Origin of the sequence: Enterobacter sp. EC_64, from assembly GCF_019584165.1 — a bacterium.
Taxonomy (GTDB): Bacteria; Pseudomonadota; Gammaproteobacteria; order Enterobacterales; family Enterobacteriaceae; genus Enterobacter; species Enterobacter roggenkampii.
Genome location: NZ_VDAS01000006.1, coordinates 114,273 through 171,943, shown reverse-complemented (window position 1 = coordinate 171,943; position 57,671 = coordinate 114,273). Strand labels below are relative to the sequence as shown.

Annotated in this window: 51 protein-coding genes (2 of these 51 cut by a window edge); 12 read left to right on the top strand and 39 right to left on the bottom strand. The window is 58.4% G+C overall.

Annotation, left to right across the window (positions count from 1 at the left end; all coding sequences use genetic code 11):
- The 3 genes in view from prmC to hemA are tightly spaced (at most 41 nt apart) and all read right to left on the bottom strand, a layout consistent with a single transcriptional unit that may run on beyond the window.
- On the bottom strand, window positions 1-559 hold the 5' portion of the coding sequence (gene prmC, locus FHC52_RS06995; RefSeq protein WP_059363553.1) for a peptide chain release factor N(5)-glutamine methyltransferase. Its footprint begins 272 nt before the window's first position; only the first 559 of its 831 coding nucleotides appear in the window; its start codon is at window positions 557-559; the stop codon falls past the left edge of the window.
- Window positions 559-1,641, bottom strand: a complete 1,083-nt coding sequence (gene prfA / locus FHC52_RS06990; protein WP_021240360.1) for a peptide chain release factor 1 — start codon at window positions 1,639-1,641, stop codon at window positions 559-561. The genes prmC and prfA overlap by 1 nt, the downstream gene beginning before the upstream one ends.
- A 41-nt stretch (window positions 1,642-1,682) precedes the next feature.
- Window positions 1,683-2,939, bottom strand: coding sequence for a glutamyl-tRNA reductase (gene hemA / locus FHC52_RS06985; RefSeq protein WP_021240361.1), 1,257 nt, complete (start codon window positions 2,937-2,939; stop codon window positions 1,683-1,685).
- Window positions 2,940-3,140: 201 nt separating this feature from the next.
- Here hemA and lolB point away from each other — a divergent pair, with 201 nt between their 5' ends.
- The 4 genes from lolB (at window position 3,141) to dauA (ending at window position 7,495) form a co-directional block, all read left to right on the top strand.
- Complete coding sequence (lolB, locus tag FHC52_RS06980) at window positions 3,141-3,752, top strand: lipoprotein insertase outer membrane protein LolB (RefSeq protein WP_008499511.1); 612 nt, start codon at window positions 3,141-3,143, stop codon at window positions 3,750-3,752.
- Window positions 3,749-4,618: a 4-(cytidine 5'-diphospho)-2-C-methyl-D-erythritol kinase gene (ispE, locus tag FHC52_RS06975; protein ID WP_008499510.1), complete on the top strand. Its 870-nt coding sequence runs from the start codon at window positions 3,749-3,751 to the stop codon at window positions 4,616-4,618. Before lolB ends, ispE begins: the two co-directional genes overlap by 4 nt.
- 125 nt (window positions 4,619-4,743) lie before the next feature.
- On the top strand, window positions 4,744-5,691 hold the full coding sequence (prs, locus tag FHC52_RS06970; RefSeq protein WP_003856663.1) for a ribose-phosphate diphosphokinase: 948 nt from the start codon (window positions 4,744-4,746) through the stop codon (window positions 5,689-5,691).
- 124 nt (window positions 5,692-5,815) lie between these two features.
- Window positions 5,816-7,495 (top strand): C4-dicarboxylic acid transporter DauA, encoded by a 1,680-nt coding sequence (gene dauA, locus FHC52_RS06965; protein ID WP_008499507.1) that lies wholly within the window; start codon window positions 5,816-5,818, stop codon window positions 7,493-7,495.
- Here the strand turns inward: dauA and FHC52_RS06960 are convergent.
- Window positions 7,481-8,539 (bottom strand): MerR family transcriptional regulator, encoded by a 1,059-nt coding sequence (locus FHC52_RS06960; protein ID WP_021240364.1) that lies wholly within the window; start codon window positions 8,537-8,539, stop codon window positions 7,481-7,483. The genes dauA and FHC52_RS06960 overlap by 15 nt on opposite strands.
- A gap of 120 nt (window positions 8,540-8,659) precedes the next feature.
- Window positions 8,660-8,935 (bottom strand): stress-induced protein YchH, encoded by a 276-nt coding sequence (gene ychH, locus FHC52_RS06955; RefSeq protein ID WP_008499505.1) that lies wholly within the window; start codon window positions 8,933-8,935, stop codon window positions 8,660-8,662.
- Between the two features lie 274 nt (window positions 8,936-9,209).
- Here ychH and pth point away from each other — a divergent pair, with 274 nt between their 5' ends.
- Both pth and ychF read left to right on the top strand, forming a co-directional pair.
- On the top strand, window positions 9,210-9,794 hold the full coding sequence (gene pth / locus FHC52_RS06950; protein ID WP_023336005.1) for an aminoacyl-tRNA hydrolase: 585 nt from the start codon (window positions 9,210-9,212) through the stop codon (window positions 9,792-9,794).
- Between the two features lie 126 nt (window positions 9,795-9,920).
- Window positions 9,921-11,015: a redox-regulated ATPase YchF gene (gene ychF, locus FHC52_RS06945; protein WP_003856650.1), complete on the top strand. Its 1,095-nt coding sequence runs from the start codon at window positions 9,921-9,923 to the stop codon at window positions 11,013-11,015.
- Window positions 11,016-11,090: 75 nt separating this feature from the next.
- On the opposite strand, the gene comJ is transcribed toward ychF, so the two are convergent.
- The 31 genes from comJ to FHC52_RS06790 all read right to left on the bottom strand — a co-directional run bounded on the left by comJ (window position 11,091) and on the right by FHC52_RS06790 (window position 47,016).
- Window positions 11,091-11,573 carry a competence protein ComJ gene (gene comJ, locus FHC52_RS06940; protein ID WP_032652283.1) on the bottom strand — a complete coding sequence of 161 codons (483 nt, stop codon included), beginning with the start codon at window positions 11,571-11,573 and terminating at the stop codon, window positions 11,091-11,093.
- Window positions 11,573-15,916 (bottom strand): RHS repeat-associated core domain-containing protein, encoded by a 4,344-nt coding sequence (locus FHC52_RS06935; protein ID WP_241236514.1) that lies wholly within the window; start codon window positions 15,914-15,916, stop codon window positions 11,573-11,575. Before FHC52_RS06935 ends, comJ begins: the two co-directional genes overlap by 1 nt.
- A gap of 3 nt (window positions 15,917-15,919) precedes the next feature.
- A complete protein-coding gene (locus FHC52_RS06930; RefSeq protein WP_032652285.1) occupies window positions 15,920-16,360 on the bottom strand; it encodes a DcrB-related protein in 441 nt (146 codons plus the stop codon).
- A gap of 72 nt (window positions 16,361-16,432) precedes the next feature.
- Window positions 16,433-17,509: a hypothetical protein gene (locus FHC52_RS06925; protein WP_032652287.1), complete on the bottom strand. Its 1,077-nt coding sequence runs from the start codon at window positions 17,507-17,509 to the stop codon at window positions 16,433-16,435.
- A 3-nt stretch (window positions 17,510-17,512) separates the two neighbouring features.
- Window positions 17,513-18,067: a hypothetical protein gene (locus FHC52_RS06920; protein WP_224162624.1), complete on the bottom strand. Its 555-nt coding sequence runs from the start codon at window positions 18,065-18,067 to the stop codon at window positions 17,513-17,515.
- A gap of 75 nt (window positions 18,068-18,142) precedes the next feature.
- Window positions 18,143-18,640, bottom strand: a complete 498-nt coding sequence (locus FHC52_RS06915) for a hypothetical protein (protein WP_241236513.1) — start codon at window positions 18,638-18,640, stop codon at window positions 18,143-18,145.
- Window positions 18,633-20,555: a type VI secretion system Vgr family protein gene (locus FHC52_RS06910; RefSeq protein WP_220419986.1), complete on the bottom strand. Its 1,923-nt coding sequence runs from the start codon at window positions 20,553-20,555 to the stop codon at window positions 18,633-18,635. The genes FHC52_RS06915 and FHC52_RS06910 overlap by 8 nt, the downstream gene beginning before the upstream one ends.
- A 65-nt stretch (window positions 20,556-20,620) precedes the next feature.
- On the bottom strand, window positions 20,621-21,031 hold the full coding sequence (locus FHC52_RS06905) for a hypothetical protein (RefSeq protein ID WP_241659080.1): 411 nt from the start codon (window positions 21,029-21,031) through the stop codon (window positions 20,621-20,623).
- A 231-nt stretch (window positions 21,032-21,262) separates the two neighbouring features.
- Window positions 21,263-22,681, bottom strand: coding sequence for a serine/threonine-protein kinase (locus FHC52_RS06900; protein WP_126288380.1), 1,419 nt, complete (start codon window positions 22,679-22,681; stop codon window positions 21,263-21,265).
- 24 nt (window positions 22,682-22,705) lie between these two features.
- The gene (tssH, locus tag FHC52_RS06895; protein WP_126288378.1) at window positions 22,706-25,321 is read right to left on the bottom strand and encodes a type VI secretion system ATPase TssH; all 2,616 of its coding nucleotides are present in this window, start codon (window positions 25,319-25,321) and stop codon (window positions 22,706-22,708) included.
- A 38-nt stretch (window positions 25,322-25,359) separates the two neighbouring features.
- Window positions 25,360-26,403 (bottom strand): type VI secretion system baseplate subunit TssG, encoded by a 1,044-nt coding sequence (tssG, locus tag FHC52_RS06890; protein WP_095428352.1) that lies wholly within the window; start codon window positions 26,401-26,403, stop codon window positions 25,360-25,362.
- Complete coding sequence (gene tssF, locus FHC52_RS06885; protein WP_220419985.1) at window positions 26,400-28,271, bottom strand: type VI secretion system baseplate subunit TssF; 1,872 nt, start codon at window positions 28,269-28,271, stop codon at window positions 26,400-26,402. Before tssF ends, tssG begins: the two co-directional genes overlap by 4 nt.
- Before the next feature lie 2 nt (window positions 28,272-28,273).
- The gene (tssE, locus tag FHC52_RS06880; RefSeq protein WP_126288374.1) at window positions 28,274-28,837 is read right to left on the bottom strand and encodes a type VI secretion system baseplate subunit TssE; all 564 of its coding nucleotides are present in this window, start codon (window positions 28,835-28,837) and stop codon (window positions 28,274-28,276) included.
- Window positions 28,830-29,642, bottom strand: coding sequence for a type VI secretion system accessory protein TagJ (locus tag FHC52_RS06875; protein WP_095428350.1), 813 nt, complete (start codon window positions 29,640-29,642; stop codon window positions 28,830-28,832). Before FHC52_RS06875 ends, tssE begins: the two co-directional genes overlap by 8 nt.
- 9 nt (window positions 29,643-29,651) lie before the next feature.
- Complete coding sequence (locus FHC52_RS06870) at window positions 29,652-30,650, bottom strand: hypothetical protein (RefSeq protein ID WP_021240378.1); 999 nt, start codon at window positions 30,648-30,650, stop codon at window positions 29,652-29,654.
- A gap of 16 nt (window positions 30,651-30,666) precedes the next feature.
- Window positions 30,667-31,464, bottom strand: coding sequence for a PP2C family serine/threonine-protein phosphatase (locus FHC52_RS06865; RefSeq protein WP_008502637.1), 798 nt, complete (start codon window positions 31,462-31,464; stop codon window positions 30,667-30,669).
- Window positions 31,461-33,221, bottom strand: a complete 1,761-nt coding sequence (gene tagH, locus FHC52_RS06860; RefSeq protein ID WP_220419984.1) for a type VI secretion system-associated FHA domain protein TagH — start codon at window positions 33,219-33,221, stop codon at window positions 31,461-31,463. The genes FHC52_RS06865 and tagH overlap by 4 nt, the downstream gene beginning before the upstream one ends.
- An 83-nt stretch (window positions 33,222-33,304) precedes the next feature.
- Window positions 33,305-33,712, bottom strand: coding sequence for a putative T6SS immunity periplasmic lipoprotein (locus FHC52_RS06855; RefSeq protein WP_023344386.1), 408 nt, complete (start codon window positions 33,710-33,712; stop codon window positions 33,305-33,307).
- Between the two features lie 67 nt (window positions 33,713-33,779).
- A complete protein-coding gene (locus FHC52_RS06850) occupies window positions 33,780-34,262 on the bottom strand; it encodes a type VI secretion system tube protein Hcp (protein ID WP_008502640.1) in 483 nt (160 codons plus the stop codon).
- A gap of 180 nt (window positions 34,263-34,442) precedes the next feature.
- On the bottom strand, window positions 34,443-34,892 hold the full coding sequence (locus FHC52_RS06845) for a T6SS amidase immunity protein Tai4 family protein (RefSeq protein WP_220419983.1): 450 nt from the start codon (window positions 34,890-34,892) through the stop codon (window positions 34,443-34,445).
- Complete coding sequence (locus FHC52_RS06840) at window positions 34,877-35,371, bottom strand: T6SS effector amidase Tae4 family protein (RefSeq protein ID WP_021240383.1); 495 nt, start codon at window positions 35,369-35,371, stop codon at window positions 34,877-34,879. Before FHC52_RS06840 ends, FHC52_RS06845 begins: the two co-directional genes overlap by 16 nt.
- Window positions 35,368-35,799, bottom strand: coding sequence for a Rap1a/Tai family immunity protein (locus FHC52_RS06835; protein ID WP_032647686.1), 432 nt, complete (start codon window positions 35,797-35,799; stop codon window positions 35,368-35,370). The genes FHC52_RS06840 and FHC52_RS06835 overlap by 4 nt, the downstream gene beginning before the upstream one ends.
- A 79-nt stretch (window positions 35,800-35,878) precedes the next feature.
- Window positions 35,879-37,378: a type VI secretion system contractile sheath large subunit gene (gene tssC / locus FHC52_RS06830; RefSeq protein ID WP_021240385.1), complete on the bottom strand. Its 1,500-nt coding sequence runs from the start codon at window positions 37,376-37,378 to the stop codon at window positions 35,879-35,881.
- Between the two features lie 3 nt (window positions 37,379-37,381).
- Complete coding sequence (tssB, locus tag FHC52_RS06825; protein ID WP_008502644.1) at window positions 37,382-37,906, bottom strand: type VI secretion system contractile sheath small subunit; 525 nt, start codon at window positions 37,904-37,906, stop codon at window positions 37,382-37,384.
- Window positions 37,907-37,981: 75 nt separating this feature from the next.
- Window positions 37,982-38,998 carry a type VI secretion system protein TssA gene (tssA, locus tag FHC52_RS06820; RefSeq protein ID WP_021240386.1) on the bottom strand — a complete coding sequence of 339 codons (1,017 nt, stop codon included), beginning with the start codon at window positions 38,996-38,998 and terminating at the stop codon, window positions 37,982-37,984.
- Between the two features lie 11 nt (window positions 38,999-39,009).
- The gene (tagF, locus tag FHC52_RS06815) at window positions 39,010-39,726 is read right to left on the bottom strand and encodes a type VI secretion system-associated protein TagF (RefSeq protein ID WP_008502646.1); all 717 of its coding nucleotides are present in this window, start codon (window positions 39,724-39,726) and stop codon (window positions 39,010-39,012) included.
- 16 nt (window positions 39,727-39,742) lie between these two features.
- On the bottom strand, window positions 39,743-43,363 hold the full coding sequence (tssM, locus tag FHC52_RS06810; protein WP_220419982.1) for a type VI secretion system membrane subunit TssM: 3,621 nt from the start codon (window positions 43,361-43,363) through the stop codon (window positions 39,743-39,745).
- Between the two features lie 3 nt (window positions 43,364-43,366).
- The gene (locus tag FHC52_RS06805; RefSeq protein WP_008502648.1) at window positions 43,367-44,605 is read right to left on the bottom strand and encodes a DotU family type VI secretion system protein; all 1,239 of its coding nucleotides are present in this window, start codon (window positions 44,603-44,605) and stop codon (window positions 43,367-43,369) included.
- Window positions 44,606-44,622: 17 nt separating this feature from the next.
- Window positions 44,623-45,966 carry a type VI secretion system baseplate subunit TssK gene (gene tssK / locus FHC52_RS06800; RefSeq protein WP_021240388.1) on the bottom strand — a complete coding sequence of 448 codons (1,344 nt, stop codon included), beginning with the start codon at window positions 45,964-45,966 and terminating at the stop codon, window positions 44,623-44,625.
- Between the two features lie 28 nt (window positions 45,967-45,994).
- On the bottom strand, window positions 45,995-46,498 hold the full coding sequence (gene tssJ, locus FHC52_RS06795) for a type VI secretion system lipoprotein TssJ (RefSeq protein WP_126288364.1): 504 nt from the start codon (window positions 46,496-46,498) through the stop codon (window positions 45,995-45,997).
- 23 nt (window positions 46,499-46,521) lie between these two features.
- Window positions 46,522-47,016: an SH3 domain-containing protein gene (locus tag FHC52_RS06790; RefSeq protein WP_126288362.1), complete on the bottom strand. Its 495-nt coding sequence runs from the start codon at window positions 47,014-47,016 to the stop codon at window positions 46,522-46,524.
- 1,003 nt (window positions 47,017-48,019) lie between these two features.
- Here FHC52_RS06790 and FHC52_RS06785 point away from each other — a divergent pair.
- A complete protein-coding gene (locus FHC52_RS06785; protein WP_126288360.1) occupies window positions 48,020-50,308 on the top strand; it encodes an FdhF/YdeP family oxidoreductase in 2,289 nt (762 codons plus the stop codon).
- Window positions 50,309-50,329: 21 nt separating this feature from the next.
- On the top strand, window positions 50,330-51,226 hold the full coding sequence (locus tag FHC52_RS06780) for a LysR family transcriptional regulator (RefSeq protein ID WP_220419981.1): 897 nt from the start codon (window positions 50,330-50,332) through the stop codon (window positions 51,224-51,226).
- On the opposite strand, the gene FHC52_RS06775 is transcribed toward FHC52_RS06780, so the two are convergent.
- Window positions 51,205-51,963 carry a phosphate/phosphite/phosphonate ABC transporter substrate-binding protein gene (locus tag FHC52_RS06775; protein WP_126288356.1) on the bottom strand — a complete coding sequence of 253 codons (759 nt, stop codon included), beginning with the start codon at window positions 51,961-51,963 and terminating at the stop codon, window positions 51,205-51,207. The two genes, FHC52_RS06780 and FHC52_RS06775, sit on opposite strands and share 22 nt — an antisense overlap.
- Window positions 51,956-52,927 (bottom strand): fatty acid desaturase, encoded by a 972-nt coding sequence (locus tag FHC52_RS06770; RefSeq protein WP_058673538.1) that lies wholly within the window; start codon window positions 52,925-52,927, stop codon window positions 51,956-51,958. Before FHC52_RS06770 ends, FHC52_RS06775 begins: the two co-directional genes overlap by 8 nt.
- A gap of 148 nt (window positions 52,928-53,075) precedes the next feature.
- On the opposite strand from FHC52_RS06770, the gene FHC52_RS06765 reads away from it, so the two are divergent.
- Both FHC52_RS06765 and gap read left to right on the top strand, forming a co-directional pair.
- On the top strand, window positions 53,076-54,056 hold the full coding sequence (locus FHC52_RS06765; RefSeq protein WP_126288354.1) for a GlxA family transcriptional regulator: 981 nt from the start codon (window positions 53,076-53,078) through the stop codon (window positions 54,054-54,056).
- 78 nt (window positions 54,057-54,134) lie between these two features.
- Window positions 54,135-55,145: a type I glyceraldehyde-3-phosphate dehydrogenase gene (gap, locus tag FHC52_RS06760; protein ID WP_126288352.1), complete on the top strand. Its 1,011-nt coding sequence runs from the start codon at window positions 54,135-54,137 to the stop codon at window positions 55,143-55,145.
- Window positions 55,146-55,186: 41 nt separating this feature from the next.
- Here the strand turns inward: gap and FHC52_RS06755 are convergent, their stop codons facing one another.
- Window positions 55,187-56,374: an MFS transporter gene (locus tag FHC52_RS06755; protein ID WP_025913132.1), complete on the bottom strand. Its 1,188-nt coding sequence runs from the start codon at window positions 56,372-56,374 to the stop codon at window positions 55,187-55,189.
- Window positions 56,375-56,489: 115 nt separating this feature from the next.
- On the opposite strand from FHC52_RS06755, the gene FHC52_RS06750 reads away from it, so the two are divergent.
- On the top strand, window positions 56,490-57,446 hold the full coding sequence (locus tag FHC52_RS06750) for an AraC family transcriptional regulator (RefSeq protein WP_008502659.1): 957 nt from the start codon (window positions 56,490-56,492) through the stop codon (window positions 57,444-57,446).
- Between the two features lie 102 nt (window positions 57,447-57,548).
- Window positions 57,549-57,671: the 5' portion of an alpha,alpha-trehalase gene (locus tag FHC52_RS06745; RefSeq protein ID WP_126288350.1), read on the top strand. Its footprint extends 1,563 nt past the window's final position; 123 of the gene's 1,686 nt are visible here — the first part of the coding sequence; the start codon lies at window positions 57,549-57,551; its stop codon lies beyond the right edge, outside the window.

The following is a 57,671-nucleotide window of genomic DNA, read 5'->3' as shown; positions in this document are numbered from 1 at the left end:
TATAGGGCGGGTTACTGACAATCACTCCGAACGTCTGCTTCTCCAGCGCGCTGAACCAGCTGCTTTGCAGCACCGTCACGTTGGTCAGGCCAAGACGTTCCACGTTACGCTGCGCCAGCGCCACCGCGTCGGGCATCACATCTACCGCCGTGATCGCGCAGTCGGGCCGTTCGGTAGCGAGCGCCAGGGCGATGGCCCCGGTCCCCGTTCCGAGATCGAGAATGCGGCAGGACGATGCGGGTAAGCGCGCCAGCGCCTGTTCAACCAGACACTCGGTGTCGGGGCGCGGGATCAGCGTCGCCGCCGAGACGTAAAGCGGTAACGACCAGAACTCGCGCTCGCCGACCAGGTGCGCCACCGGCTCGCCGGTTTTACGTCGGGCAAGCAGCGCGGCGAGCCGGGCTTCCTGTTCAGCAGTCAGTTCGGTTTCGCCGAAGGCCAGCAGGTACGTGCGGGCTTTACCCGTCACATGCTCAAGCAAAATTTCGGCATCGCGTTTCGGGCTTTCGCTTTCGGAAAGCTCACCGGCAGCCTCACGTAACCAGCGCTGAAAATCCATTATTCCTGCTCGGACAGTGCCGCCAGCTGGTCGGCCTGGTATTCCTGCACGATAGGCTCAATCAGCATATCCAGCTTGCCTTCCATTACTTCGTCCAGACGGTACAGCGTCAGGTTGATGCGGTGGTCAGTCACGCGCCCCTGCGGGAAGTTGTAGGTGCGGTTACGGTCGCTGCGATCGCCGCTGCCCAGCAGGTTACGACGCGTAGACGCTTCCGCCTGCTGGCGTTTCGCCATTTCGGCCGCGTGGATACGTGCGCCCAGCACGGAGAGCGCTTTGGCTTTGTTTTTGTGCTGGGAACGCTCGTCCTGACACTCCACCACGATGCCGGTCGGCAGGTGGGTAATACGGATGGCGGAGTCGGTGGTGTTAACGTGCTGACCCCCCGCCCCGGAGGAGCGGAAGGTATCAATACGCAGGTCAGCCGGGTTGATGTCCGGCAGCTCCGCTTCCGGCAGCTCCGGCATCACCGCCACCGTACAGGCGGAGGTGTGGATTCGGCCCTGAGATTCGGTGGCCGGTACGCGCTGCACGCGGTGACCGCCGGATTCAAACTTGAGACGGCCGTACACGCCGTCGCCGCTGATCTTGGCGATAACCTCTTTGTAGCCACCGTGTTCGCCTTCGTTGGCGCTCATGATCTCCACGCGCCAGCGACGCGACTCGGCGTAGCGGCTGTACATGCGGAACAGATCCCCGGCAAACAGCGCCGCTTCGTCCCCGCCGGTCCCGGCGCGGACTTCCACGAACGCGTTGCGTTCGTCGTCCGGATCTTTTGGCAGCAACAGCACCTGAAGCTGCTGCTCCATCTCCTCAGAACGCGCTTTCGCATCCTGCAACTCTTCCTGCGCCATCTCGCGCATTTCAGGATCGTCGAGCATCATCTGCGCGGTTTCGATATCTTCCTGAACCTGTCGCCAGTCGGTAAAGCATTTAGAAACATCACTTAACTGCGCGTATTCACGTGAAAGTGCGCGAAAACGTTCCTGGTCCGCAATGGTCCCGGCATCCCCGAGCAGCGCCTGGACTTCTTCATGGCGCTCGTGCAGAGCTTCCAGTTTAGCGACGATAGAAGGCTTCATAGGCGTAAGTGCACCTTGTCTTAGAAAATGGGTATAGGGCGCTATTCCAGCCCGAGGCTGTTGCGCAGAATAGTCAGGCGTTCATCATCCCCGTCACGGGCAGCCTGCTGAAGAGATTTGGTTGGGGCATGAATCAGGCGGTTAGTCAGTTTCCACGCCAGATCCTGCATAATAGCCTGCGCATCGCCGCCCTGCTCCAGGGCCGCTAACGCTTTGGCAGTCAGGTCATCACGCACCTGCTCCGCCTGCCCGCGGTACTCGCGGATGGTCTCGCTGACGCTTTGCGCGCGCAGCCAGGCCATAAACTCACTGGTTTCCTGCTCGACAATGGTTTCCGCCTGCACCGCCGCCGCTTTACGCTGCGCGAGGTTGTGCGAAATGATGCTTTGCAGGTCATCTACGCTGTAAAGATAGGCGTTAGCCAGCTTGCCGACTTCTGGCTCCACATCGCGCGGGACGGCGATATCCACCAGCAGCATCGGCTGATTACGGCGGGACTTCAGCGCACGCTCCACCATCCCTTTGCCGATAATCGGCAGCGGGCTGGCGGTCGAACTGATAATAATGTCCGCCTCCTTCAGGCGTTCATCGATGTCGCTCAGGGCAACCACCTCTGCCCCCACTTCATCCGCCAGCACCTGCGCGCGTTCGCGGGTGCGGTTCGCGATAATCATCTTTTTCACTTTATGCTCGCGCAGATGGCGCGCCACAAGTTCGATGGTTTCGCCCGCGCCCACCAGCATCACGGTGACGGTAGAAAGGGATTCAAAGATTTGGCGTGCAAGGGTGCAGGCCGCGAAAGCAACAGAAACCGCACTGGCACCAATGTCGGTTTCGGTTCGCACACGCTTCGCCACGGAGAATGACTTCTGGAACATGCGCTCCAGTTCGCTGGCCTTCAGATGCCCTTTTTGCGAATCCGCAAAGGCTTTTTTCACCTGACCCAGAATTTGCGGCTCGCCCAGCACCAACGAATCCAGCCCGCTGGCCACGCGCATCAGATGGCTGACGGCATCGTTGTCCTGATGCCAGTACAGGCTGTTGCGCAGCTCGTCTTCATTGAGATTGTGGTAGTCGCATAGCCAGCGGATCAGCGCGTCGTGCAGGTTGTCCTGCTCTTCAACACTTAAATAGAGCTCGGTACGGTTGCACGTCGAGAGCACCACGCCACCCTGCACCATCGGCTGTGCAAGCAGGCTGTCCAGCGCCAGGTCGAGCGTATCTGGCGAAAACGTTACGCGTTCTCGCAGAGAAACCGGGGCCGTTTTGTGGTTGATGCCGAGTGCTAATAGGGTCATGTTGAGCGGGAGTAGTACCAGCGTTAATAAGGTTAGCAGGACGCATCATACAGGATGCGCGAGATCAATAAAAGAGACAGCCCCCTTTCGGAGTAATAGGTTACACAACGCTTTGAGATAATTTGAACGTAGACGGTAGCCCCCTTCGACGCTAGCATTAACAGTTATAACTGCAACGTATCTCAAGGATTTGTCCTCATTATGACCCGACTGATTCGCCTGCTGCCCCTGGCGGCACTGGTTCTGACCGCGTGTACCGTCACCCAACCAAAAGGCCCGGGCAAAAGCCCTGATTCACCCCAGTGGCGTCAGCACCAGCAGGACGTCCGTAATTTGAGCCAGTACCAGACCCGCGGCGCCTTCGCCTATCTCTCTGATGAGCAAAAAGTGTATGCCCGTTTCTTCTGGCAGCAGACGGGTCAGGACAACTATCGCCTGCTGCTGCTGAACCCGCTGGGCAGCACCGAGCTGGAGCTTATCGCGAAACCGGGCGAAGCGCAGATCACCGATAACAAAGGCCAGCACTACACCGCAACCGATGCCGAAGAGATGATTGGCAAGCTGACCGGAATGCCTATCCCGCTGAACAGTCTGCGCCAGTGGATCCTTGGCCTGCCGGGTGACGCCACCGACTACACGCTTGACGATCAGTACCGTCTAAGCCAGGTGAACTACACCCAGAACGGCAAAACCTGGAAAGTGGTGTACAGCGACTATGACAGCAAGAGTAAACCGTCGCTGCCATCCAACATGGAACTGACCCAGGGCAGCCAGCGCATCAAGCTGAAAATGGACAACTGGATCGTTAAATGATGACCCACTGGCCCTCTCCGGCAAAACTGAATCTGTTTTTATACATTACCGGCCAGCGCGCTGACGGCTATCACACCCTGCAGACGCTGTTTCAGTTTATTGACTATGGCGACACAATTTCTATCGAACTGCGCCAGGACGGGCAGATTTGCCTCCTGACGCCGGTCGACGGCGTGGCGCATGAGGACAACCTGATTGTGCGCGCTGCGCGTCTGCTGATGAACGCTGCAGCGGAATCGGGTCGTCTGCCTGCGGGAAGCGGTGCGGACATCCGTATCGAGAAACGTCTGCCGATGGGCGGCGGCCTGGGCGGCGGCTCATCCAACGCCGCTACCGTGCTGGTTGCACTGAACCACCTTTGGGGCTGCGGGCTGTCGCAGGACGAACTGGCCGCCTTAGGCTTGAGGCTGGGTGCGGATGTCCCAGTGTTTGTTCGCGGTCATGCGGCCTTTGCTGAGGGCGTGGGCGAAATCCTCTCCCCGGTCAACCCGCCGGAAAAATGGTATCTGGTTGCTCACCCCGGCGTGAGCATTCCGACCCCGGTCATCTTTAAAGATCCTGACCTGAAAAGAAATACCCCGATTCGGTCAATAGAAACGTTATTAAATTGTGAATTCAGCAACGATTGCGAGGATATCGCAAGAAAACGTTTTCGCGAGGTTGATGCGGTGCTTTCCTGGCTGTTAGAATACGCGCCGTCGCGCCTGACTGGTACAGGGGCCTGTGTCTTTGCTGAATTTGACACCGAATCCGCCGCTCGTCAGGTGCTTGAGCAAGCGCCGGTTTGGCTGCATGGTTTTGTAGCGCGTGGGATGAACATTTCCCCCCTACAGCAGGCCATTCTGGCGCAGACTGAGTTTCGGTGACAACGTCACCCTGTTCCAGACGTTGCATCGCGCTCTTTAATACACCGCCTGGATAGCCTTTGCCTGGCCCGCACAGTTTACGGCGAACGCTATCCACCACTGGACGCATGCCTGAGGTTCTTCTCGTGCCTGATATGAAGCTTTTTGCTGGTAACGCCACCCCGGAACTAGCACAACGTATTGCCAACCGCCTGTACACTTCCCTCGGCGACGCCGCTGTAGGTCGCTTTAGCGACGGCGAAGTCAGCGTACAAATTAACGAAAATGTACGCGGTGGTGATATTTTCATCATCCAGTCCACCTGTGCTCCAACGAACGACAACCTGATGGAACTGGTTGTTATGGTCGACGCCCTGCGTCGCGCTTCCGCAGGCCGTATCACTGCTGTAATCCCTTACTTCGGCTATGCCCGCCAGGACCGTCGCGTCCGTTCCGCGCGTGTGCCAATTACCGCGAAAGTTGTCGCTGACTTCCTGTCCAGCGTTGGCGTTGACCGCGTACTGACCGTTGACCTGCACGCAGAGCAGATCCAGGGCTTCTTCGACGTCCCGGTTGATAACGTATTCGGCAGCCCAATCCTGCTGGAAGACATGCTGCAGCTGAACCTGGATAACCCAATCGTGGTTTCTCCGGACATCGGCGGCGTGGTACGTGCCCGTGCTATCGCTAAGCTGCTGAACGATACCGACATGGCGATCATCGACAAACGTCGTCCGCGCGCTAACGTTTCTCAGGTGATGCACATCATCGGTGACGTGGCTGGCCGCGACTGCGTGCTGGTTGACGACATGATCGATACCGGCGGTACGCTGTGTAAAGCGGCTGAAGCGCTGAAAGAGCGTGGTGCCAAGCGCGTATTCGCTTACGCGACCCACCCGATCTTCTCCGGCAATGCCGTAAACAACCTGCGCAACTCCGTCATTGACGAAGTTGTAGTATGCGATACCATCCCACTGAGCGACGAGATCAAGGCACTGCCAAACGTGCGTACCCTGACCCTGTCCGGGATGCTGGCCGAAGCGATTCGTCGTATCAGCAACGAAGAATCCATCTCTGCAATGTTCGAACACTAATCGAACACGGCCGAAAAACCCGCTGCGGCGGGTTTTTTTGTCTCTGGGTTTTATTTGTATGATTAATGCCTCCTTCACCTGCCATTCACATGACAGATGATGCGCATACGGATGATAGATAATTGTGAAAAACGTAGCCTCCTCACATGTTCTGCCCTTTCGCGCCCTCATCGACGCCTGCTGGAAAGAGAAGTACACCTCGTCACGTTTTATCCGTGACCTGATTGCCGGGATCACCGTCGGCATTATCGCGATTCCGCTGGCGATGGCGCTGGCGATTGGCAGCGGCGTTGCGCCGCAGTACGGCCTGTACACCTCGGCCGTGGCCGGGATCGTCATCGCTCTGACCGGCGGCTCACGCTTCAGCGTCTCCGGCCCGACCGCCGCCTTTGTGGTGATCCTCTACCCCGTTTCGCAGCAGTTTGGTCTGGCTGGCCTGCTGGTCGCCACCCTGATGTCCGGCGTCTTTTTGATTCTGTTTGGTCTGGCCCGCTTTGGGCGGCTGATTGAGTACATCCCCCTTTCCGTCACGCTGGGGTTCACCTCGGGGATTGGGATCACCATCGGAACCATGCAGATCAAGGATTTCCTCGGCCTGCAAATGCCCCATGTTCCGGAGCACTATTTACAGAAAGTGGGTGCGCTGTTTATGGCGCTTCCGACGGCCAACCTGGGCGACGCCGCCATCGGGATTGTGACGCTCGGAACACTGATCGTCTGGCCTCGTCTGGGTATCCGTCTGCCCGGCCATCTTCCCGCGCTGCTGTTGGGCTGCGCGGTGATGGCTGTCGTCAATATGTTCGGCGGCCATGTCGCCACTATCGGCTCGCAGTTCCACTATGTTCTGGCGGACGGTTCGCAGGGGAGCGGCATTCCGCAGCTGCTGCCGCAGCTGGTGCTGCCGTGGGATATGCCCGGATCCAGCTTTACCTTAAGCTGGGATTCCCTGCGCGCCCTGCTTCCCGCCGCGTTCTCGATGGCGATGCTGGGGGCGATTGAATCCCTGCTCTGCGCCGTCGTTCTGGACGGGATGACCGGCACCAAGCACAAAGCCAACAGCGAGCTGGTTGGTCAGGGGTTAGGGAACCTCATCGCACCGTTCTTTGGTGGTATTACCGCCACGGCGGCCATCGCCCGTTCTGCGGCCAACGTGCGCGCGGGTGCAACGTCACCCGTTTCGGCAGTTATCCACTCCCTGCTGGTGATCCTCGCCCTGCTGATCCTCGCCCCACTGCTCTCCTGGCTACCGCTTTCCGCCATGGCCGCCCTGCTGCTGATGGTGGCCTGGAACATGAGTGAGGCGCACAAGGTGGTAAACCTGCTGCGTCGGGCGCCGAAAGACGACATCATCGTGATGCTGATCTGCATGTCGCTGACCGTGCTGTTCGATATGGTTATCGCCATCAGCGTCGGGATCGTGCTGGCTTCCCTGCTGTTTATGCGCCGTATTGCGCAAATGACGCGCCTCTCCCCGGTTAACGTGGAGGTGCCTGACGATGTGCTGGTTCTGCGCGTGATTGGCCCGCTGTTCTTCGCCGCGGCGGAAGGTCTGTTCAGCGATCTGGAGTCTCGCATCGCGGGCAAACGGGTTGTGGTGCTAAAATGGGATGCCGTACCGGTGCTGGATGCTGGCGGCCTGGACGCCTTCCAGCGCTTTGTGAAACGTCTGCCTGAAGGCTGTGAGCTGCGGGTGAGTAACCTCGAATTCCAGCCCCTGCGCACCATGGCGCGTGCGGGCGTGCAGCCGATCCCTGGCCGCCTTGCCTTTTATCCTAACCGTGAAGCCGCGTTAGCGGATCTGTGAGCCGCCTGATGCAGAGAAACGTCTCTGCATCATCACCCCGATCGCCTGCTGGAGCCATGCAAGCACGGCAGGCGTCATCCAGGTTCCCTTCATCAGATGCGGCTCCTGCTGCATGGCCGTACGAAACTTTTGCTGGGTCTCCGGGTTGGTGCCCGCGTACGACTGGAACAGCGCCAGCCAGTTTTCGGCAAGCTTTTGGGCATCGTCAGAGGCGGGGTCGAGATTTTCCCGCTGCGCCTGATGCAGCTTCGCCACCAGCGGCGGCCACTCCATCATGCGATCAAAGTAGTGCTTCCGCGTAAAGGCCATCTCTTCGGGAGTAAGGTACTTCTCCCATATGCTGAGCTTGGATTCCGCAAACGCGCGCGTAATGTAATCCGTCATCTCCGGCGTGATGCCGGTCTGCACCTGCATCTGTGGCTCTACGCTGTGCATCTCGTTCAGCCGGGTAAGAAACTCCGGTTTGCCCGCCGTGTCCTGCTCCAGGCGCTCCATCCAGCGCGTCGCCAGGTCCTTCGCCCTCTCGTCCGTAACGGGTATATGGTGCTCCAGCAGCGCGTTGGCCTCTGCCACCAGCCCTGACCAGATAGCCGACAGCGCGTCCTTCTGCACCGCAAACGGCAGCTGCTGTAACTCTTCTTTGCTAAACCAGCGATCGTACATATTCATCAACTCCAGAGTCTGTAGCCAGGATTCCAGGTCCGGCGTCGCATCGTCGAGAAGCCCGTTACGCAGTTCGACCAGCCGGTCGCGCAGCGTATGTATGCTGCGCAGCTGTTTATCCAGCAGCGTGATTTGCGCATCGAGTAACTCGGTTAACGACAGCGACTCCTGTTCAAGAAAATCCCTGATTTCAGCAAGTTCCAGCCCCGCTTTTGCCAGCGCCTGGATCATGTGCAGACGCTGGACATCCGCCAGGTTGTAAAGCCGGTAACCTGCCGCGCTTCTGGCAGAAGGCAGCAACACTCCTGTTTGCTCATAGTGATGCAATGTGCGTACGGTGATACCGGCCCGTTTCGCCAGTTCCCCCACCTGAATCAACATAACTGCTCCTTTTCTTTGCCAGTGCCGCCACTCTGGCGCCTTACGTTACGTGAGGGTCAACCCTTGATGCAAAAAAAAACGACTCCCAGGGAGTCGTTTCGGTATTCTTTCGTCATGGCACTAGCTGTGCTTATGCTGATCTCGACGGCAGCGTTTGTCGTAGTGGCGCACCCACCAGTATTTATCGCAGACTTCCTCATGTCCGCTCACGCGCGCGCCGGCGAGCCACAATACCGCACCGAGGAAGATGCTCAGTACCGCGCCATGCGCGAAGTATTGCGGAAGATCAAGCTGCGGCAGCTGGTTTAATATGGAATAACCTACGCCGACGACCATCACAAACAGCCCCAAACCCATCAGCACGTTACCGAGTAGCGAAGCGTTTTTGCGTTTCATGTGTCACCTCCGGAACTTTGGGTTGTCAGGGGAAAAGCCCCTAATCCTTGTGTGTAAAGTATAGACAACGCTCCTTTTATGAGTTGCGTGAATGATCACAATTACAGATAACGCCCAGACAAAAGCTTACAAATAACACGTTGAACAGCTTGAAATTCTAATTGTTCAGGTAAGTAATTATTCGTATTTCGCTGAGACGATCGCAGAATTTTGTCAAGCGGCGCGCCAGACAGTAAACTACGCGCCAGATCTGGAACCCATTAGGAATTGAATCGTGACGATTAAACTGATTGTCGGCCTCGCCAACCCGGGCGCAGAATATGCGGCTACCCGCCACAATGCCGGGGCATGGTACGTCGATCTGCTGGCCGAGCGGTTACGTGCTCCCCTGCGTGAAGAACCTAAATTCTTCGGGTATACCTCACGTATCAACCTTGCTGGCGCGGATGTTCGCCTGCTGGTCCCCACCACGTTTATGAATCTGAGTGGTAAAGCCGTGGCGGCGATGGCAACGTTTTATCGCATTAATCCGGATGAAATTCTGGTCGCCCACGATGAGCTGGATCTTCCCCCTGGCGTGGCAAAATTCAAGCTGGGCGGCGGGCACGGTGGTCACAACGGTCTTAAAGACATCATCAGCAAGCTGGGCAATAACCCGAATTTCCACCGTTTGCGCGTGGGAATCGGCCATCCGGGCGATAAAAACAAAGTTGTCGGTTTCGTGCTCGGTAAGCCACCGGTTTCCGAACAGAAACTGATTGACGAGGCGGTAGACGAAGCGGCGCGCTGCACGGAAATCTGGCTGAAAGACGGCTTAACCAAAGCGACAAACCGCTTACACGCTTTCAAAGCGCAATAATCCGCCCAATACGGCTTTTTTACCGCGCGTCATGCGGGTTACGTGTATAATAGGCGTAGTTATTTACTTTTCATCAATCGGTTATCCTTAACGGATTGATTATCAAGATATTAAGGTGATTTAGAAATGGGATTCAAATGCGGTATCGTCGGTCTGCCAAACGTGGGCAAATCCACCCTGTTTAACGCGCTTACCAAAGCGGGTATCGAAGCGGCGAACTTCCCGTTCTGTACCATCGAACCGAACACCGGCGTTGTGCCAATGCCTGATCCGCGTCTGGACCAGCTCGCGGAAATCGTGAAGCCGCAGCGCATTCTGCCAACCACCATGGAATTCGTGGACATCGCGGGCCTGGTAAAAGGCGCATCCAAAGGTGAAGGTCTGGGTAACCAGTTCCTGACCAACATTCGTGAAACCGAAGCGATCGGCCACGTTGTGCGCTGCTTCGAGAACGACAACATCATCCACGTCAACAACAAAGTGGATCCGGCTGACGACATCGACGTCATCAACACCGAGCTGGCGCTCTCTGACCTCGACACCTGCGAACGTGCAATTCACCGCGTGCAGAAGAAAGCCAAAGGCGGTGACAAGGACGCGAAAGCGGAACTGGCTGCGCTGGAAAAATGTCTGCCACAGCTGGAAAACGCCGGCATGCTGCGCGCGCTGAAAAACCTGACTGACGAAGACAAGGCGGCGATCAAATACCTGAGCTTCCTGACCCTGAAGCCAACCATGTACATCGCCAACGTTAACGAAGACGGTTTCGAGAACAACCCGTACCTGGACAAAGTGCGTGAAATTGCCGCGGCGGAAGGTTCTGTGGTTGTTGCCGTGTGCGCTGCCGTTGAATCCGACATCGCCGAGCTGGACGACGCCGACCGTGAAGAGTTTATGGCCGAGCTGGGTCTGGAAGAGCCGGGTCTGAACCGCGTGATCCGCGCGGGCTATGAGCTGCTGAACCTGCAGACCTACTTCACCGCTGGCGTGAAGGAAGTGCGTGCGTGGACGATTCCTGTGGGTGCGACTGCGCCTCAGGCGGCCGGTAAGATCCATACCGACTTCGAGAAAGGCTTTATTCGTGCGCAGACTATCGCGTTTGAAGACTTCATCACCTACAAGGGTGAGCAAGGCGCGAAAGAAGCAGGCAAGATGCGTGCGGAAGGGAAAGATTACATCGTTAAAGATGGCGATGTGATGAACTTCCTGTTTAACGTTTGATTCGTCTTGAATGAAAAAAATCCACGCTTTGGCGTGGATTTTTTTCCGAAATAAATTTCCCAGATAGTATTAAATTTAAAAAATACCTTCTTTGAGAGGATGGTCTTTTATTCCTCCCCAAGGGTCATCTAGCAAAAACTTAGCATCAATAGCTTCTTTTGCCGGTACAAGAGTGAAATTATAGTAAATTTCATCTCCTTCACAGATCTCATAAAAGAGTGAATAAACTTTATCGTTCACATCTATATTTAAATCAAATTTCTCAGTTGCAGAAGCGATTTGCAGCTTATCTTTATCCGTAATGAAAAATGGCACAACAATACAGCGCTGAGCATTTTCATCCATTTTGAAAGCATTCTCTTTTTTGATATTGACGTTTGCTCCAAACGCGTCCTCTGGTAATGGATCGAATATAACATAATCCTTGTGTAGAACAGCACCTTGAGAAACATTGCCTTTTCCCCACTGACTCAGCTTTTCGTCATAATCTCGGGATCGTAACAATATTTGACTATGCGAAATAAGTAGATCTACTGTTTGCATGCTCTTATCACTCATTATATTACCTCGACTTTTATTCTTGTTCCATCTGGCAGTTCTGATAAAACATTACCAATACTTGAACCTGCACCACGGTTGTCACTAGGATCTATATATCTTACGCTAGCGCCATCACCGCCTTCTTTAAACATCGCCATAGGCCATTCATCACGATCATAACCAGGCTTTGTTTTGATATTTTTTAGACTCGTTTTCCTGTTAGCTTTCGCAGTGCCTCGTTGAATTGTTACAACCTTTGCATGTCCTAAATCGATCGCGTCTGATATGTGACCAAACGTTGCAGGATATTCAGAGCGTTTCAGTTTCAAAACGTATTCGTAATTTTTTGACTTCGATTTTGTTAAAGTGCAACCAGCTAAACCCAGAGGATCTATCCAGGTAAGAGGGTTAACAGTATATTTATATAAGTTAATCCCCCCCGCCAGCCCTATCGGGTCTTGCTGCGTAAACCGCCCGCAGTCCGGGTCATAATAACGGAACAGATTGTAGTGCAGCCCTGTCTCACGGTCCAGGTATTGCCCCTGCATACGCAGGTTCTGAGAATATCCTGATACCTGCGTTTCGCTTTCCCGCAGCAGCTTGCCCCAGGCGCTGTTCACCCCTTCCCAGCGCACCTGCCCTTCGATATCCGTCATCCGCTCCGGCGTGCCGTTGGGCTGGCAGTGGAACCAGAAAATCTCCCGGGCATCAACGCCGTCAATACGCGCCAGCGGGTCGTAACTGTCCTGATCGCTGTAAACGTAGGTCAGCGGCACATCCCCGTGCACCTCCTGCAGCAGGCGGAACCCTTCCCAGACAAACCGGGTGGTGACCGGCTTGCCGGTTGGCTGTCCGCCCAGCATCTGGCGGCGCGTTTTGCTGATGCGGCGACCGAGCGGATCGTAGCGGAAGCTGACCTGCGTCTGCGGTTTGTTGCGGTCCCGCGGCTGGCTGATGACTTCCGTCAGGCGATGTTCGCCGTCGTAGTGGTAGTGCCAGCGGGTCTGGCCGTTATCCTTCTCCACGGTGCGGCCGTGGATGTCATAACGCCAGCGAATGCCGTTCAGCTGCGTCAGGCGGTTGTGCGTGACCTTCTCAGCAGATCCTTCGAGCGGGTTACCGGCTGCATCCCAGCGCCACTGCTCCTGGCCAGGCAGCGTGCCGTCCTGAACGAGCAGGCGCCCGGCGCTGTCGTACTGCCAGCGGTACCAGCTGAACGGGTTATCGTCCCGCTCTTCGCGCACCAGGTTATTGCGGTAGTCATAATCCCAGCGGCGGGACCAGCGGCGCGGCGACGGGCGCTGGGCATTGCCGGTAAAGACGTCCCGGCGGTGCAGTCGGCCAAGGCGGTCGTATTCGCTGCGGGTGGTCAGCAGACCCTGGGTGCGGCTGGTCTCGCGGTGAAGCTCGTCGCGGGTAAAGTCGGAAACCGAGAGCTTATCAAGAGCAATGCTGAGCAGATGCCCGCTGCCGTAGTAGAACTGCTTCAGCTCGCGACCATCGGGCAGCGTGACGGAGGTGCGGTTGCCCAGCGCGTCATACTCCCACGCCAGCTCGCCGTGCTCGCCCGCTTCGCGCATGACGCGACCGAGTGCGTCATACTCAAAGGCAAGCTCCTGCTCTGCCTCGGTGGTCCACGCGTCGGCTGAAAGCGCAGGATGCAGCCCAATCCGGCTTAATAGCCCGGACGGCGTGTAATGGTAGCGGGTCTGCCCTTCCGGCGTGGTGCGGGCGACCAGCTGGCCGCTCGCGCTCCAGGCGAAGGCGTGGGTGATGGCCTCCGGATGGCCGGCGGCAAAGGTGCGCGCAATCGTGCGCCCGGAGGCATCATAGCGATACTGCGAGGCCACGCCATCGAGCCCCACCTCTTCCAGCAGCAGCGAGTCTGGCCCCCAGCGGAACTGATACGCTTCGCCGTTCTCGTTTTCCAGGGCAATCAGACGCCCGCGGCTGTCCCAGCGGCGTCGCACTTCTTCACCCTGCGTATTACGGGTGGCGGTTAAACGCCCCGCCTCGTCGTATCTGAACTCACTTTCTTTCCCGTCAGCACCCGCATGCTTCACCGGCAGGCCACGTTCGTTCCATTTGAGCGATTCCGTCCAGCCTTCCGGGCGATCGAGCTGCACCGGACGCCCTGCGGCGTCGTAGCGGTAGCGCGTCTCTTCACCGTCGGCGCCAGTCTCAGCCACCAGCCAGCCCAGCGGATGATAGCGATAGCGGGTAATACGCCCGGAACAGTCCGTCGAACGGACAATCTGCCCGGCCTCGTTGTACTCCTGGTAGCGGCTGTTGCCAGCGGCATCGACCTCTTCCACGACCTGGCCAAACTCGTCCCGGCGCAGCTGCGTCGTCTGCCCCATCGGGTCCACCACGCGCTTCAGCCCGTGATGTTCGTCGTACCAGAACCGGGTGGCGCTGCCGTCGGCTTCGATAATGGCCGCGGGAAGCGCGCGGTGCTCCAGCCAGGTGGTGGTGCGGGTATTGCCGTCGGCATCGGTCTCCTGCACCCGGTTGCCCATCTCGTCGTAGACGAAGGTGACGGCGTTGCCGAGCGGATCGATGCGACGCGTGAGAAGCTCGTTATCATCCCACTCGTAGCGCCAGTTTTCACCGCGCTCGTCTACGTAGCGGACAATCAGATTCTGCACGTTCCAGTAGTGGCGGCGCGTCTGACCATCGTAGTGCTCGACGGTCGTCAGCCCGGCGGCTAAATCATAGCTAAAGCGGCAGCCGTCGCCGGTGCTGGTGCGGTTTTCCACCACGCGCCAGTGGTCGAATTTTTGCCAGCGGTATTCGCTCTCCAGCCCGCCCGGCATCCGGTGCCAGACCATCAGGCCGTGGTCGTTGTAACGGTATTCACGCGTCACCACGCCGGAGGCATCCGTCGCGCTCGCCAGCTGGCCGCGCGCATCGTAGCCCCACTGCATCAGCGGCCAGGTTTGGTTGCCGTCGAAATGGCTGGCAGCGGTAACGCGCTGCGGGAATCGTTCATCTTCATAGCGCAGGGAGACGTCGATGGCCCGCGGCTCATCATGGATACCAACCAGCCTGCCGTGTTCGTCCCACGCCGTCAGCAGCGCATTGCCGTACTCGTCGCTGAGGGAGGCCAGACGCAGGATTGAGGGGTTCGCCCGGGTGGGTTTATACAGACGCCACACCGCGCCGTCATCGTCGGCAATCGCCACGTCGCCGCTCTCATTGCGGCGGATAATGATGCCTTCGCTGATGCTGTAAAACGCGCGGTCGACAGGCGGCAGTTCAAAGCTCAGCTCGCGCCCGGTTTCATCGAACCAGGTCGCATTGTTATCTTCCAGCGAGAGATAGCTGTCAAAGGTCGTTGCCCAGCCCAGGCCGAACAGCCCTTCGCGGGTGGTCAGGCTGTTGTAGCTGCGCTGCCAGCGAAGCGGGAAGCGCCCCGGCAGCGAGAAGTCGAGCTCGTCGTCGTCGTTCAGCACCTTCACGCCGGTGGCGGCATGGACCGGATGCGAGGAGCCAAACACGGCGTTGACCGCCATATCCGCCAGCATCCCGCCACCGGCCGCCGCTAGCGCGCAGGGCATGTTTTTCAGGATCTTGCCCGGACGCCCGCGCAGCAGGGAGAGCGCAATCATCCCCAGCGCCAGACCCGGCGTTTTACCGCTTTTGATATCGCGGACCGTAAGCGTGTCCCCGCCGATGATCACGTTCGGGGAGACGTCGTCGGAAACGGTGCCTTCGCAGGTGGTGCGATCTTTCGCACGCACCGCGGGCTGCCCGTTGATAAAGACGCTTTTGGAGCCTTCCGCCAGATACTGCGGCCCGGAGTGCTTTTCACACGCCACCTTGTCCTCTTCCAGCGGCGAGGTTCCCGCGGCGGCTGAGGCCACGCTCGGCTGCCACATTTCGCTGCCAAACTGTCCGGCGGCGGAAAGCAGCATGCCCGCATAATCGGCAAAGCTGCCCGGCGACTGCGGCTCAGGGGACGGGGTATCGGCGGGCGTGAGCGTGCCCGCCGCGCGGGCGGCAGGGATTGCGTTGGTCAGTACGTTGTTCGAACCGGTGGTGATTTTACCCGCAGGTGACGGCGGGAAAAGCGCATTGCCTAACCCTTCCGCGGCGTTGCTGATATCGTCGGTAATACCCGCCACGTTCGCCAGCACGCCACCAACGATGCCGCTTAACAGACAGCTGGACCCAATCGCCGCCACGCCCGCTGCGGCGGCTCCGGCACCGAGGAGTGGCGCGGCGGCCGTAGCCGCCAGCCCCACTGCCGCACCGATCACCGCATAGGCGGCACCTTCCGCCACAATGCTGGTGATATCAGCAAAAATGCTGGAGTGAATAATCTCGTCGCCCTTACGGGCCGCGTTGTTATCGCTCATGCCTTACACATTCCGGTTGTCGTTTAGCGTCAGACTCTGCTTAAGCGCGCTCCAGCGCACCTCGTCCTCTTCGGTAAAGGCTCTTAATGCCGAGAGGGTAAAAATCATCAATATCGGTTTGCCCGGCGTCTGCACGGCCAGCTGTTTTTGCCACAGGCGCTGTCCGTTACGGTCAAAGGTGGTCTCGACTTCCAGTCCGCTAATTTTTCCGTCAGGCCCGGCGTTTACGTTCCGGAATTCGCTCTGGGCGATCTCACCCATCTGAGGACGCAACACATCCCACTGGCGGTGAAATTCTTGTTCGTAGTCGCTGCCATCGGGAATCACACCGCGGCTGACCACTACGGACAGCCCGCTTTCGTCATCGCGAATGATGTTCATGCTGTTGTCCTGCCAGGCAGCAGGAAAAAGGGAAAATGAACCTTCCTGGAGGGTGTATTTCATAAGTGAACTCGAGATGATTAATATTGAGAGAAACAAGAAGGCCAATCCATGCTGGCCTTTTGGCTGGCTGTTTTATTTACGCCATTGACCTGATTGTTCGACTAAAACATGGCTGCCTTTACTGACAAGCAATTTCACGGGTGCATACGTCACGGTATAAGCGATCTCGCCATTCTTGTAGGTTGAGCCGATTATTTTACCTGCGGGGTCGTGTAACGTTTTCCCCTTTAAGGAGATCGTACTGTTATCGCTTTTGCGCACGCCGAGATAGACCATCTGATCACATTCGCTATCAAAATGACCGCACTTATTTATAAGAGAAATAGCGAACCTTTCGGTGTCCAGTTTTCTGGTTTCAGCGTTTTGAACCGAAGCGGCTTTACGTAACGTATAACGCTGCGGAGCATAATCATTTCCTTTTTGAGGAGGAGTAACTAAACGCCATTCCATCTCACTCCCCTTTATTTCCAGAACAGCCCGTCCGCCTGCGCCGCCAAACGATGAGTTGAACTCTACGTTCGCACGGTTTCCCGCGATCGTACCGCTAAGATTATGCTCATCATCTTCCGGGCAGTCGATGCGGTTTCCTCTCCGGGAGATATAGCAATAAGACCCGGTGATACGGTTGCCTGATTCAGCTAACTGCAGGGTTAACGTCGAGTCGTTGCCAACCCCGCCTGCCCAAACCCCGTCAAACGCAGGTCTCGATTGGCTGTTCGCTGCAAACTGCATCGTATTGAACCTGGCGGCCCATTGCTGAATATCGGCATTAATCGGCTGACTATTATCAGAGGACTGGTAATGGATAACGTTTGATTCTGGAACCACCCAGGCCGCGAAGATTTTGCCGTCAGGATTGATAACCAGCGCTGAGGCATTTTCCTGGTAGAGATCCTTTAGCCAGCCCTCAACAAACAATCCTCCACCTGGAGTGGTATGCGGTTCGCCAAAGACATCAAAGTTATCAATAAAGGCCTGGTAATGATTTCCCAGCGTTTTCCTGAGAATGTCCGTCACTTCGCTATCATTAACGATGCGACTTACCGTATCGAGCTTATTGTACTGCGATAATTCAAGTGCCGTAGAGGTTTCAACGACGCCAGCCAATAAAGCCGCGCACAATGCGGATGCTAAAAGTTTATTGGACATAATTTACTCTGAAGAACCATTATCGTAATTCATTGTTATTTTCACAACGTTGCCGCCCTTCATCTCAAAAGAGAGTACTTTTTTACCCAACGCATAGGAAACCCACTGGGTCCCTGAATCATTTTCAACAAGGCCATTGCCGTATGCGTTGTTCAGCTCTCTGGTTGTTGAACCCACATGGACACCCCGCGGCGTTGCGAAGTCTTCGGCAGTCAGCGTAATCTGCGACACGATATAATCATCAACGCTTCGTTCAGCTTTATCCCACCAGAGATTGGAACTGAATATTTCTAACCCAGCCCTTTGATGCTGGTAGAATTTATAGTTCGTTCCGTCAAAAGGAACCTCACCGACAAAGTTTCCTTCCCACGGCACATCAATTTTACCGGCACTATCAGGAGACCATCGGTCGCCCAATGCGACAGGCTGGTCTTTGATCTGCACAGAAAAATCCCGTTTTGTCAGAACGGGAGGCATCACCTGAGCCAAAACCACATTGCTGCCGAGACAGGTAAACATCAGGGCAGAAAAAAGAAATGTCGGCGTGTGTTTTTTCACGTTAATCGTCATTTATTGAATGTGTATTGCTATTATCATCCAGAAGAAACCGCCAGGACATGAGTGCAGTATTTCTTAGTCTGCTCTAATGACGACTGAACCCAGACAGTGAGGATTTTTCACGGTGAAACTGAAGCTCACCTTTTGTCCATTCATATCTTTTCGGGCTGTATAGCTGGTCACTTCGTTCTCCGAACGGCCGCGCGGATAATCAGTCAACCTCAACTGCGGATAGCGCTTTTTAACGGTATCAAGCGTTATGCATTGACCTGAGGAGGGTGAAAAATTCAGTAAAGGCGCCATGCCGTCGTTATCTTTGCTTAAACGTAACTCAATTGCGGTTATGTTCGTCCCATCAGCGAGTTTGATATCGTCGGCATTGTAGAAATTGATATATTCATTTTGCCTGGTCATCTTAAACGATAACGGCGCATTACTAAGGGTTGTAACGGATAACGTCTTAAGCGATGCGCTCATCCCGGAAATGAACATCCAAAGATCCTTTTTCTGAGCGTCTCCTTCAGCCATTCCCGTCGTTAATAATGCGATAAGTACCGCACCGGCCTTACTCATCTTTTGGCGTAAATTTCGCCTGCACCGCCGCATCAATATCCCCTTTATGCCCCGATCCCGGCGCCGTCGTGCCCGGCTTGGTTCCCGACGTGTTCAGATGCAGCTTACCGCCCGTAGTGATATACCCATCCCCCTCGACAAAAAAGTTAAACTCTTTGCCGATCAGGTTAATCTTGCCGTTCGCGTTGAGTTCAATGGCGCTCTCACCAGAGACCAACCGCAACTTCGTCCCGGAAGCGATAACATACTGCTCCACCGCCGCATCCAGCTTACCTTTCCCCGTCAGGATCTCGGTGCCACCTTTCACGGCCTGGGTCTGATTCGCTTCCACGCGATGCAGTTCATTTTTCTTCACGTAATGGCTGCGCGCTCCGCCGACGATGTGCGTTTCATCATTTTTAACGCTGGTGTCCATGTTACGCTCGGCCTGGATCCACACCTGCTCTGCACCCGCTTTATCCTCAAACCGCAGGGCGTTGGCATTGTCCACGGAACCGTCTTTTGTGCGGCTCATAAAGCCCATCTGCGTCGCCGCAGCCGGCAGCGCCCACGGCGGCATGCTCGCGTCGTTGTACACGCGCCCGGTAATGATCGGACGGTCCGGATCGCCGTTGATAAAGTCCACCACCACCTCATCGCCCACGCGCGGGATTTGCACCCCGCCGTAGCCCTGGCCCGCCCACGCGCTCGACACGCGCACCCAGCAGGAGCTGGTGTCATCGCCCTTCGCCAGACGGTCCCAGTGGAACTTCACCTTCACCCGGCCGTATTTGTCCGTCCAGATACTCTCGCCCTTCGGCCCCACCACTTTCGCCGTCTGCGGGCCGTAGGTGCGCGGCCACGCCGTGGTCTGCGCCGGACGGTACACCACCGCCGACGGGATGACCGTGAAATCGGTCCGGTGTATGGTTTCCCCCTCGCCGCTGGCGTAGCGGTTCTCTTCGAGGTGGTAACCCGCGGCAGTGACCAGATACTCGCCGTTGTCGCTGAAGAATGGCGCGTTGGTTAACGTGAAGGTGTGCCCCGGCGCAATCCCCGCCGCCGTGGCGGTGGCCTGAATCTGCTGATGCTCAACCTGCCAGCGCTCCTGACGAATGCGGGCATAGAACTCCCCGTGCCCTTTGTCGACAAAGCGACCCGGCCAGTCGTACACGTCAATGCTGCCCGGCGTCGGCGACGCCGGGTTCTGCTGGGCCTGGAACAGCCACGCGTTCGGCTTGCGGAAGTCATAGTCGTCGAGGCTGTAAATCCCCGGCGTCACGCTGTCCTCCAGCGCCCACTGGCTGATGCCCTCTTCATCCGTACTGCCGCCGGACGGCGTCTGGTGGTAAGGAATAACCTCATAGCCGCTGAACGGCTGGTACTGCGTGGCGGCGTCGGTGAGCACCAGGGTGTGCTTGTCCGCCTCATGGCGGAAGTGATACGCAATCCCCTCCAGCTCCATCAGACGGCTGATGAAGTCCAGGCTCGACTCCTGATACTGCACGCAGTAGTCCCACACCCGGTAGCTGCCGGTGAGTTTGTCCTCAACGTTGACCTGATGCTCACCCAGCAGGGTTTTCACAATCTGCGGCACCGTCTGGCCCTGGAAAATACGCAGGTTACGGTCGCGCTTCATCGGCCACAGGTCCGGCTCCACCGTCAGCTGGTACACCGCATAGCGGGTGCCCGTCAGCTCAACGGCGCTGACCGCCACCCGGGTAATCTTGCCGTTTATATAGCGGGGCGTCAGCAGGCTCTGCGTCGGGATGGTCACCGTGACCGGCTGGCCCAGCAGCTTACTGCGGTCAATGCGCGCGTCCGTGCCGAGCACGGTCAGCGTCAGCGCGAACGACTCGGACATCGCCTCGCGGCCCGTCAGTTTCCAGAACAGAAGCCCCTCCACCGGGAGCTGAACGGTAATTCGGTTGAGCATAATCTTTATTCCATCTAGCTTATGCGATGCAGATAAGAGGTTCTGCATCTGTGATAAAGCGTCATTCAAGAAAGGGGCTTTTCCCTCTTGATCATCCAAAAAACAAGAGAGTAGATTTTCAGTGACTCTGATGTGACAAATAAACCTACATTCAACCAGATGTTTGAAAAATCAAACATACTTACTAAAAGAGGGAACAATGAGACCGAACATCTGAATGAAATCAAGCGAAATAATTCCTGAGTGAGGGCAAGTTTAACCGCTCCGATCTTTCGCTTGAAGAATAAACAGGCCGAAGTACACAAAGAGAGTAATAAAAGTAAGTCAAGCACAAAAAAAAGCATGACCAAAATGCTGAAACCATCACCTGCATAATAATTCAACGAATCACTAAACGCTTTTGCGTCAGAAATGAATGGAATTCTGTGCTGGCGAACTGAATTCACGCAATAAAGCAATATTGCGAGAAGATCCATACTTCCCCAGAAATACCATAGATGGCTATTTAAATGAGCGAGGTTGTTTTGTGTACGCCCGTTATTGTTATTTAAAAAAATGGGGGAGCACATATTGGCTTCAACTCAACCCTCCGGGTTTGGAATAAATTCAAAACGCACAAACAGGAGAGACAATCTTCTCGTACTCCTTTGAATGAAGCCTAAGACTTCGAAGATCGTACACTTCCATAGTCTCCCCTGTTTATATTCCTACGGATTCACCAGCCAGGTGCCCGGCTTGGTAATATCCAGCGTCTGGCCACGCGTTCTTCCGTTGCCCTGCAGTTCAATCTTCGCCTCACCGGCCGGCAGCTTGAGCGATGCATAGCCGTTGGTTCCCGGGCGCAGCGCTTTTGGCTCGCCGTTCACTTTCAGCGTTTCGCCGTCGAGGATGCGGATATAGACCAACGCAACAGGGCTCGCGGCAGGCGGTGGCGTCTGCTGTGCCGTCGCCGGTTCGCCCACCTTCGCCGTTTCTGGCTTCACGTCTGGGGCGTTCGCGGCGGTTTCGGTTGGACGCGTCTCTGCCGGTGCCTGCGCAGCCTGCTCTGGCGCATCTTTGCCGCCGCTAAACAGCATCGCGCCAGCGACAACGCCGACCAGCACGCCTGCGGCAACCATGCCCGGGATCCTGTAGCGACGCCAGTCGAGCAGCGACGCCGGCTGTTCTTCCTCCACCGGTACCAGCATGGTGCCGGGCTTTTTCGCCGTCAGCACGTCGTTAATCCCGGCGACCGGCATCTCTATCAGCGCGGCGAACTCATCGATGGACTGTGGACGGTCCTCCATGTGCAGCGCCAGCGCGCGGTCAATGGCCTGCAGCAGCGGAATGGAATAGCCCTGCGGCATGATTTCCACCAGCGGTTTGCAGGTATCCTGAATCGAGCGCACCACGCTGACCGGCGGCGGAGAACCCACAATCAGGGTACGCAGCACGGCGCCGAGGGCGTAAATGTCCGTCCACGGGCCCTGCTCGCTTTCGTTGTCGTCGGTGTACTGCTCGATCGGCGCAAAGCCCGGGCGCAGCATGGTTTCCGTTTCATCGGAAAGGTTACCGATGGTGCGGCGCGCGGAGCCGAAATCAAGCAGCACCGGCAGGCCGTTATCCTGGATCTGGATGTTATCCAGAGAGATGTCGCGGTGCAGGTAGCCTTCGTCGTGGATGGTCTTGATCGCACCGAACAGCATCGGCAGGGTGCGACGGATCCAGGCTTCGTTGATCAGCTCCGGCTTTTCCTCGCGCAGGCGCGAAAGCGTGGTGCCGCTGTAAAACAGCGTCCCCATGTAGGCCGTGTCGTTTTGCACCCAGAAGCGCAGAACGTGCAGCAGGTTCGGGTGGTTAAAGCGCGCCAGCAGACGCGCTTCCTGGATAAAGCTGTTCAGGCCCGCGGAGAACGCTTTGCCAAAGCGCTCGCTGCGCAGCACCAGGGTCATGTCGTCGCCGCGTACGGCGAGCGAGGAAGGCATAAATTCTTTGATAGCGATAGTGCGTTCGAGCTGGTGATCCCACGCGCGATAGACAATGCCAAAACCGCCGCCGCCGATCACCTCTTTGATTTCAAACTCGTTGAAGCGGTACCCGACCGGGAGCGCGTTTGGGACAGTCCGATTGTTATCATTATCCGTCATCTTTTACAGTTCTCTTGATGATTATTACGCGGCAAACTGACAGTGAAACTCGCCCTGCTCGCAGGTGACGTGCAGACGTCGGTACTGTTCGTCGCTGCGGCTGGCGGTAAGTAAGATCTGGCTCATCTGAGGCAGCAGGGTGTTGGTCAGAATAGCGTCCACCATGCGGCCGCCGGACTCCACCTCGGTGCAGCGCTGAACAATCTGTTCCACCACGCTGTCGTCAAACTCAGAAATAATGCTGTGATTCTCCTCCAGACGACGCTGAATACGCTTAAGCTGCAGGCGAACAATCTGCCCCAGCATCTCGTCGCTGAGCGGGTAGTACGGCACCACCAGCAGACGGCCCAGCAGCGCCGGTGGGAACACCTCCAGCAGCGGCTGGCGCAGCGCGCCGCTTAAGGCCTCAGGCTCCGGCATGAGGTCCGGATCGGCGCACATGGCGCTAATCAGCTCGGTGCCAACGTTGGAGGTCAGAATAATAATGGTGTTGCGGAAATCAATATGGCGCCCCTCGCCGTCTTCCATCCAGCCTTTGTCGAAGACCTGGAAGAAGATCTCGTGGACGTCCGGGTGCGCTTTCTCAATTTCGTCCAGCAGCACGACGCTGTATGGACGGCGGCGGACGGCCTCGGTTAATACCCCGCCTTCACCATACCCTACGTACCCCGGAGGCGCACCTTTTAAGGTGGAGACGGTGTGCGCTTCCTGGAACTCGCTCATGTTGATGGTAATGACGTTCTGCTCGCCGCCGTACAGAGATTCGGCGAGCGCCAGCGCGGTTTCGGTTTTACCGACGCCCGACGGACCGCACAGCATAAAGACGCCCACCGGCTTGTTCGGGTCGTCCAGCTTCGCCCGGGAGGTTTTCACGCGGCGGGCAATCAGGTCCAGACCGTGACGCTGGCCGATAACGCGCTGGTTCAGCGTGTCGGCAAGGTTGAGTACCGCGTCGATCTCGTTTTTCACCATCCGGCCCAGCGGGATCCCGGTCCAGTCAGAGACGACCGCGGCGACCACGTTTTCATCCACCGCGGCAAACAGCAGCGGCTCGTCTCCCTGTAAGGCGTTCAGCGCCTGCTGCTGTTCCGCCAGCTGGCCGCGCAGCTCGGCGGTATCTTCTTCGCCCGCCGCGAACAGCGCGGCGCGCAGGCGGATAATCTCCTGCACCAGGCTGCGCTCTTCTTCCCAGCGCCGGGCCAGGGCTTCGCGTTTTGTCTCATACGCGTCGCGTTCGTCGCGTAATGCCGTGACGCGCTCGGCATCACCGGCCCCCACGCGCGCTTCGCGTTCTGCGATCTCAATTTCCACGTCAAGCGCAGCAAGGTGGCGGAGACAGTCTTCCAGCTGCGCAGGCGGCGCGCTCTGGCTCACCGCGACGCGGGCGCAGGCGGTGTCGAGCAGCGCAACGGCTTTGTCCGGCAGCTGACGCGCCGGGATGTAGCGGTGGGACAGCTTCACCGCCGCGCTGACCGCTTCGTCGAGCAGCAACACCTGGTGGTGCGTCTCCAGCGGCGACACGGTGCTGCGCAGCATCAGAATGGCTTTCGCTTCGTCCGGCTCGTGAACCTGCACCGTCTGGAAACGACGGGTCAGCGCCGGATCTTTCTCAATGTACTTTTTGTATTCTGCCCAGGTGGTGGCGCCGATGGTGCGCAGCTGGCCGCGCGCCAGGGCTGGCTTCAGCAGGTTCGCCGCATCGCCGGTCCCCTGCTGGCCGCCTGCGCCAATCAGGGTGTGGATCTCATCGATAAACAAAATGATCGGCGTGGCGCTGGACTGGACTTCGTTAATGAGCGCCTGCAGACGGGCTTCAAACTCGCCTTTCATGCCTGCACCGGCCTGCAGCATACCGATATCCAGCAGCCACAGCTGAATGTTCTGCAGCGGCTCCGGCACGTCGCCGTCGGCGATACGCAGCGCCAGCCCTTCCACCACCGCCGTTTTCCCGACTCCGGCCTCCCCGGTCAGCAGCGGGTTGTTCTGACGACGGCGCATCAGGATATCGACCATCTGGCGGATCTCCTCGTCGCGCCCGACGACCGGGTCAATCTTCCCTTCGCGGGCGCGGGCGGTCAGGTCCTGACCGTACTGGGCCAGCGTCCCCTGTGCAGCCGGAACCGCCCCCGCCGGTGCGTCGACGGCGGCAGCGGCCTGCTGCGTCTCTTTGCTGTTGGCGCAGATGGTATCGAACTGCTCAATCAATACCTCGACGTTAAGGCGGGTGAACTGCGCCGAAACGCTTTTCAGCACGTTGGCCAGGTTCCAGGTTTTGAGTATGCCGATCAGCAAATGGCCGCCGCGAATGCGGCTGACGCCAAACTTCAGCGAGCCGAAGACCCAGGCGCGCTCCACGGCGCTGTCGATATGCTCGGAGAGATCGGAAACGGAACTCGCCCCGCGCGGAAGCACATCCAGCGCGGCAACGATATCGCGCGTCAGCTGCTGCTCGTCGAGGGCAAAGTGGCGGATGACCTGCTGCAGATCGCCATCCTGCTGCTGCATCAGCTGATGCAGCCAGTGCACCAGCTCAACATAGGGGTTGCCGCGCAGCTTGCAGAACGCAGTGGCGCTTTCCAGAGAGGTAAATAACAGCGTATCCAGTTTGCCGAAAAGCACGGCACGGCTAATTTCTGACATGTTAGTTTCCATTAACAATGATTCGGTATACGGAAGGATTACCGCTCTGCGCGATACACCAGATCGCCGCGCGGGACAGGCTGCGGCTGAAGGCCCAGCCAGGTGTTATAGCCTAATCGCCCATGACTGCCGAGCGTGGCGCCCTGCACCGCGTCTGCGCGCAGGATCACCCGCGTTTCCCATTCAAACTCCACGCCGGCGTACTGACGCACCCAGTCGCGCAGCTCGGTGACCCACGCTTCACCCGGCAGAAAGCGGTTGTACTCCTCCGCGCTCAGCGGGCCAATCTCGATGCGAAACTTATGCTGCACGTCGCGGACGGCGACGCCAAGAAAGGCGGACTCACCCATGCGCGGCATGCGGCGTCCTTCCCCAAGCTGCGCCTGCTCGCGCGTGGAGAGCGGCATCCACTGCGGCACGTTGCTGACCAGTTTGACCGGCGCCTTAAAATAGCTGCGCAGGATCTTCTCCAGCCCCTCCGGATCCCGCCCGTGACGGGTCAGGTGCCCGGCGTGGGTAAAGCGCGCGTGTGAGCTCAGGCTGCCGTTTTCCATTTGACCCGGCTGGCCCATACCAATCAGCGACGCCAGATAGCCCTCAAAGCGCTTGTTATCGGCGCGATCCAGCGAGACGGTGGGCTGCGCATCCGCCCAGGCGCGGTAAAACAGCAGCGCCAGACGATGGTGGAACAGATCGGCAAACGCGCTCAGGCTGGTGTCCTGATGATGATAAATACGCTCGCGGGCGTACTCGGTCATGTGGACCGGCAGCGGGCCGTTCGGGCCAAACAGGCCGAAGCTAAGGATAGAGACCTCATGCAGCCCGCTCTCTTCCCGCTGACGCACCCTGGCCAGCGTCGACGGGGCAAAACTCATCGACGGCTGCTGGCCGATGCGCAGCGGTTCAAATTTTGGCAGCGGCGCGCGGCCCAGCGGATAGCGCTCGCCGCCCTGGGCATCAATGCGCCTTAACAGCTGAAAAAGATCGTAGCGCCAGGGCGTCTCGCGGACGCCGTGCCAGAACGCGTCCGGCAGCTTCGTCAGGCGATGCACGCGCAGCGGTGCAGTGGCGGCGTCACTCATATCAGCGCCCTTTTACCCATGCGCGGCGCCCAGTAGCCAATCTCGCCGCGCTGCTGACTCTTCAGGGTAAACTCGGTGAAGCTGTTGATAGAGACCAGACGGGCAAACAGGCGCTCCATCACGCTGCCGAATAGCCACGGACTGGCCCCCGAAAAGGCTCGCTCATCCACCGTCAGGGTAATGCCGATCCCGCGGGCGAACACCACCGGGCCGGGTTCAGGCACGCGGCGGTGAATCGGCTCCAGCACGCAGTGGCGAACGCCCTCCACCTGACGCGCCACGGGCGTTTCGGCCAGGTTGGCGTACAGCCCTAACAGCTGGCGCAGCGCGGCAGCTCCCTCCTCATTGTCACTGTCCATCAGGCTGAGGTAGTTCATCTGCAGCTGGCTGATAAGCCGCCAGGTGCTGAACCCTTCCGCCAGCGCCGGACGCGGCGGCGTCGGCCCTTTACGCAGGGTGAGGGATTTCACCGGCATGGAGTCAGCCATAATGAACTCCCCGAGCTCCTGCTGCAGCATCAGCGGCAGGTCACGGCTGGTGCAGAGCACCTCGGCAGAGATATAGCGCAGGTTTTCCTGCCACGGCGCGTGCTGTTCATCCACCAGCGAGACGAAGACCTCCGAGCCGATATAGCCGGTACGGGTGCCGTAGCGCAGGGCGTGCTCGGACAGCACGCGCTGCTCGCGTCGCAGGGAAAAATAGGCCCCGTAGTTGCCCGCATCGCCGCTCCAGGTGCTCCAGAACGGACGAAACGTCTGGTCATCACGCTGGCCGTCCGCGCTGCCATAGATTTTTTTTACCGCGTAGATTTCATAATCCAGCGGACGGATGTTATCGACCACCAGATGGTATTCATGCTGACCGTCATTAAGCTTCTGCCGCGCCGCAACTTTCGGGAACAGGTTGATGACCGGGGTGCAGTGCAGCGCCAGGTGGCTGGCATCGACCACGCGCTCCAGCTGTTCATCCGACTTATCCAGCAGGATGAAGATGTCGAAGGCTTTTTCACCTTCACAGCGCTGGATGAGCGTGCTCAGACCGCTGAGGCTAATGAAGCGGAAACGGGCCGGAAACGCGAAATACTCCTGCAGCAGGCGATAGCCGTCAAAGTTACGCAGATCGTCCGGAAGCAGCGCCTGGTCAGGCTCAAATCCCTCCTGGCGCAGCGCGTCCGTCGCCAGCAGCTGCCGCTGCGGCTGCGGGCTGACCGTCTGACAGACGATCCCGGCGTGGTGCTCCATCACCAGCTCCAGCAGCTTCAGCGCCTCGATATCCGGACCGGCGAGGAAAAATTCCAGACGGTCGAAGTCCAGGTGCCCGAGATGTTGCGGGCCGTCGCAGGCGATGCGGATCCGCAGGGCGCTGCCGATCCCCCGCTGGCTCAGACCCAGCTGTGCGAGGGGCAAATCGGCGGGAACTCCGCCCAGCTCGACCTTGTCGATTTTCAGCGGCAGCAGGTTGACCTCGTGCGCCGTGGTATAGCTGCAGGTCACGCCGGTTTTTTTCAGCGTCAGGCTGTCCATCATGGTGCCGCGCGGCACGACGAAGCCCTTGCTCAGGTCGCCCCGGCTGCTGTCGGGCTGAATCTCCGCAATCGCCATCGACGGCGTGGGCGCAAGATAGTTCGGCGCAATCATCTCCAGCAGACGCTGGGAGAAGCGCGGAAACTCCGCGTCCATTTTCATCTGCACGCGGGAGGTCAGGAAGGCGAACCCTTCCATCAGACGTTCGGTATACGGGTCCGCCACGTCGATGCCGCGCATGCCCAGCCGTCCGGCGACTTTCGGGTAGCGTTCGGCAAACTCGGCCCCCATTTCGCGCAGGTAGGCCAGCTCACGGTTGTAGTATTCGAGCAGTTTACTTTCCATGATTACCCCGCATCTTTCAGTTCAAAATGGCCGTTTTCCAGATCGACATCGGTGCGAAACAGAAACTCCAGCGAGTACGGCACGCACCATAAACGCCCTTTGATCTCGATGGAGAGCACGTTGTGCAGATCCAGCGAGGAGGTATCCGACACGCAGCGGACCTGCAGCCCCTGCGGCAAAATGCGTGGTTCAAAATTGATGATGGCCTCGGTGAGCTTGCGCTGAATGTCGTGCCATTCGATGTCCGACATTCTTTTCCCGGCCAGGGGCGCGACGCCGAAGTTAACCACCGAGCGGCTCACGTGCGGTAGCGCGCTTAAATCGCCGGAGGCATCGTGGTTGATGGTATTAAACAGCCACTGCAAATCGCGCAGCACATTGCGGCGCAGGGCGGCGTGGGTGATCAGATTGCTGTTGGCCGACTCACGCTTTTTTTCCGGGTCGTTATCAGTGAGGCGATCGAGCAGCGAGGGCTGCATTTTGTCGCGCGCCCCCACCTTCTCCTGCCTGCTGCGGGCTTGCCAGCCGCTGCGCAGCAGATCGCCTTCGCCAGCGGGATTACTCATCGGCTCCATCCGTCGCAAACGTCACGAGGCCTAAGGACAGCAGCGGGCTTTCGCTTTGCTCGCTCAGCCAGGCCTTCTGGCCCTGGCCTTCATAGAGCGTGCCGTCAGTATCGAGCGGGTGCCAGTCGGTGGTCCGCCCGAGTTTAACCGCGTCAGAAGCATCGGCGGCAAACGGGTAACGCGCCGGGATCTGGCACACCTGCTCCGTCCCGTCCGTCAGGCGCACCAGCGCGTGACGCCAGACCAGGTCGGTCACGCTGGCAGGCGCCTGGAAACGGATTTCCGCGATAGCGTTAAACGGCAGCCAGAAATAGCGCCCGTTGACGATGGTTTCGCACACCGGGCCGAGACGGGCATCGCCGTCCATCAGCCAGTCAAAGGCCTGCGTCTCCTCGTTTTCGAGGGTAATCTGGCCGGGGGTGGCCTGCGCCTGCTCAAGGGCTTCCAGACGCAGCGCCTGCGCGCGCTCGCCCTCCTCGCTCAGCGCCGCCGCAAGGGTGGTTAGCCACGGCCACTGGGTTTCAGGCATCGCCGGACGCGCCTGTCCCGCCATCACCTGCGCGCGCTGCAGCTCGCCCTGAATGGACTGCTCCAGCAGCGTGACGGTGGGCTTCGCCTGCGGCTTCAGCGCCAGCCAGCTTTTCAGCTGGGTCAGGGCACGCGTCCAGTTGCCGCTAAGGGTTAAAAACTGCACGAACGCGGCGCGGAGGTCGGCATCCGCCGGACGGGCTTTGATTTCTGCTTCCAGACGCGCGAGCGCGTCGTTGAGCGACTCACCCGCCAGGTGTTGATAGAGCGTATTCATCGCCATTCCTTAATTTGCCGCGCGCCATGCGCCGACTGCCGGATCGCGCAGCTGAGGACGCAGGGTGTCAATCAGCACGATATTCAGCGGGGTGCCGGGTGCCACCCAGGCGCTCCAGGTTTTTTTCACCGCCGCGATACGCGCCTGCAGTTTTGCATCGTCGCTGGCGGTTTCACGGGAGATCTCCACCGCGACGGTGCCGTTGCTCTTCCAGCTGTTCAGGGCGCTGTCGTAAGGCAGGATCATCCAGCTCTGGTCGCTGTTTGGGGTGCTGAATACCATGCGCTCTTTGTTGACGGAGGTGATCAGCGCGTTTTCCGGGTCGGCGCTCTGATTCAGCCCGGTGACCGGGAAGCCATGAATGTACGTTACCGCCATCTCTTTCTGCCCGCCGTTGCGGGACTGCGACACAACGGTGTGTCCGCTCAGCCAGCTGCCGTTGCCGCAGCGGGTGGTGTCAGAATCCGGAATGAAGAGCGCCGGTGCAGAGGCGCCCCCTTCCCAGAAGGTGCGCAGGTGGCAGCCGTCCTGCAGGGTAAACTCCTGCCACGGCGTACGGTCGGCGGCAACGGTGCGGGAAGCCACGTTCTGATCGGGCGGCAGTAACGCGCCGCTGGCTGGGGTGGCGGTGACGGTCGCAGCAGGCGCGGCCTGCTCCTGTTTCACCACCAGCGCCCAGTCCTGCGCTTTGCCTGCCGTGCCCTGTGCCAGCGTGGTACCCGCCGGATCGTTGAGCGTCCAGCTGAGTTTATTGACTTTACTGCACTGGTGTTCCAGCAGCGCGCCAAGACGCGGCACAAAGTTCTCCAGCACGGAGACGTCTTTCTTGCCGTTCGCCACAATGCGCAGCGCCACCTCAGGCTTACACCAGCTCTGCGGCGTGTTGTCTTTGATGTTGTCGATCCAGATATCCAGCTTCTGCGCAGGAGACTGCACGATGCGGAAATTTTCAGCCTGCGCGGTAGAGGTCGCCGCCAGAAGTGCCAAACCCGATAGCCAAAGTTTCATATCGTTCCTTGTGTGTCTAATCAGTTCCGCAGGGAAGAAATTGTGCTGCGTCAGAGAGGGTGTGCAGCAAAGTGGTGTCCTGAGGGTTGCCCATCCATACCGCCAGGGCAGTATAGTTATCCTGGGCATTCCCCTCCTGTTCGCCATTCTTTTGAATGATTTGGTTCATTAAGGTCAGCCACTCCTGCGGCGTATTAACCATATGCAGCGACTGCTTCATTTGCTCTTCGCTGACGCCGTGCCAGAACCCGTCGGTGCAGAGTAAAAAGGCATCGCCGTCTTCAACCTGCACCACGTCGCTGTAGCTCGCTTCCGGCCCGCCGTTTTCAATTCCCAGCGCCAGATAGAGCAGATTGCTGTTCAGGTTGTCGGTCTGGTGCCCGGCATCTTTCATCTGCTGCACCAGGCTGTGGTCGGTGGTCACATGCCACAGCCATCCCCGGCGGAACAGGTACAGGCGGCTGTCTCCGGCATGGGCCCAGTAGGCCAGCCCGTAATCACGGTCAATGAACAGGCTAACCAGCGTCGTGCCCATCCGGCGATAGTCCTGAACGGCCTGCTGTTCGCTGAGAATAGTGCGATTCGCCGTCTGCACGTAGTCGCGAATATGCTGCGCATTAAGATGTTTGTCGCCATCAAAGCGGGAGATAATGCTGTTGCGGGCCAGCGCGGCGGCCACTTCGCCGCCCGGCAGCCCCGCGATGCCGTCGCAGACGACAAAGCAGGCTGAACGTTCCCCAATGGTTTCTCCCGTCTGATCCTGGTTGCTGGCGCGCGTCCCCTGGCGGGAGAGAGAAGCCGTTGCGATATTCATTTGTCTTCCGATCCGCTCTGTGAGTCTTTGTACTGATTCACCTCCATGTCATACGCATGAAGGAAGGCCTCGCCGAACAGGGTGTGGAAGTCGTCCTCAATCTCGCCCGCCGTCTCGCCATAGCTGCGAACAAAGTAGTCCCACAGGGCGGCTTTGCGGCTGCCCGGCAGCGCCAGACGCGAGGTCATGCCGTTCTGCTTCGCCTGCTCTTCCAGCTGTTCCGGGTTAAAGGACTGCAGCATCGCGGCAATAATGGCGCGGATGCCGGAGATCATGCCCAGCTGGTGCGCCTGCAGGTCGATCAGCGCGTCGCGCACGGATTTGGTCGGCGGCATAAAGCCCGGCATCGGGGTGCCGAACATCTGGATTAACACGGTTTTGCCGGTCGGCAACAGCTTGAACGGGTTGTTGGCATCGTCCAGCACCATGGTCATGTCGGCTTTTACGCCGCGCTTGAGAATGGAGCGCGAGGAGAGCAGCGCCACGGTCCCCTGGGAGAACATGCCGAGGATCTGCCCCAGCTGACGCATATTTTCACGGTCAAACTGCGGGACGGGCTGCATTTCGCTGAGCCCCATCCCCTCCAGCAGCGCCTCCAGCAGCTCGCCCTGCAGCACTTCGCCCTTCTCACCGCTGTTTGCCGTGGCGGTTGGGGCGGCGGCGTTATTGACCGGATCGATGCGCAGGCGGCCCTTCGGTGCCTGAGCGCTGCTGCGCGCAACGGCCTGTGGCGTCGGCATGGTGAAGCCAGCGTAATCCGGTCGCGCGGGTTCCTCTTCAGCACGCGGTTCTTCCTGCGGCTCAGGGGCGAACAGCGGAGAATCGGCCAGCGCGTCCTCTTCCTGCTCAGGTTCCGGCACGGGGGCTGGCTTCTCGTTAATCACGTCATCCGGATGGGTTAACGGCGCGCCGCCCATCAGCCCGAGCGGGTCGTCATTACGTGCGGCTGGCGCGCTGGACTTACCGCCAAACAGGGCTAGCGGATCGAGCTCATCCGTCGCCTCTTCGTTCGGGGCTGGCTGGGTCTCAACCGGTGGCACCAGCGTGGAAGGCGTAGCGTCGTCAAAAATGCTCTCTTTTTTAAACAGCGCTTCGTCGCTGAACAGCGAGTCCGAATCGACATGCTTACGTTCGAGCGTGGGATCGCTGTCGTTGAACATCGCCAGCGGATCTTCGGCGTTACGCTCCGGGGCTGCAGGCTGGGAGAACGGATCGTGCGATGCCGCAGGCTGCGGTTTTGTACGGTTGCTGGAGATGCTGTCGGAGATGGAAAACTCCTGCATCAGGCTATCCCAGATCTCCGTTGGCACGGCGGTCGGCTCGGCTTTTCCACGGGGTGCGGCACTCGCCGGTTTCGGCTGCTGCGCAGGCGCAGGAGCCACGGCCGGACGCGCCTGCTGGTGCAGGCTGGCCGCCATGCGGCTCACGGGCTGCGTATCGTGGATCAGCTCGGTCACTTCGATACGGTAGTCATCAATACCGAGAATGTCGCCATCCTGCAGCTCAACCTGACGTCCCCGCTCCAGCGGAATGTCATTTAAAACCACGCGGGTGACGCTGCCGCGGTTGGTGACGCGGCATTCGCCCTGAGCGTCAACGTGAACAATGGCCTGCAGACGAGAGATGGTGCGGTCATTGTCCGGCAATACCAGATTGTTATCCGTACCGCGCCCAATGGTGCCGCCCGGGGCGTAAAAATCACAGCTGCTTTGCGGCGGCTGATGACCGGGTTTCGTAGAAATAATCGTGAATCGCATGGCGTATTCCTGCTGGTATGATTAGCGCTCAAACGCTGCCGCTCTCGGGGATGAAAACGGCGGCGTTTGGGTGATAACACATTCTATTCGGTCTGAGAGATCGTAAATTGGCCCGAAGCATTTTCTTCCAGAGTGAATCGCGCGGCATAACGAACAGAATCGTTTTTAGCCGACACTGTCTGTGCCACATCATATTCTCCAGTTTGCCACGCGATACCACGCCACTGGTTGCACTGCTGAGTATTTAACGTCACTACAGGGCTATATGTTGACGGCGGCGATATCGTTTTCCATTCATTTCCCGCTCGTTTCATAATGGTGGGTGAATGGCTGGTGACCGGCGCTTCTAACCCGGAATTAGCAGGGATAGCAAAGCAGGGTTCATTATTTTTCAGCGTTACCGAAAGCGACTGATATTGTTCTGGATGAGACAAACAGGCGCTGACCATTAACGTGACTGCAAACACACCGAATAACTTTTGCATAATCATGCCCGCCAATCCTGAGGGCTCTTGAGGTTGATAATGACCGGGGAAAACTCCCCGGCCACATGCGCAATTACGCTTCTTTGTTCTCTTTGATGTTCCAGCCAGCGCTGCTTTCAGCACCTTTACCACCCGACGTGGTCTGCTCCCAGTACTGCTGTTTCACTTTCGCAGCCTGGAAGGCATAGGTCACACCAACGGTATCGCCATTGTCAGCACCGGTGTACTGCACAGAGGTCACCAGCACATCTTCCAGCGTGATGCGGGAGTATTCCACCTGCTGGCCGCCCGCTTTACAAACGGACAGCTCAACTTTGGTCAGGTGTTTACCGCTGGCGCAGTGTTTCAGGATAGCGGTGGTGGATTTGTCGATCAGCGCGTTAACGTGCAGGTCGTTAAAGTTAACTTTACCGGCACCGCCGCCACCGCCAACGCTCATATTACCTGGCTGGGAAGCGCCCCAGGAGAAGGAGGTAATATCAGTCCAGCCGGTGTGGTTAGAATCTTTAGATTCGCCCGTAACACCCTCGACCTTCAGAAACATATCAATAGCCATAATATCTACTCTTCGTGGATGAACAATATTGCTTTCGAAAAAGCACTTATATGGCAAACAGGAAAGCATGGGGCTGAATAAAACCGTCCATATTTTACCTCTGCCTCACATCAAATGACCCGTGTCATTTGACAGTCTTACATTCCCCCGGAATAAATGGAAAGAATGTGAAGTCTTTTACTATTGTGGATTATCCTGAATCCAGGTGCGGTCAGGATTTCCGATGATTAATTGAGGAACAAGTTTATTAAGTTCGTCACTATGATAAAGACGCAGACAATTTAACGTGACACCTTTTACGTCGGGCTTTCGCTCAGCATGAAACCCGTTAATGTGATCTTTATATTTTCCAATGAGCGCATCCATTTTCTCAGTGCCATTTTCAGCATCAAAAGGTATCCACTCAATGAATGCACTCGCAGTGCGAGCGGCGTCAGTAGAAAACTGGCTGTCTTTATCTGCCACCTGCGCAAGGCAGCGCGCAAGGACAAAATCTTTAACTACCTGCCGGTATGTTTGCTGCTGATAAAAATCAACGTATGGGTTATCGCCGCGAGCAGAAAAACATAAGCAAGCGAGCAAAAGAAATGCTGTCTTTAGCTGCCTGGATGAAACTATTTTAATTCCCAAAACCAGATTTCCTGACAGTACGGAAAGCAATCGGAGTTACATATAAACGAATTATTACTCAGAGGCTCGATAAGGTCGATATGACCACCGCCATACCCATCAATTTTATTGAAGAAAACAACGCCTTTTCGGCCCAACATCGATCGCGCACCCGCCTCGCGATCGGTAAAGATTTCTGCCTTGCCAAACACATGGGATTTATAAAGTTGATCCGCAAGTAATTTTGCGCCGGGTTCGATTGTTTTTCCTTTATAGGGGCCCGACTTTATGGGTAAACGCCCTGTGAATTCAACATTACATTTTAACAATGCCAGACTCATTCTTACCGCACAGGTATTTTCGTATGCCGGTTGCTGCTTGATAATCGTTGAATAATCATAGCCAATTTCTGAGAAGACCTGTTCACCCGAGGCAAAACCCGCGCGGGTATGATTTGAAGAGTAATGCTGACGTTTTAGTTGTTCGTATAATGGTCTCATTTGTCACTCTCCTTTTTGCACGGGCGTAATTCTTTCATTCCGTCAATGATGATTTTTGAAGCGCGTTCCTCGCCTTGCTGTTTCGATAAGTTCGCAAAACGAGAATAGAGAAACTCATGTAGCGTATTTGGCAAAAAAGGCCTGCCCTTGCACCATGCCGTGCCCTCAGACGCGTCGACTACGCCGAGAAGATACATATTTGCCTTGATGCGTTCACGTTCATTCGTTTTCGACAGCCAGGCTTTAGCGAAACGATCTGCACTCAAATTTAAATCGTATCCCGTTAACAACGTCGGATCGCGTTGGAAGTTTGATGTGTCATCCTGAGGCAATGCTTCCGCTTGAGGGTATTTATAATTTCCGGCGTCCGCGCTTGCCAGAGTAGAAACTGCCAGCAAACTGGTTGCGATCAAAAGTATATATTTCACCGTATATCCTTATTCACTGACAGAAATAAGTTAAGCTTTTACGCACAAATGGCCGGCCCCTGCGGGCCGGCAATTATAATCACGCGTCTTTCGTCTTCAGCGACGGCAGTTTAGAAACCAGGCGCAGGGAAACGGTCAGACCTTCCAGCTGGTAGTGCGGACGCAGGAAGAACTTCGCGGCGTAGTAGCCTGGGTTGTCCTCAATCTCCTGCACCTGCACTTCCGCAGCCGCCAGCGGTTTGCGGGACTTGGTCTCCTGGGAGGAGTTCGCCGGGTCACCGTCGACGTAGTTCATGACCCAGTCGTTCAGCCAGCGCTCCATCTCTTCGCGCTCGCGGAAGGAGCCGATTTTGTCGCGCACGATGCACTTCAGGTAGTGGGCAAAACGGCAGCAGGCGAACAGGTACGGCAGGCGAGAGGCCAGACGCGCGTTGGCGGTGGCATCCGGGTCGTGGTACTCGGCCGGTTTTTGCAGGGACTGCGCACCGATGAAGGCAGCAAAGTCGGAGTTTTTGCGGTGAACCAGCGGCATAAAGCCGTTTTTCGCCAGCTCGGCTTCACGACGATCGCTGATGGCGATCTCGGTCGGGCACTTCATGTCCACGCCGCCGTCATCGCTCGGGAAGGTGTGGCACGGCAGGTTTTCCACCGCCCCGCCGGACTCCACGCCGCGAATCGAGGTGCACCAGCCGTACTCTTTGAAGGAGCGGTTGATGTTGGCGGCCATCGCGTACGCGGCGTTCGCCCAGGAATAGCTGTTGTGGTTCGCGCCGTCGGTCTGCTCTTCAAAGTCAAAGCTGTCGACCGGGTTGGTGCGAATGCCGTACGGCAGGCGCGACAGGAAGCGCGGCATCACCAGGCCCAGATAGCGGGCATCTTCGGATTCACGCAGTGAACGCCAGGCGGCGTATTCGGTATTCTGGAAGATCTTGGTCAGGTCGCGCGGGTTGGCCAGCTCCTGCCAGGACTCCATCTGCATCACGCCCGGTGCGGTACCGGTAATAAACGGACAGTGTGCCGCAGAACCGATGCGCGCCATTTCGCCCAGCAGCTCAACGTCCTGCGGGCTGTGGTCGAAGTAGTAGTCGCCGACGATGCAGCCAAACGGCTCGCCGCCGAACTGACCGTACTCCTGCTCGTAAATTTTCTTGAAGATCGGGCTCTGGTCCCAGCCCACGCCCTTGTAGCGCTTCAGGGTGCGGCCCAGCTCCTGCTTGGAGATGCTCATAAAGCGGATCTTCAGCATCTCGTCCGTTTCAGTGTTGTTTACCAGGTAGCTCAGGCCGCGCCAGGCGCTCTCCAGCTTCTGAAACTCTTCATGGTGAATGATCTGGTTCACCTGCTGCGACAGCTGTTCGTCGATACCGGCAATCAGGTTCTGAATGGTGCGGTAGGTATCGTTCGAGAAGGTGACGGTATTTTCCAGCGCCTGCTGCGCCAGGGTTTTGACCGCGCTTTCGACGGCGGAACGCGCCTGGTCGGTTTTCGGGCGGAACTCTTTGTTCAGCAGCGCGCTGAATTCATCCTGGCTGAACGCCTGACCCGCCTGCTGCTCGTGTTGTTGAGTCTGGTTGCTCATCGATTATTCCTCGCTACCTTTCGCGCTTTCGTCATTTTTCGGCAACTGGCTCAGGGATTTGAGCAGCGTCGGATCCTGCAGAATTTTTGCGATCAGCTCTTCCGCACCGTTTTTACCGTCCATATAGGTGAGCAGGTTGGAGAGCTGGGTACGCGCTTCCAGCAGCTTGTTCAGCGGCTCAACCTTGCGGGCCACCGCGTCCGGCAGGAAGTCGTCCATGCTGTCGAAGGTCAGATCCACGTTGAGCTTACCTTCGCCGGTCAGGGTGTTGTCCACCTGGAACGCCACGCGCGGCTTCAGCGCCTTCATGCGTTCGTCAAAGTTGTCGATGTCGATTTCGAGGAATTTACGCTCGTCGACGGCCGGCAGGTTTTCCACCGGTTTGCCGACCAGATCGGCCATAACGCCCATCACAAACGGCAGCTGAATTTTACGTTCTGCACCGTAGATCTCTACGTCATACTCGATCTGCACGCGGGGGGCACGGTTACGTGCGATGAATTTCTGCCCACTGTTACTCATTGCCATGATGTTCTCCATCAAAGATGCGCGGTGAAGGTGAAACGCCAGGCTCCATGCCTGACGTCATAATGCCTGGACGCGCTATTCGCGGCGCCCAAAGATGTTTTCCAGTTGGTTAACGCCGTCTGGCGCCAGGTCGCGAATAATGTCCATAAAGTTAAGTTCTGACAGCCGCTGCACCCGTTCAATCATCAGCGGTGCGGGGTGGCTCGGTTCGTACTGCGCAAAATACTGCTTCGCTTTTTCCAGCATCAGCTGGGCGTCGGCGCGGCTGGTGACCTGCACGCTGCGCCAGTCGGTCACCGGCTGAACGGGCTGCGTAGCCGTCGGCTGCTGCTCAGCCTGGGGTTCAGCCTGCGCATCACGGTTCGGCAGCAGCTTGCTGATGTCGGTCACCTGACAGGCGCTGGCCACCAGCCCCACGGTTTTCAGCAGTTGCTCCATCTCCGGCACGCCGCTTTCACCGAGATGCCCGATGAGCAGCTCGCGAATGGCCAGCAGACGTTCGTTAATGACGATGACCGCGGCGGTCCCCGGCTGGTCGCCGCGAGCCAGCTCGTCAATCAGCCGCGGGCGCCCGCCGGGATAGTCCGGGCATTCGGTTTTACTGCCGTCCAGCAGCGCCTGGGCATCCCGCAGCGAAATTTCATCGCCGTTTGAACGCAGCAGCGAGGCGTTACGTACCGCGACCGTCAGGTCGGATTTATCACTCAGCCCGGCGAGAGCGTTGATGCGGTAGAACGGGTCGGTTTCGCCATACTCTTCGAGCAGCGGATAGAGCGGCTCCCAGTAGCGGGCGATCGCCTCCTGCACCAGCAGTAATCCGTCCGCGTAGCCTGCCAGCCCGCGACGGCGGGTCCAGGCATGGGTTAACGCCAGCAGGACGCGAAGATCTTTGGTGCGGGTCAGCAGGCTGGTGGCGTATTTTTCGACCGTGTTCCAGTCAGCAGGCTCCGCCGGGATGATGGTGTCGCCAAACTGCTGTTCCGCTTTCCCAAGGCTCGCCTGGTTCATCGCCTGGAAGTCAGCGTCGTACTCCAGGTTTTCGCCGCAGGGGTTGTCGGGGCTTATGGGCGCGAGAAATTCTTCGATATTCATGAGATCCCTGCTTATTCAAACATAGGCGGATAGAGACCGTGACGGCCCGGACGGGCGCCCCCTGCCGGATCGAACAGCAGGGTGAAAAGCTGCCCGGTAAAGTTGCCGCTGTGCACGTGGGTGTAGAGCGGGTATCCGTCGCAGCGGTTGGTCCACCAGTAGCTGGTCTGACGCAGCGGGTCAAAGCACTCTGCCGCCTGAGGCCAGCCCAGCGTGCTCTGGCCGTCCTCATCGTAGCCAATCACATCCAGGATGTCGGAGCGCTTTTGCGGCTCGACCGGCTGCGGCGCCGGAATGGACATCAGCATCTCGTCGAGCTGCGAGGCGGAAAAACTGTTGCGCACCGCGTGCAGCCCCAGACGACCAATCTGCTGATACCAGCTTTCGGCCTGGCTGAGCAGGCTGGTCGACCACTCTGACGGGGCGAAGCTCAGCTGAATGCAAACCGGGTATTGTCGGCCGACGCTGTCGCGCCCGGGCAGCAGACAGCCCATCTGGATCATCTGGCTGCCCAGCATGGGCGGTACCACAAAATTCCAGACGGGTGCTTTCTGAAACGGGCGCTCGCCGCTGCGCTGCTCTTCCTGCTGCCAGGCCAGCAGACCGACCTGGAACCAGTGCGACCACTGGCGCTGTAAGGTGTCAGGAAAGCGGCGCTGCAAAAAATCTCCGGCGCTGGGTAACTTGCCATACCAGCTGTAGCGGTTCATCGCAGGGGTATTCGTCATACGGCTGTCCTTGCGGTTATGGGCATGAGAAACGGGGAAGCTGGAACGGGTTGCGAATGCTGTTTGGCGCAAACTCCAGCGTGACCTGATGTCCGTCGACGTTGAAGGTGGCCTGACGGCTGAGGCTACCCGCCCCCGGGCTGGTGCTCGCTTTATCAAAGAAGCGGTTCAGCGCCCAGGAACCGTTGGTCACCAGCGTCGCCGTGCTGCCGTTCGCCAGACCCAGCTGCATGCGGACCTGGTTGGTGCCGCCCGGCCCCGGCCAGTTCATGATCTGCACCGCCTGCGGCCCGTGGCTGTAGCGCAGCAGCTGACCGTCCACGTCCAGGGTCAGGTTCAGAATGGTGTTATCCATTCGCACGGTGCGAACCGTCACCTTGAAGGACGGCGTGGTTGCGCCGTTAGCAAAGAAGGCGTCGCGAATCGACTGGGCCTGCTGGAACGGTCTCAGCAGCCCTTCGCTTCCCGGCAGCGTTTTCCCGTCGATGCCCGGCATAAAGCGCCAGTTGGCCTGGGTGGTGTCCACTTTGCTGGTCAGGTTATCGCGAAAGAAGGTATCCATCAGCCCGGTCCCCGGCGCAAACATGCGCGCGAGATCGTCAGGGGTGACCTCGGTGCTGGCGCTGCGCACCAGCGGGTAGCGACCGGCAATCGCCTGACGGCAGAACCCGCCCACCTCAACGTTAATGCGCTTACGCACGTTTTCCAGGTCACGGCGCTGGGTGTCGCTGCTGGCACCCACCGCCATGTTGCTGAACATGGTTTGCAGCCCGCCCGGCAGACGACCGGCGCTGGCCTGCAGGCGGCTGATCGCCTCCCCGCCCGGCGCCGGCATGCCGCTGTTGGCCGCGTCCTGCACGGCGGTCAGGTAGCGATACAGCTCATCCACCTGCTTGAGAAAATCGTCAAACACGATGGTCTTCCCGCCCTTCTCCAGCGGCTGGGCCAGCTCAATCATCGGCGCGTAATGGTCGGTCACCAGCTGCTCCGGCGCCTGGGTAACCGCGGCGGCCTGCGTTGGCGCGTTGTCATTATTGCTGAACAGCGCTTCCAGCGTGCGGGTGGCGCGGCTGCTTTGCGCCTGCGCTTTACCCGCATCTTCCGGCGCTGGCGTATCGCGGGAGAGCGTCAGGACCTGGCTCAGGTTCTGCACCAGGCGGCGCAGCGGCGAGTTGGCGCCGGAAAGCAGGCGCGCGGTATTGATGCGCTGGGAAAGGTCGGCGCTGTTATTCAGCTGAATGTCAGCGAGAAAGCGATCCCAGTTAGCGATAAAGTCGCGCATATAGAGCTGGCGCACGGCGTTATCGATCTGCTGTTTATCTTCCTGCGCCGTAGCGGCCCCCAGCACCCAGGCGTCGTCCTCGTGCAGGGCGGTGGTAACGCTGTCAATCTGGCCGTTAAAGCTTTTCCAGTAGCCGTCGGGCGTATACAGACCCGGAACGCCCTCGCTCACCGGCTTGCCGCTTTTGCGGGAAAATACCAGCTCGCTCTGCGGTCCGCCCAGGTCGGAAAGGGAGACCGGCTTCAGGTTGTCGTCATGTTCCAGCAGGCGCTTCAGGCGGCCGTAGACGCGGGTTGAAAGCGGCTGCTGGCCGATCATCGCTCTTTCGCGCGCCACCAGGGACTCGTCCTGCGCGTACGGCGAGGCCTGAATTTTCGGCTCCAGCAGCTGCGTCAGGTGCCATTCAAGCTGCTGCAGCTGCGCCTTCGTGACGTTCTGCGGCAGGTTACGCTGCAGGTTGAGCATTACCCACGAATGCAGAAATTTGCCGTCGTAGTGCTTCGGCTGATAGAGCATCTGATAGGCTTTCAGCGCCTCGTAGCTGTATTCCACATCGCTGCCGTTGTCGTTGCGAAGCCAGGTGGTGATGTGCATGGCGACGGCAGGCAGCAGCATCTGATCCAGCGCTTTCTGATACAGGGACTGAGAGGCGTCGCTGACGTCATCCCCGCGATAAAGCCCCATACGTCGGGAGACCGGAGGATCGTTCACATCAAACGCGTCGCTTTTCGGCAGATCCACCAGGCTATTCAGCAGCGGCAGCAGTTCGAACAGGTCACGCTGGGTCTGGTTCTGTAAGACCTTGCTCTGCTGGTCGAGCAGCGGAACTTTCGCATCCACTTCTTCCAGGTAGGCCTTGTTTTTGGCATAGCTGGTGAGCCACAGTCCACCCAGGATCACCAGCAGGGCCAGCAGCGCCGCATAGCCAGACCAGATCACGGCCCGGTTGCGCAGCTCCCACCAGCGGTTTTCTCCGGCGATCCCGGCTTCCTGGAAGATGACGTTTTGCAGCAGGTTCTTGATGAAGAAACTCTGGCCTTTTGCGCCCGGGATTGGCGATTCTTTGCTGACCGAATCCCAGTTATCGCTCTCTGCCCCTTCCGGCAGCGACAGCGCGCGGTTCAGTTCGCCCATCACGCGGTCGAACGGCATGCCTTCCTGCGTCCCGCTGGCGAAGTAGATCCCGCGCGGAGAGAACTCGGTTTCGAAGTTGGAGCGGGCGAAGACCGTGCTCAGGTAATCCGCCAGCAGCGGACGCAGCGCGGCGAACTCCTGCGGGAAGAGATACGCTTCGGCGCGGGTCTTCGCGTCATGCTCTTTGAGCATGGTTTCCGGCAGCCCGGCGTCGAGGCGCTGCTGCAGCAGAGAAAACTCCTGCTGGAAGTTGCCCATCAGGTCGTAATCGGCGTGTTTGGTTTGTTCCCACGGCAGCGTGAAGCCCCAAATCTGGTCGCGCTGCGCTTTATCGTAGTCGGCAAACCAGGCGCGGAAGCCTTTAAGCAGGTCGGCCTTGGTCACCATCACGTACACCGGGAAGCGAATTCCCAGCTGTTCATGCAGCTCGGACAGACGCTGGCGCAGGTTCACCGCCTGCTGGCGGGACGCCTCGGCTGACTGGGTGAGCAGGTCAGAAATGCTGATGGTGACGATCACACCGTTGATCGGCTGGCGGCGGCGATACTTGCGCAGTAACCCCATGAACTGCAGCCATTCCCCGGCGTCCTGCACCTGCTCGCTCTCCTGGGTGGTATAGCGGCCCGCCGTGTCCAGCAGCACCGCCTCGTTGGTGAACCACCAGTCGCAGTTACGCGTGCCGCCAATGCCGCGCAGGGCGGTCTTACCGAAACGGTCGGCCAGCGGGAACTGCAGCCCGGAGTTGACCAGCGCCGTGGTTTTACCGGAACCCGGCGCGCCGATAATGACGTACCACGGCAGCTGATAGAGGTATTGCGTGCTGAAGCGCTGCGTCCACTGAGCGCCCTGTCCCGCCTTGCTGAAGTGCGCTTTTTTCAGCATCTGCGCGGCTTCATCAAAACGGCTGGCGAGGATCTGCTCCTCGTTGTTCAGTCGCTTCTGCGGATCCGCCGCTTCCGGGCTGGTGGTGTTCTCATTGAGCTTGTCCATCAGCTTGCGGTTCAGCCAGGCGTTATAAAGACGCGGCAGAATGTGGCCCTGCGCCCACAGCAGATAGACCACGGCGATACTGATGATGCGGTTCTGTTCAGATTCAAGCGGCCGGGTGTCCACGATGGACAACAGCGGGCCAATCATCCAGATCACCGCCGCCAGCGCCGTGACGCCGAGGAAGCTCCACAGAATGCGGTTAGTCAGTATGGAAAGAAGAGTCGTCAGCATTCCTTAGTTTCCTTGCGGCAATCCGTTCAGCTCGGCCTGGGTATTTTCAGGCGACACCAGCAGAGTAATTTCCACACGGCGGTTACGGGCGCGGTTTTCAGGCGTCGTGTTCGGCGCTACCGGGTTAATCTCGCCCCGCCCTTCCGCTTTCACGCGGCCAGGCTGAGAGAGGCTTCCCTGCAGCATTTTCTGTACCGAGCGGGCGCGTTCCAGAGAGAGTTCATAGTTAGAGGCAAAGCGCGCGCTGCGGATCGGCACGTTGTCGCTGTAGCCCACCACCAGAATTTTGCCGCTCACGTTATTCATTGCCTGCGCGATGCGGTGGATGACCGGTTCATAGCGGTCGCGCACGACGGTCGAGGCAGAGGCAAACAGCCCGTCGCCTTTCAGGATAACCACGCTGCGATCCGCTTCGTCTTTCACCGCGACGAGGCCAGCCTCGATCTCCGGTTTCAGGAAGCCGCGCAGGTTCAGCACTGCCGGAAGCTGACGCGCCGGTTGCTGAATAGTGGTTTCCGGCAGCTGGGACTGGTAAATCTTCGCCAGCACCGGGTTGGTGCTGTCGCCAAGACGCCAGTTGAGCACGATATAAAACAGACAGGCGATAAACCCGGCCAGCGCCACGCAGGCCCAGAGAGGAACCATCGGCCGCCAGAGCTTGCGCAGCACCGGGCGATCTTCCGGATGGGGAGAAAGCGGCGCCGGATAGCTGCCGCGCACGCCGCGGATCATCTGCCACAGTCGCTGCTTGATGGTCTCAAGCTGGGTGCGGCCATTGTCCAGCACCCGATAGCGTCCTTCGAAGCCGAGCAGCAGGCAGTAGTTGATCATCTCCAGCAGCAGAATGTGCTCGCGCGGGTTTTGCGACAGGCGCGCCAGCAGCTGGAAGAACTTCTCGCCGCCCCAGGTTTCGTTATGGAACGTCACCAGCAGGCCGTTGCTTGACCAGACCCCGCTGCTGCCCCAGGGGGTGAGCGCGGCGGCTTCATCAAGCGCCGTACAGAGGCAGTAGCGTGCCCCGACGATCACTTCGTAGGGCAGTCCCGCCTGCTGACAGCGGACTTCGAAACGGCGAATTTCATCGATCAGGCGCTGGCGTAACGCCACCTGATCGTCGTGCGATACCGAATGACGGATCTGCGGAATCGCATTGAGCAGCGGATTGGCGGCCGCCACCAGCTGATTGTTGCTACTGGCCCCGGTGAACGCGGCATCGCTGCCGGTATCCTGTCGTTCCTGCATATTAAGCGCTCGCTTTATTATTCTGTCGGGCTACGGATGGCCCAAAACTCCATATCCAGCCCCGGGAACTCCCCCGCAAGGTGCAGGGCGAATGCGCCGGACTTATCCATCTCGTGCCACAGCTCGCTGCCCTTCTCGAGCTCAAAGTAGCTGTAGCCGGCATGCCACGGGATCTGCGGCGGTGCAACCGGCATGGCGCGCAGCATAATGCCCGGCAGCTGAAGCTGAACCAGATCGCGGATTTTCGACACCGGTGCGACCTTCATCTGCGCCGGGAAATGGGTTTGCAGGTGTTCGCCCGGCACGTTGGCTTTGACCGCCAGCACGAAGCCGAACTCACGCACCATGCTGGTTTCAGGCACCGTGGCGATGTTGAGGCCGTGAGAGCGCTCGTTAAGCGGCAGCTGGATAGCGTGGTCTTCCATCACCAGCGACAGCCCCTGACGCAGCATCAGCATCAGCTTGCTGAAGCAGTTCGCCAGATCGTCATGATCGTAAATCGGCAGCACGCTTTCGGCGGTCCGCTGCGACGTCCAGGTGGCGAGCTCGGTGGCAAACGGCAGCCAGCTGCGCCAGAGCGTTTCCGGGTGCAGCAGCGGGAGGGTTTTTAAATGAGACACCTCGCCCAGATGACGATTAACCAGCGACAGCAGCGTAAACTCGATCATTTCAGAGGTGTTAAAGCGGCCGGGCTGGCGCAAACGGCCGCCAATCTGCTGGCTGCGCTGCACCAGTAAGCCGTGCAGATCGTTGATCATGCTGTAGATCTGCGGGCTGTTATTGGCATTGAGCATCGGCGGGATGTAGCTGTTGTCGAGCCGCACGTGGTTGTCGTTACGCTTCTCGGTCACAAACGCCACGCCGATGGCGGTCCACTCCGCCGTGAGGTCTTTTTCGAGCATCAGGGTCAGACGCAGGCGGCCAAACTGGACGGTAGCATCCCCCACCGACATGGCGTTATCGTCCTCCACCTCCTGCTCGAACGCGATAAAGCGCGCCAGCGAGGATGGCTCTTCGCTGAAAATCACCTCTTCTCTCTCGCCACGACGAACCGGCAGTGCGAGCACCACCTTTTCGTTGGTGAGATTGTCAGGAATCTTCAGCGGTACTGGACCGTTACGCCCGTTGCGCACCTGGAAAAAGGTGCCGTCCGGCAGCAGCCCACTGCAGTAGCTCAGGGCAATGCATCCCTGACGAAGCATCGCTTCATCCAGTTCAACGTCGAGAAAGCCCCAGAGATACGATCGCTGCAGCGCGCCCCATTCACGAACATGGTTGAGCAGATAGCTTTCAGTCCGCTGAAAATGGTGTGGACGCAGGAACATGCCTTCGGTCCAGACGACCTTTTCTGCTTTCGTCATGATGATGTGTTTCCTGTTTAGAAGCGCGTTACTGGCTGATGACCCGAATGCCGTTCACGTCGAGTAAAACGTTGGCCTGAAGTTCATCGGCGGACCATTTCCAGAACTGGTAGATATGATTTTCGCCAGGCACGGGCAGAGGGAGTGAAACGCGCCATTTTTTGCCATCCAGCACCTGGTACTCCGCCATCACGCCGATGTAGCGAGCCTCCGGCGAGCTTTGCCCGCTGAGAGTTTTTGACAGCTGTCCCGGCATCAGGAAGAACACATCGCTGTTCAGCAGATTCGCGCCAAGCGTGGCTGACGCGTTGTTCTGCAGGGAGTAGAAGTCGCTGGACATGAAATCCGCATCGGATTTCAGCAACAGCACCCGAACCTTAAGCGGCGCAGATTCATTGATTTGTGGATGAGCCTGAAACTGCAGATTGTAGCGGGAGGGGTCGCTGTGTGAAGACGACGAACAACCACCGATCAGCGCGAAAATCATCGCGTAAAAGAATAACCACAGCCTATGAAAATTTTTATTATTCATAAAAATGCGCTCATGAAAGCCGTTTAGTTCAGGATCCAGGTACCGTTAGCGCTGTCTTTGCAGGCTTTGCTGTTACCGTCGACATCAACACAGGTCGCTTTTTTACGCGCCTTTGGACGAATAGCCTGTTTACGCACGGCGGCATCGTACTGGTCGGCCTTGATAACAGCGCGCATCGGAACGTAACCAATCAGCTGCTCGTTGCCTTCATCGGCAAGCGCCATCCAGTAGTGTTCAACCTGCCCCAGCACCACGTACGTTTTTCCGGTATCAAGAGTGCGGATAACTTTACCGCCGAAGTCAGGACGGCTCATCAGAGAGGCTGGATACATGGCACGATACGGCTCGTTAACCGGCGTGAACTCCGTCGGCGGCGTCACAGCGTGACGGTGGGTTAAGGTGACGCCGTTGACCTGGCTGGTCTCGATCGTATCGTCGTTAATCACAGGTTTCTGCGGTGCTTTACAGCCCGCCACCGCCATTACAAACAGAAGTGAAAACAGTACGCGCATTTTCATATGCTTTTCCGTAGCGATATTTCGATGATGGAGATAAGGGGATGAAGTTTGACTTAAGTGCTATTGTTAAAATAGCCAGGATATTTTCGGGGCGTTACTACTTTAAGGGCATAGCTACCGCACGAGCCTTTCAGAATAAGGCCCAGTGTCTTCCTGACATATTTTGACAAACGGTAAACAAGTTTACATGAGCTTCGTATCAATTCAATATTTACCGCCGCGTAACTGTTGGTAAATGAAGCAGTCGGAAAATTATAGGATTAATCCTATGATGAAAAACGATAAGGCCCATCCTTTCTTATTCCTCCACCACAAAACAACATAACATAATGTTTTATCTATTAAAAAACACAAAAGAGAACCACTTTCATTAACGCAATCACGCTATTATCGCCACTACCATAATTAGTAGAATTCGCGTTTTTTTGATGTCAAAGGAATATATCCCTGATGAATTATTTGTTGCACTAACAGGGTATCTTTAATATTGAAGACGCTTCATCGCCTGGGTGAGAATATTTCACTTATGCAGAAAAATGTTAATTTCATGCCGCAAAAAAAGCGTATATTTTAGGCCGTAATAATTCCACTGCCAGGTATACCTTATATCTATTATTCATTAAGCCTGAGTAAACCTTCCTGTCATTTCCTCAAATGAAAAATGCCTCCGGCAGCCCGCCAGCCGCGAATCGTGGCGATATCTCCAGCGCAACAGCTTCAGTCGATGTTTTACTGGCGCTACATACTTTCCTGCTCACTGCCATCTATCTCGCCTACCGGACGATAGATAAGATTTATTATTAAAATGATAAATATTCGTTATAATTTCTTTAAATATTTAAACACCAGACCAGATAAATTACTGTAATAAAAAGAGTTTGCGTTAAGGCATTTTCCCGTTCCGTATGTGCGTTGCCATCCGACCGTCATTGCTTTCACCTATTGCTCTCGTCAGTGATTTATTGGCTCAGGCGTTGTGTGATCGAACAAATCAGGAGTGGGTATGAACAAGAAAAGACGCTCGGTGCCAGGCATCAGACACTATGACGGCCCTGCCGGCGGCTGGGGCGCACTGAAAGCGACGGCGATTGCGGTACGCACCCAAATGGATACCTTTGACGCCCCGGCGACGCTGCTGCGCACCAACCAGCCTGACGGCTTTGACTGCCCGGGCTGCGCGTGGCCTGATAAAGAACACAAATCGACGTTCCAGTTCTGCGAGAACGGCGCCAAAGCGGTGACCTGGGAAGCGACCAGCAAACGCGTCACCCCCGCGTTTCTGGCCGCAAACACTGTCTCCTCGCTGCTGGCAAAATCGGACTTTGAGCTGGAAGGCTACGGTCGGCTGACGCATCCCCTGCGCTATGACCGCGACAGCGATACCTTCCGCCCCGTCGACTGGGACGCGGCGTTTCAACGCATCGGCGAAGTATTGCGCGGGCTCGAGCCGGACCAGGTCGAGTTCTATACCTCCGGACGCGCCTCTAACGAAGCGGCGTATCTGTTCCAGCTGTTTGCTCGCGAATACGGCACCAACAACTTCCCCGACTGCTCGAATATGTGTCACGAGGCCACCAGCGTCGGTTTGCCCCGTTCGATCGGGATTGGGAAAGGGACCGTCTCGCTGGATGACTTTGATAAGACTGAACTGGTGATCTCCATCGGCCATAACCCCGGCACTAACCATCCGCGCATGATGGGGACCCTCCACGAGCTGGCCCGCCGCAACGTGCCGATTATCGTCTTTAACCCGCTGCGCGAGCGCGCCCTGGAACGTTTTGCGGACCCGCAAAGCGTGATTGAAATGGCGACCTACGGCTCCACGGATATCGCTTCGACCTATTTCCAGGTGAAGGCCGGGGGCGATGCCGCCGCGCTGAAAGGGATTGCCAAACACCTGCTGGAAATGGAGTCCGAACGCGGGGACGTGCTCGATCGCGCGTTTATTGCCGAACACACCCAGGGCTTTGAGGACTTTGCCGCCGATATCGCGCAAACCCGCTGGGACGAGATCGAACGCGAGTCAGGTCTCAGTCAGGCGGCGCTCAAGCAGGTGGCAGAGGCGTATGCGAAATCGAATGCCACCATCATCACCTACGGGATGGGCATTACCCAGCACAACAAAGGCACGGCAAACGTCCGCCTGATTGCGGACCTGCTGCTGATGCGCGGGAATATCGGCAAGCCCGGCGCGGGAATATGCCCGCTGCGCGGCCACTCAAACGTGCAGGGGAACCGTACCGTCGGGATTAGCGAGAAACCCACGCCGGCCTTCCTGAACCGTCTGAAGGAGGTTTTCGGCTTTGAGCCACCGTCTCACCACGGCCATGACGCGGTGCAGGCCACCCAGGCGATGATCGACGGCCGCGCGAAGGCGCTCATCTGCCTCGGCGGTAATTTTGCGGTGGCGATGCCCGATCATGAACGCGGCTTTCCGGCGATGGGATCCCTGGATTTGAGCGTCCACGTCGGCACCAAGCTCAACCGTACCCATCTGCTGGTGGGCAAAGAGACCTTTATTTTCCCATGTCTTGGCCGTACCGAGCTGGATGTTCAGGCCACCGGCCGCCAGTCCATTACCGTTGAAGACTCGATGTCGATGGTGCATGCCTCATCCGGCAAGCTCAAACCCGCCTCCCCGTTGCTTCGGTCAGAACCCGCTATCGTCGCGGGCATGGCGAAAGCCACCCTGCCGGATACCCGCGTGGACTGGATGACGCTGGTTGAGGATTACGATCGTATCCGCGATCTTATCGAGCAGACCATTCCGGGGTTTGAGAACTATAACGCGCGGATCCGCGTTCCCGGCGGCTTCCGTATGCCGCTGCCGCCAACGCAACGTCTCTGGCCAACGGCGACGGGAAAAGCGATGTTCTCGGTCTTCGACGGCGTACACGAGAACGCCAGCGGTGAAGGTGAGCACGTCCTGCGCCTGATCACGCTGCGCAGCCACGACCAGTACAACACCACCATTTACGCGCTGGACGACCGCTACCGCGGCGTGTTTGGTCGCCGCGACGTGCTGTTTATGAACGAAGAGGATATGGCGCAGTCAGGGCTGGAGCACGGCGACCGCGTGGATATCGAAACCGCCCTGCCCGGCAACGGACAGCGTCTGGAAGACATTACCGTGGTGGCGTACAACATCGCGCCGGGGACCGTCGGGGCCTATTATCCGGAGGCCAACGTGCTGGTCCCGCTTGATTATCTGGATAAGGACAGCGGTACGCCGTCGTATAAATCCGTTCCGGTTCGCATCACCCTGCGCTCAAAAGAGATCCGCATGCTGTAAGTCGATCGCGCAGAGAAAACGATGGATATTAAACAGTTAAAATATTTAATCGCGCTCGACGAGACCCGCCATTTTGGCAAGGCGGCCTCGCAGTGCAACATCACCCAGCCGACCCTTTCCATGCGCATCCGCAGCCTGGAAGAGGAGCTCGGGCTGGTACTGATTGTGCGCGGGCAGCGCTTTGAAGGGTTTACGCCGGAGGGTGAACGCATCCTCGCGTGGGCCCGCGCGCTGCTGGCTGCACATGACGGGCTACAGGCGGAAGCCGCGCTGTGCAAAGGTCAGGTGGTGGGCGAACTTCGTCTGGGGATGGTGCCGCTGGCGAGTGTGGATCCGATGATCTTTATCCGTCTGCTGACGGAAAAATACCCGGAGCTGACCTACAGCCTCTATTCCATGTCCTCCGCGCAGATTGCCGACGGCGTCAGCCGCAATCAGCTTGAGCTGGGGATTTGCTATCTCAACAGCATCGACGCCAGCCTGTTCGATATTATCCAGCTTCCCAAAACGAATATGGGCCTGCTGCACGACGTCCGCCATTTCCAGCTCGGCCAGGAGACATTGACCTGGCGCAATCTGACGGATTTTCCGCTGGGGTTCCTGACCAAAGGGATGCATTACCGGGCGCATATGGAGGCCAGCTTTAAGTCTGCTGGCATTGAACCGAGGTCCGTTTTTGAGAGCGACTCCACGTTCCAGATCATTCAGGCGGTGCAAAGCGGCGTGTGCTGCGCCGTGATGCCGCTGAACAACGGGCTGGAAGAGTTGAACAGCCATTTCAGGATTGTCCCCATCGCCGACGCGGATATCGAGGCCCCTGTCGGCCTGATTATGCGCCGACAGAAACCCGTCTCCTCGCTGGCGCTGCGCTGCTTTACCGACGCGCAGGAGATCTATCACGCCAGCAATGAGGCGTAGGCCTGACGCGTCACCACGCTAAAACCGCGGATCAGCACCGCGTCGCAAACGGCCCGGTGCTCCGGCGAACTCACCAGCGCGTGGAGCGCATCGCGAAGGGCGTTCAGGGTCTCAGGCGAGGTGCGGGGCGAGGTAATGAGCGGCAGCCCCGGCGTCAGCGGGGTACGGTCAATGACCGCCAGACCCGTCAGGCTTTCCGGTTCGTGACGCTGCAGCAGTGCCCAGGTGACACAGTCGATGGCCGCGATATCCCCTGCCCCGCGTTTGACATCCTTCAGCGACTGGCGATGGCTGCCGCTAAAGGACGTTTGCGCGAAAAACGGCTCCTGAGCCACCAGAGGCGCCACTTTTTTTCGCAGCGCATTGTAGCCGGACTGCGAGTCCGCAGAGTTACAGACCGCCCGTCGTCCGCGAAAATCCGCCAGCGTGAGGTGCCGATCCTCCTCGCGCACCACCAGAAAGCTGCGGTAGTGGAACCCTGCGCAGCCCGGGGCCGCGTAATGAAAACAGCCGACGACCTGCACGTCCGGAAGCTGTGTGACGAGCGGATAACCGCAGGCCTGGCTGAGGACAAGCGCAGGCTGTCGCCAGTGGGTCAGCAGATCGGACTCCGGCCCGTCGGGGACATCTTCGACGGGCACACCGCGAGCGGCCAGCAGCCCCTTGACCGCCAGCCAGAGCGCGCGGGTGTCGGCGCGATCCACCGCATACATGGGAAACGCCAGCAGGTTACTCATATCCCTCCTCCTGTTGTTTTCCGGGGTGAACGGTGACGTCGACGGGCCTGGCCCAGAACTGGCGCAGCCATTCACCGTAGCCCCTGACGAGAAAACCGCGGTTTCGCTCCCGGTACGCCTCCCGGTTTTGCTGGTAGATCGCCTTCAGCCCGTACCACGGCACGCCCGGTAAATCATGGTGTACTGAATGGTAGTTGAGATTTAAAAACAGTATCCGCCAGAACAGCCCGGCCTCGTTAATGACGGAGCGTGCCAGCGGATCGTCCGCCGCGCGATGTTCGAGAAACGATCGCACCTTGGTCAGCGCCAGCGCCGGATAGCTGACCGCCAGCACGAACCAGACGGGGGAAAAACCGACGTGCGTCATCCAGGCGAAAAGCGCCACCAGCAGCGTGATGTGAACCAGCCACATCGTCATCGCCCGCAGGTGAAGATGACGAAACGCCGCCCCGGCGCTGCCCAGCGTCTGGACGATATCCAGCAGCGGCGCCAGCAGAAGCCGACCGGCAAAGGTATTCCGGGCCCGGATCAGGCGCTTCTGCCAGGGGGAAAAGCGCGCCCAGCTCGCCTCGGTAAAATAGTACGACTCCGGGTCATCCACCGGATGGGTCAGGCTATCGTACCGATGGTGGGCCAGATGGGAATCCCGGTAAAGGCCGTACGGATACCAGACCGCCAGCGGGAGCGTGCCGAACAGCTGGTTAAGCCAGGCAAAACGGGTGGGATGCCCGTGGATAAGCTCATGCTGCAGGGACATGTACCAGGCGGTAAACCCGATGAGCAGCAGCGTGGCGGGCAGCAGGCCGAGCGTTTGCCAGAACGCCAGCGTGGCAAACCAGCCCGCATAAATCGTGAACATTAACAGCCAGGTGGGCAGTTCGCTTCGCCATAAGAAACCCGACGCGAGGCGGTGAATTTGATTGCGTTGTTGCGGATGTAAATAGAGGGAGCTTCGTTTACCCATTCCTTCAGACGCCGTTTCGCCAGAGACAGAGCCCTGACGATCGGGGATTACGCCTGAAATCACAAACAACTTAAATCGCTTTGCTTTGCCAGAAACGTGAAGTGCGGGCACGCTTGACTTATTCTGTATTAAAGGTACTTTTCAGGACATGAAGAAGATCCTGATTATCGTTCCCGACGGCGGCATGCTGTTTGAAGCCGCCGGTATCGCCGACATTCTGATGCAGGCCAACCGGCTGCATCCGGAAGGGCTGGCGCATCCCCGCTACCGGATTATCATCGCCACCACGCAGCCTCACCAGGTAATCCACGGCCAGTCCGGTCTGAACCTGCTGGCGGACTATCGCCTGCCGGAGCTGGATCCGCGTGAACCGCTGGACACGATTATCATCACCGGACGCGGCCTGAACGAGCAGGAGAGCACGGCGGTGGTGGACTGGCTGCACCTCGCTGCGCCGCACGCCCGGCGGGTAGCCTCTATCTGCGGCGGCGCGATGCTGCTGGCCCAGACCGGCCTGCTGGACGGTCGCCGCGCCACCACCCACTGGCGGCTGCTGGAGACCCTGCAAGCCCAGTACCCGTCAATCCAGGTCGAAGGCGGCCCGCTGTACATTCAGGATGGCCCCATCTGGACCTCCGGCGGCGTGAGTTCCGGGTTCGACCTGACCCTGGCGCTGGTGGAGGACGACTACGGATTTACCCTCGCCCGCGACGTGGCGCAGGATATGGTGATGTACCTGCGACGTCCCGGCGGACAGCTGCAGTTCAGCCGCTACAGCCTGCAGCAGCCGGGCACAGCAGGGCCGATAGGCGAAGTGCAAAGCTGGATCCTACAGAACCTCACCGCCGATCTGTGCGTGGAGAATCTGGCCGAGAAAGCGGCGATGAGCCCGCGTAACTTCACCCGCGTGTTCACCCGAGAGGCCGGGGTCTCGCCTGCCCGCTACGTGACCGAAGCGCGACTGGCCGCCGCCCGCCAGCTGCTTGAGCAAACCCGCGATCCCCTTGAGCGCATTGCTGAGCAAAGCGGATTTGGCACCAGCATTAATTTACGCCGCATCTTTGAGAAACAGCTTCACCTCACGCCCGGCGAATACCGCCAGCGCTTTCACTGCCGCAACATGGCGTAATCTGATCCTTTTTTGTCATTTACGCCAGCCGGCCCGACGCCTACAGTGACTCCAGACAACAGAGATAAGGAGTGCACCATGGTTAAGGTCGGTATTAACGGTTTCGGCCGTATCGGACGTAATGTCCTGCGCGCGGCGCTGGGCAACCCGGATCTGCAGATTGTGGCGATTAACGATCTGACGGACAGCAAAACCCTCGCCCATCTACTGAAGCACGATTCCCTTCTGGGCAAACTGCCCGCGCCCGTTGAAGCGGGTGACGGTGCGTTGCAGGTAGACGGCCAGCGGATCGTGGTATTTAGCGAACGCGACCCGGCGAATATCCCGTGGCGTGATGCCGGGGTAGACGTGGTGATTGAGGCCACCGGCTTCTTTACCGAGCGAGAGAAAGCGGCGGTGCATATCACCCACGGCGGCGCTAAGCGCGTCATCATTTCCGCCCCCGGGAAGAACGACGACCTGACGATTGTGATGGGCGTCAACCATGACCAGTACGATCCCGCCCGGCACGCGGTGGTGAGCAACGGGAGCTGCACCACGAACGGTCTGGCACCGGCCGCTCAGGTGCTGCATCAGCATTTCGGAATTGAGCATGGCCTGATGAACACGACGCACGCCTACACCAACAGCCAGGCGCTGCACGATCAGCCAGAAAAAGATCTGCGCGGCGCCCGCGCGGCGGCGCTGTCGATTGTGCCCTACTCCAGCGGCGCGGCGAAAGCGCTGGGGAAAGTGATCCCCTCCCTGGACGGCAAGCTGACCGGGTACTCCCTGCGCGTGCCGGTGCCGGTGGTGTCGATTGTCGATTTAACCGTGACGCTGAGCCGCAACGTGACCGCCGAAGAGGTGAATGACGCGTTCCGCAACGCGGCCGCCAGCGGGCCTCTGAAAGGCATTCTGGGGTATAGCGATGAACCGCTGGTCTCCAGCGATTACCAGGGTGACCCGCGATCCTCGATTATCGACGGGCTTTCCACGCTGGTGATTGGCGGGAATATGGTGAAGATCCTGGCGTGGTATGACAACGAATGGGGCTTCTCTAACCGCCTGGTGGATCTGGCGGTATTGATGGATAAGAAAGGGCTGTAAACCTGAGGCCGGGTGGCACGAACGCTCACCCGGCTAAAAAATCACTCCGCTTTCACTTTCACACCCATAAACACAATCACCATCGCCGTCACCAGCAGCAAACCGCTGCCCGCGAACACGCCGCTGGCACCGTTAAGATCAAATACCGCCCCACCTCCGGCCGCACCGGCGCTTATCGCCAGCTGGATTGAGGCCACCAGCAGCCCCCCTGCACTTTCGGCTTCATCCGGAACGGTGGTCGCAAGCCAGGTTGACCAGCCCACCGGAACCAGACCAAATGCAAAGCCCCACAGCGCGACCAGCAGCCCGTCCAGCATCGCCAGATGACCAAAGGCGACCATCATGAGCGCGAGAACGCCCATCGCAAACGGCACCAGCGCCAGCGTCAGGCGCAGATTACGTGCCAGCAGATGCCCGGCCACGGAGGTGCCCACAAAGTTGGCGATGCCAAAGCCCAGCAGGATCAGTGAAATGGTTTCCACGCTCGCCTGCCCCACCGTCTCCAGGAACGGACGGAGGTAGGTAAAGAAGGCGAAATGGCCGCTGAAGATCAGAATGGTCGCCAGCATGCCGCCGATCATCCCTGGACGACGCAGCACGCGGAACAGCGTACTCAGGCTACCGCTGCTCTCCGGCTTCATGGACGGCAGCACCCAGAGCTGCCACAGCAGCGCCAGCATGCTCGGCAGAATGCAGAGAATAAAGACGTTGCGCCAGCCGATCAGGCTGCCCAGATAGCTGCCCAGCGGGGCCGCGACCACCGTGGCAATTGATACGCTGGAGAAGATTACCGCCAGCGCTTTCGGCACTTTATCCGCCGGAACCAGACGCATCGTTGTCGCCGTCGACATGGCCCAGAATCCCCCGATGGCTATCCCCAGCAGCAGACGCCCCATGAGCAGGACGTGCAGGTTGGGCGCAAAGGCCACCAGCAGGCTGGAGATAATTTGCAGCACCGAGAAAAACATCAGTACCCAGCGGCGGTCGATACTCTTGGTTGCCGGGGTGATCAGCAACCCGGTGACCAGCGCCACCAGCGCGGTGGCGGTGACAGCCTGTCCGGCCATCCCCTCGGTCACGCCCAGGCTCGCGGCCATGGGGGTTAACAAGCTGGCGGGCAGAAATTCTGCCGTAATCAAACCAAATACCCCCAGCCCCAGTGAATAGACGGCCCGCCAGGCGGGTTTTGCAGGCGCTACCGCCTCGCTCGCCGCGACACATGAACTCATCTGTTGATCTCCCGTTATAAAAATGTGACTACTGTCGCAAAAGAATAGAAGGTTAACCCTGGACGATCTATGACATATAATCTCCACTTATTGATTATTCGTCCGGAGTTGCGCCATGACCGTACAGTCACCCGATTTGATCAGCGAACTTTTACGGGGCATGCGCCTGTCAGGCGTGAAATACCGGCGGATTGAAGCCAGCGCGCCCTTTGGCGTCGCGTTTCATCAGGCTCCCGGCCGGGCACAGTTCCATTTTGTGAGCCACGGTAGCGCCCTGCTGCGCATGGAGAGTGGCGCAACGTTCGAACTGAGCGGTGGCGACGCCCTCTTTATTCCCGGCGGGAATTCCCACGCTTTGCTCTCTGACGAGCAGGCCACCCTTACCCCGGTCAACGCCTTCCCGAGCGAGCCTATCTGCAGCTCGGTCTGCGCCATTACCTGCGAGCCCTGCCCTGAGAGCGAGAACACCCTTATTTTTAGCGGGTGCATGGATTTTGAGCTGGGCGGGATGCAGCCGCTGATCAAGGCGATGCCGGAAGTGATGATGGTTAGCCGGCTGATGTCCACCTGGCCGGAAATTCATCCGCTGCTGGCGGCGATGGAGCGGGAATCCGCGGCGCGTCAGGCCGGGTATGCCGGGATCCTTGCGCGGCTGGCCGACGTGGTGGCGGCGTTAATTGTGCGGGGCTGGGTTGAAGGCGGCTGTGGCAAAGCCACCGGCTGGGTCCAGGTGCTGCGCGACCCGCGCCTGAGCCGGGCCATTTACGCCATGCACCAGCAGCCAGGCCTGAACTGGAGCGTGGCGGATCTGGCAAAAGAAGCAGGCACGTCCCGCTCCGTTTTCGCGGAACGGTTTCTCGCGGCGACGGGAACCACCCCGGCAAAATATCTCAGCGAGCTGAGAATGCGGCTGGCCATTCAGTATATTCGTCATGAAAACCAGCCCATTGAAACCGTCGCGCTGCGGCTGGGGTATGGCTCTCTGGCGGCATTTAGCCGGGCGTTTAAGCGCATCATTGGCCATGCGCCGGGCACGCTGCGGGAAGCCAGCCAGACCGCGGAAGAGGTCTGAAAGCGCGGCAATATTTAACGCGAAGCGGGCAATATTCGTCTAAGGTTTTCAGGTGATTGACAACAGCGGTCACGCTGTTTAGTGAAGACAGGAGACGAACTGATGATAAGACCTCGTACACTACGCCCCGCGTTTTTGCCCCTTGCGTTAGGCGGCGCGCTGCTCGGCGTAACGACACTGGGCTATGCCGACGATAACCCCGCAACCCAGACAACCTCACCCGAT

What these genes read in the sequence shown, in the direction of transcription:
- comJ (WP_032652283.1), bottom strand. Translation starts at nt 11,573, where the DNA reads ATGAGTGATAAGAGCATGCAAACAGTAGATCTACTTATTTCGCATAGT.
- ychF (WP_003856650.1), top strand. Translation starts at nt 9,921, where the DNA reads ATGGGATTCAAATGCGGTATCGTCGGTCTGCCAAACGTGGGCAAATCC.
- gap (WP_126288352.1), top strand. Translation starts at nt 54,135, where the DNA reads ATGGTTAAGGTCGGTATTAACGGTTTCGGCCGTATCGGACGTAATGTC.
- FHC52_RS06875 (WP_095428350.1), bottom strand. Translation starts at nt 29,642, where the DNA reads ATGAATACGCTCTATCAACACCTGGCGGGTGAGTCGCTCAACGACGCG.
- FHC52_RS06785 (WP_126288360.1), top strand. Translation starts at nt 48,020, where the DNA reads ATGAACAAGAAAAGACGCTCGGTGCCAGGCATCAGACACTATGACGGC.
- FHC52_RS06780 (WP_220419981.1), top strand. Translation starts at nt 50,330, where the DNA reads ATGGATATTAAACAGTTAAAATATTTAATCGCGCTCGACGAGACCCGC.
- ispE (WP_008499510.1), top strand. Translation starts at nt 3,749, where the DNA reads ATGATGACCCACTGGCCCTCTCCGGCAAAACTGAATCTGTTTTTATAC.
- FHC52_RS06855 (WP_023344386.1), bottom strand. Translation starts at nt 33,712, where the DNA reads ATGATTATGCAAAAGTTATTCGGTGTGTTTGCAGTCACGTTAATGGTC.
- hemA (WP_021240361.1), bottom strand. Translation starts at nt 2,939, where the DNA reads ATGACCCTATTAGCACTCGGCATCAACCACAAAACGGCCCCGGTTTCT.
- FHC52_RS06770 (WP_058673538.1), bottom strand. Translation starts at nt 52,927, where the DNA reads ATGGGTAAACGAAGCTCCCTCTATTTACATCCGCAACAACGCAATCAA.
- lolB (WP_008499511.1), top strand. Translation starts at nt 3,141, where the DNA reads ATGACCCGACTGATTCGCCTGCTGCCCCTGGCGGCACTGGTTCTGACC.
- ychH (WP_008499505.1), bottom strand. Translation starts at nt 8,935, where the DNA reads ATGAAACGCAAAAACGCTTCGCTACTCGGTAACGTGCTGATGGGTTTG.
- FHC52_RS06870 (WP_021240378.1), bottom strand. Translation starts at nt 30,650, where the DNA reads ATGAAACTTTGGCTATCGGGTTTGGCACTTCTGGCGGCGACCTCTACC.
- tssB (WP_008502644.1), bottom strand. Translation starts at nt 37,906, where the DNA reads ATGGCAATGAGTAACAGTGGGCAGAAATTCATCGCACGTAACCGTGCC.
- FHC52_RS06900 (WP_126288380.1), bottom strand. Translation starts at nt 22,681, where the DNA reads ATGACGGATAATGATAACAATCGGACTGTCCCAAACGCGCTCCCGGTC.
- FHC52_RS06755 (WP_025913132.1), bottom strand. Translation starts at nt 56,374, where the DNA reads ATGAGTTCATGTGTCGCGGCGAGCGAGGCGGTAGCGCCTGCAAAACCC.
- prfA (WP_021240360.1), bottom strand. Translation starts at nt 1,641, where the DNA reads ATGAAGCCTTCTATCGTCGCTAAACTGGAAGCTCTGCACGAGCGCCAT.
- FHC52_RS06935 (WP_241236514.1), bottom strand. Translation starts at nt 15,916, where the DNA reads ATGAGCGATAACAACGCGGCCCGTAAGGGCGACGAGATTATTCACTCC.
- FHC52_RS06925 (WP_032652287.1), bottom strand. Translation starts at nt 17,509, where the DNA reads ATGTCCAATAAACTTTTAGCATCCGCATTGTGCGCGGCTTTATTGGCT.
- FHC52_RS06765 (WP_126288354.1), top strand. Translation starts at nt 53,076, where the DNA reads ATGAAGAAGATCCTGATTATCGTTCCCGACGGCGGCATGCTGTTTGAA.
- tssA (WP_021240386.1), bottom strand. Translation starts at nt 38,998, where the DNA reads ATGAATATCGAAGAATTTCTCGCGCCCATAAGCCCCGACAACCCCTGC.
- tssM (WP_220419982.1), bottom strand. Translation starts at nt 43,363, where the DNA reads ATGCTGACGACTCTTCTTTCCATACTGACTAACCGCATTCTGTGGAGC.
- FHC52_RS06910 (WP_220419986.1), bottom strand. Translation starts at nt 20,555, where the DNA reads ATGCTCAACCGAATTACCGTTCAGCTCCCGGTGGAGGGGCTTCTGTTC.
- FHC52_RS06905 (WP_241659080.1), bottom strand. Translation starts at nt 21,031, where the DNA reads ATGGATCTTCTCGCAATATTGCTTTATTGCGTGAATTCAGTTCGCCAG.
- tssK (WP_021240388.1), bottom strand. Translation starts at nt 45,966, where the DNA reads ATGACGAAAGCAGAAAAGGTCGTCTGGACCGAAGGCATGTTCCTGCGT.
- FHC52_RS06865 (WP_008502637.1), bottom strand. Translation starts at nt 31,464, where the DNA reads ATGAATATCGCAACGGCTTCTCTCTCCCGCCAGGGGACGCGCGCCAGC.
- FHC52_RS06805 (WP_008502648.1), bottom strand. Translation starts at nt 44,605, where the DNA reads ATGCAGGAACGACAGGATACCGGCAGCGATGCCGCGTTCACCGGGGCC.
- FHC52_RS06840 (WP_021240383.1), bottom strand. Translation starts at nt 35,371, where the DNA reads ATGAGACCATTATACGAACAACTAAAACGTCAGCATTACTCTTCAAAT.
- tssF (WP_220419985.1), bottom strand. Translation starts at nt 28,271, where the DNA reads ATGGAAAGTAAACTGCTCGAATACTACAACCGTGAGCTGGCCTACCTG.
- tagF (WP_008502646.1), bottom strand. Translation starts at nt 39,726, where the DNA reads ATGACGAATACCCCTGCGATGAACCGCTACAGCTGGTATGGCAAGTTA.
- FHC52_RS06960 (WP_021240364.1), bottom strand. Translation starts at nt 8,539, where the DNA reads ATGTTGATTCAGGTGGGGGAACTGGCGAAACGGGCCGGTATCACCGTA.
- tagH (WP_220419984.1), bottom strand. Translation starts at nt 33,221, where the DNA reads ATGCGATTCACGATTATTTCTACGAAACCCGGTCATCAGCCGCCGCAA.
- FHC52_RS06790 (WP_126288362.1), bottom strand. Translation starts at nt 47,016, where the DNA reads ATGAAAATGCGCGTACTGTTTTCACTTCTGTTTGTAATGGCGGTGGCG.
- FHC52_RS06930 (WP_032652285.1), bottom strand. Translation starts at nt 16,360, where the DNA reads ATGAAATACACCCTCCAGGAAGGTTCATTTTCCCTTTTTCCTGCTGCC.
- tssG (WP_095428352.1), bottom strand. Translation starts at nt 26,403, where the DNA reads ATGAGTGACGCCGCCACTGCACCGCTGCGCGTGCATCGCCTGACGAAG.
- FHC52_RS06915 (WP_241236513.1), bottom strand. Translation starts at nt 18,640, where the DNA reads ATGAGTAAGGCCGGTGCGGTACTTATCGCATTATTAACGACGGGAATG.
- tssC (WP_021240385.1), bottom strand. Translation starts at nt 37,378, where the DNA reads ATGAGCAACCAGACTCAACAACACGAGCAGCAGGCGGGTCAGGCGTTC.
- FHC52_RS06750 (WP_008502659.1), top strand. Translation starts at nt 56,490, where the DNA reads ATGACCGTACAGTCACCCGATTTGATCAGCGAACTTTTACGGGGCATG.
- tssH (WP_126288378.1), bottom strand. Translation starts at nt 25,321, where the DNA reads ATGTCAGAAATTAGCCGTGCCGTGCTTTTCGGCAAACTGGATACGCTG.
- tssJ (WP_126288364.1), bottom strand. Translation starts at nt 46,498, where the DNA reads ATGAATAATAAAAATTTTCATAGGCTGTGGTTATTCTTTTACGCGATG.
- FHC52_RS06775 (WP_126288356.1), bottom strand. Translation starts at nt 51,963, where the DNA reads ATGAGTAACCTGCTGGCGTTTCCCATGTATGCGGTGGATCGCGCCGAC.
- FHC52_RS06850 (WP_008502640.1), bottom strand. Translation starts at nt 34,262, where the DNA reads ATGGCTATTGATATGTTTCTGAAGGTCGAGGGTGTTACGGGCGAATCT.
- tssE (WP_126288374.1), bottom strand. Translation starts at nt 28,837, where the DNA reads ATGAGTAATCCCGCTGGCGAAGGCGATCTGCTGCGCAGCGGCTGGCAA.